This window comes from Pseudarthrobacter sp. NPDC058329 (assembly GCF_042879835.1).
In the GTDB taxonomy this organism is placed as follows: domain Bacteria; phylum Actinomycetota; class Actinomycetes; order Actinomycetales; family Micrococcaceae; genus Arthrobacter.
The window spans coordinates 1-55,177 of record NZ_JBHVZR010000004.1 but is presented as its reverse complement, the minus strand read 5'-3'; the positions used below and the strand labels follow the sequence as shown (position 1 = coordinate 55,177).

The 55,177-nt window shown below is 64.2% G+C and carries 51 protein-coding genes and 1 tRNA gene (1 of these 52 cut by a window edge); 16 read left to right on the top strand and 36 right to left on the bottom strand.

Translation table 11 applies throughout. From position 1 onward, the window contains the following. The 3 genes in view from ACFVYC_RS07675 to ACFVYC_RS07665 are tightly spaced (at most 2 nt apart) and all read right to left on the bottom strand, a layout consistent with a single transcriptional unit that may run on beyond the window. Positions 1-1,401, bottom strand: the 5' portion of a protein-coding gene (locus ACFVYC_RS07675; protein ID WP_387548662.1) for a PP2C family protein-serine/threonine phosphatase. The gene continues 315 nt to the left of window position 1, outside the view; the window shows 1,401 of its 1,716 coding nt (coding positions 1-1,401); it begins with the start codon at positions 1,399-1,401; its stop codon lies beyond the left edge, outside the window. Between the two features lie 2 nt (positions 1,402-1,403). Continuing rightward, positions 1,404-1,886, bottom strand: coding sequence for an FHA domain-containing protein (locus tag ACFVYC_RS07670; protein WP_387548660.1), 483 nt, complete (start codon positions 1,884-1,886; stop codon positions 1,404-1,406). Next, the gene (locus ACFVYC_RS07665) at positions 1,883-2,626 is read right to left on the bottom strand and encodes an FhaA domain-containing protein (protein ID WP_387548658.1); all 744 of its coding nucleotides are present in this window, start codon (positions 2,624-2,626) and stop codon (positions 1,883-1,885) included. The genes ACFVYC_RS07670 and ACFVYC_RS07665 overlap by 4 nt, the downstream gene beginning before the upstream one ends. A 375-nt stretch (positions 2,627-3,001) precedes the next feature. Between ACFVYC_RS07665 and ACFVYC_RS07660 the strand changes: the two genes are divergently transcribed. Next, positions 3,002-3,084 (top strand) — tRNA-Leu (locus ACFVYC_RS07660). 97 nt (positions 3,085-3,181) lie between these two features. Here the strand turns inward: ACFVYC_RS07660 and ACFVYC_RS07655 are convergent. From ACFVYC_RS07655 to ACFVYC_RS07590, 14 genes are all read right to left on the bottom strand, one after another. Then, positions 3,182-3,880, bottom strand: a complete 699-nt coding sequence (locus tag ACFVYC_RS07655; RefSeq protein WP_387548657.1) for a FadR/GntR family transcriptional regulator — start codon at positions 3,878-3,880, stop codon at positions 3,182-3,184. 10 nt (positions 3,881-3,890) lie between these two features. Next, positions 3,891-5,018: a mandelate racemase/muconate lactonizing enzyme family protein gene (locus ACFVYC_RS07650; RefSeq protein WP_387548655.1), complete on the bottom strand. Its 1,128-nt coding sequence runs from the start codon at positions 5,016-5,018 to the stop codon at positions 3,891-3,893. Positions 5,019-5,571: 553 nt separating this feature from the next. After that, a complete protein-coding gene (locus tag ACFVYC_RS07645; RefSeq protein WP_387548653.1) occupies positions 5,572-6,603 on the bottom strand; it encodes a LacI family DNA-binding transcriptional regulator in 1,032 nt (343 codons plus the stop codon). A gap of 107 nt (positions 6,604-6,710) precedes the next feature. Next, complete coding sequence (locus ACFVYC_RS07640) at positions 6,711-7,496, bottom strand: cupin domain-containing protein (RefSeq protein WP_387548651.1); 786 nt, start codon at positions 7,494-7,496, stop codon at positions 6,711-6,713. Further along, complete coding sequence (locus ACFVYC_RS07635) at positions 7,493-8,431, bottom strand: PmoA family protein (protein WP_387548649.1); 939 nt, start codon at positions 8,429-8,431, stop codon at positions 7,493-7,495. The genes ACFVYC_RS07640 and ACFVYC_RS07635 overlap by 4 nt, the downstream gene beginning before the upstream one ends. Next, the gene (locus ACFVYC_RS07630; protein ID WP_387548647.1) at positions 8,428-9,546 is read right to left on the bottom strand and encodes a Gfo/Idh/MocA family protein; all 1,119 of its coding nucleotides are present in this window, start codon (positions 9,544-9,546) and stop codon (positions 8,428-8,430) included. The genes ACFVYC_RS07635 and ACFVYC_RS07630 overlap by 4 nt, the downstream gene beginning before the upstream one ends. A gap of 3 nt (positions 9,547-9,549) precedes the next feature. Then, positions 9,550-10,848, bottom strand: a complete 1,299-nt coding sequence (locus tag ACFVYC_RS07625) for an ABC transporter substrate-binding protein (RefSeq protein ID WP_387548645.1) — start codon at positions 10,846-10,848, stop codon at positions 9,550-9,552. Positions 10,849-10,898: 50 nt separating this feature from the next. Further along, on the bottom strand, positions 10,899-11,834 hold the full coding sequence (locus tag ACFVYC_RS07620; protein ID WP_387548643.1) for a carbohydrate ABC transporter permease: 936 nt from the start codon (positions 11,832-11,834) through the stop codon (positions 10,899-10,901). Further along, positions 11,824-12,747, bottom strand: coding sequence for a carbohydrate ABC transporter permease (locus ACFVYC_RS07615; RefSeq protein WP_387548642.1), 924 nt, complete (start codon positions 12,745-12,747; stop codon positions 11,824-11,826). The genes ACFVYC_RS07620 and ACFVYC_RS07615 overlap by 11 nt, the downstream gene beginning before the upstream one ends. A 903-nt stretch (positions 12,748-13,650) precedes the next feature. Then, the gene (locus tag ACFVYC_RS07610) at positions 13,651-14,310 is read right to left on the bottom strand and encodes a carboxyltransferase domain-containing protein (RefSeq protein ID WP_387548640.1); all 660 of its coding nucleotides are present in this window, start codon (positions 14,308-14,310) and stop codon (positions 13,651-13,653) included. Positions 14,311-14,347: 37 nt separating this feature from the next. Next, complete coding sequence (locus ACFVYC_RS07605; protein ID WP_387548638.1) at positions 14,348-16,090, bottom strand: acetyl/propionyl/methylcrotonyl-CoA carboxylase subunit alpha; 1,743 nt, start codon at positions 16,088-16,090, stop codon at positions 14,348-14,350. Continuing rightward, complete coding sequence (locus ACFVYC_RS07600) at positions 16,083-17,684, bottom strand: 5-oxoprolinase/urea amidolyase family protein (protein WP_387548636.1); 1,602 nt, start codon at positions 17,682-17,684, stop codon at positions 16,083-16,085. Before ACFVYC_RS07600 ends, ACFVYC_RS07605 begins: the two co-directional genes overlap by 8 nt. A 4-nt stretch (positions 17,685-17,688) precedes the next feature. Beyond that, positions 17,689-19,026: an MFS transporter gene (locus ACFVYC_RS07595; RefSeq protein WP_387548634.1), complete on the bottom strand. Its 1,338-nt coding sequence runs from the start codon at positions 19,024-19,026 to the stop codon at positions 17,689-17,691. Positions 19,027-19,093: 67 nt separating this feature from the next. Further along, positions 19,094-19,852, bottom strand: a complete 759-nt coding sequence (locus ACFVYC_RS07590; RefSeq protein WP_387548633.1) for a LamB/YcsF family protein — start codon at positions 19,850-19,852, stop codon at positions 19,094-19,096. Positions 19,853-19,989: 137 nt separating this feature from the next. On the opposite strand from ACFVYC_RS07590, the gene ACFVYC_RS07585 reads away from it, so the two are divergent. Continuing rightward, positions 19,990-20,706 (top strand): GntR family transcriptional regulator, encoded by a 717-nt coding sequence (locus ACFVYC_RS07585; RefSeq protein WP_387548631.1) that lies wholly within the window; start codon positions 19,990-19,992, stop codon positions 20,704-20,706. A gap of 27 nt (positions 20,707-20,733) precedes the next feature. Here the strand turns inward: ACFVYC_RS07585 and ACFVYC_RS07580 are convergent, their stop codons facing one another. Beyond that, on the bottom strand, positions 20,734-21,645 hold the full coding sequence (locus ACFVYC_RS07580; protein WP_387548630.1) for a LysR substrate-binding domain-containing protein: 912 nt from the start codon (positions 21,643-21,645) through the stop codon (positions 20,734-20,736). A gap of 79 nt (positions 21,646-21,724) precedes the next feature. Here ACFVYC_RS07580 and ACFVYC_RS07575 point away from each other — a divergent pair, with 79 nt between their 5' ends. The 6 genes from ACFVYC_RS07575 (at position 21,725) to ACFVYC_RS07550 (ending at position 26,054) form a co-directional block, all read left to right on the top strand. Continuing rightward, entirely contained in the window at positions 21,725-22,393 is a 669-nt protein-coding gene (locus tag ACFVYC_RS07575) for an RraA family protein (RefSeq protein ID WP_387548628.1), read from the top strand. Further along, on the top strand, positions 22,393-23,055 hold the full coding sequence (locus ACFVYC_RS07570) for an RraA family protein (protein WP_387548626.1): 663 nt from the start codon (positions 22,393-22,395) through the stop codon (positions 23,053-23,055). Before ACFVYC_RS07575 ends, ACFVYC_RS07570 begins: the two co-directional genes overlap by 1 nt. Continuing rightward, on the top strand, positions 23,052-23,669 hold the full coding sequence (locus ACFVYC_RS07565; protein ID WP_387548624.1) for an RraA family protein: 618 nt from the start codon (positions 23,052-23,054) through the stop codon (positions 23,667-23,669). The genes ACFVYC_RS07570 and ACFVYC_RS07565 overlap by 4 nt, the downstream gene beginning before the upstream one ends. Before the next feature lie 57 nt (positions 23,670-23,726). Continuing rightward, complete coding sequence (locus ACFVYC_RS07560) at positions 23,727-24,899, top strand: pyridoxal phosphate-dependent aminotransferase (RefSeq protein WP_387548622.1); 1,173 nt, start codon at positions 23,727-23,729, stop codon at positions 24,897-24,899. Then, a complete protein-coding gene (locus ACFVYC_RS07555; RefSeq protein ID WP_387548621.1) occupies positions 24,896-25,183 on the top strand; it encodes a hypothetical protein in 288 nt (95 codons plus the stop codon). Before ACFVYC_RS07560 ends, ACFVYC_RS07555 begins: the two co-directional genes overlap by 4 nt. Before the next feature lie 94 nt (positions 25,184-25,277). Then, positions 25,278-26,054: an alpha/beta fold hydrolase gene (locus tag ACFVYC_RS07550; protein WP_387549015.1), complete on the top strand. Its 777-nt coding sequence runs from the start codon at positions 25,278-25,280 to the stop codon at positions 26,052-26,054. Between the two features lie 92 nt (positions 26,055-26,146). Here the strand turns inward: ACFVYC_RS07550 and ACFVYC_RS07545 are convergent, their stop codons facing one another. The 8 genes from ACFVYC_RS07545 to ACFVYC_RS07510 all read right to left on the bottom strand — a co-directional run bounded on the left by ACFVYC_RS07545 (position 26,147) and on the right by ACFVYC_RS07510 (position 34,788). Beyond that, positions 26,147-26,377, bottom strand: coding sequence for an FCD domain-containing protein (locus tag ACFVYC_RS07545; protein WP_387548619.1), 231 nt, complete (start codon positions 26,375-26,377; stop codon positions 26,147-26,149). Between the two features lie 326 nt (positions 26,378-26,703). Further along, on the bottom strand, positions 26,704-28,209 hold the full coding sequence (locus tag ACFVYC_RS07540; protein ID WP_387548617.1) for an NAD-dependent succinate-semialdehyde dehydrogenase: 1,506 nt from the start codon (positions 28,207-28,209) through the stop codon (positions 26,704-26,706). Between the two features lie 82 nt (positions 28,210-28,291). Further along, positions 28,292-29,113, bottom strand: coding sequence for an HpcH/HpaI aldolase/citrate lyase family protein (locus ACFVYC_RS07535; protein WP_387548615.1), 822 nt, complete (start codon positions 29,111-29,113; stop codon positions 28,292-28,294). After that, positions 29,098-29,883: a 2-oxo-hept-4-ene-1,7-dioate hydratase gene (gene hpaH / locus ACFVYC_RS07530; RefSeq protein WP_387548613.1), complete on the bottom strand. Its 786-nt coding sequence runs from the start codon at positions 29,881-29,883 to the stop codon at positions 29,098-29,100. Before hpaH ends, ACFVYC_RS07535 begins: the two co-directional genes overlap by 16 nt. Before the next feature lie 89 nt (positions 29,884-29,972). Further along, positions 29,973-31,052 carry a 3,4-dihydroxyphenylacetate 2,3-dioxygenase gene (gene hpaD, locus ACFVYC_RS07525; RefSeq protein WP_387548611.1) on the bottom strand — a complete coding sequence of 360 codons (1,080 nt, stop codon included), beginning with the start codon at positions 31,050-31,052 and terminating at the stop codon, positions 29,973-29,975. Positions 31,053-31,081: 29 nt separating this feature from the next. Then, positions 31,082-32,623 (bottom strand): 5-carboxymethyl-2-hydroxymuconate semialdehyde dehydrogenase, encoded by a 1,542-nt coding sequence (gene hpaE, locus ACFVYC_RS07520; RefSeq protein WP_387548610.1) that lies wholly within the window; start codon positions 32,621-32,623, stop codon positions 31,082-31,084. Between the two features lie 28 nt (positions 32,624-32,651). Further along, a complete protein-coding gene (locus ACFVYC_RS07515) occupies positions 32,652-33,329 on the bottom strand; it encodes a GntR family transcriptional regulator (protein WP_387548608.1) in 678 nt (225 codons plus the stop codon). Then, a complete protein-coding gene (locus ACFVYC_RS07510) occupies positions 33,322-34,788 on the bottom strand; it encodes a fumarylacetoacetate hydrolase family protein (RefSeq protein WP_387548606.1) in 1,467 nt (488 codons plus the stop codon). The genes ACFVYC_RS07515 and ACFVYC_RS07510 overlap by 8 nt, the downstream gene beginning before the upstream one ends. Before the next feature lie 221 nt (positions 34,789-35,009). On the opposite strand from ACFVYC_RS07510, the gene ACFVYC_RS07505 reads away from it, so the two are divergent. Next, positions 35,010-36,920 carry an FAD-binding monooxygenase gene (locus tag ACFVYC_RS07505; protein ID WP_387548604.1) on the top strand — a complete coding sequence of 637 codons (1,911 nt, stop codon included), beginning with the start codon at positions 35,010-35,012 and terminating at the stop codon, positions 36,918-36,920. A gap of 247 nt (positions 36,921-37,167) precedes the next feature. Here ACFVYC_RS07505 and ACFVYC_RS07500 read toward each other — a convergent pair whose 3' ends face one another. The 5 genes from ACFVYC_RS07500 to ACFVYC_RS07480 all read right to left on the bottom strand — a co-directional run bounded on the left by ACFVYC_RS07500 (position 37,168) and on the right by ACFVYC_RS07480 (position 43,261). Beyond that, positions 37,168-37,824, bottom strand: coding sequence for an IclR family transcriptional regulator (locus ACFVYC_RS07500; RefSeq protein WP_387548602.1), 657 nt, complete (start codon positions 37,822-37,824; stop codon positions 37,168-37,170). Positions 37,825-37,846: 22 nt separating this feature from the next. Then, the gene (locus ACFVYC_RS07495; protein WP_387548600.1) at positions 37,847-39,538 is read right to left on the bottom strand and encodes a thiamine pyrophosphate-binding protein; all 1,692 of its coding nucleotides are present in this window, start codon (positions 39,536-39,538) and stop codon (positions 37,847-37,849) included. Positions 39,539-39,626: 88 nt separating this feature from the next. After that, a complete protein-coding gene (locus tag ACFVYC_RS07490) occupies positions 39,627-41,009 on the bottom strand; it encodes a 2-hydroxycarboxylate transporter family protein (RefSeq protein WP_387548598.1) in 1,383 nt (460 codons plus the stop codon). Between the two features lie 143 nt (positions 41,010-41,152). Beyond that, a complete protein-coding gene (locus ACFVYC_RS07485; RefSeq protein ID WP_387548597.1) occupies positions 41,153-42,025 on the bottom strand; it encodes a hydroxymethylglutaryl-CoA lyase in 873 nt (290 codons plus the stop codon). Then, entirely contained in the window at positions 42,026-43,261 is a 1,236-nt protein-coding gene (locus ACFVYC_RS07480) for a CaiB/BaiF CoA transferase family protein (RefSeq protein WP_387548595.1), read from the bottom strand. A 338-nt stretch (positions 43,262-43,599) separates the two neighbouring features. Between ACFVYC_RS07480 and ACFVYC_RS07475 the strand changes: the two genes are divergently transcribed. The 3 genes from ACFVYC_RS07475 to ACFVYC_RS07465 all read left to right on the top strand — a co-directional run bounded on the left by ACFVYC_RS07475 (position 43,600) and on the right by ACFVYC_RS07465 (position 46,397). Then, positions 43,600-44,670: an isocitrate/isopropylmalate dehydrogenase family protein gene (locus ACFVYC_RS07475; protein WP_387548593.1), complete on the top strand. Its 1,071-nt coding sequence runs from the start codon at positions 43,600-43,602 to the stop codon at positions 44,668-44,670. Between the two features lie 129 nt (positions 44,671-44,799). Then, the gene (locus tag ACFVYC_RS07470) at positions 44,800-45,789 is read left to right on the top strand and encodes an NAD(P)-dependent oxidoreductase (RefSeq protein ID WP_387548592.1); all 990 of its coding nucleotides are present in this window, start codon (positions 44,800-44,802) and stop codon (positions 45,787-45,789) included. A 113-nt stretch (positions 45,790-45,902) separates the two neighbouring features. Next, positions 45,903-46,397: a VOC family protein gene (locus tag ACFVYC_RS07465; RefSeq protein ID WP_387548590.1), complete on the top strand. Its 495-nt coding sequence runs from the start codon at positions 45,903-45,905 to the stop codon at positions 46,395-46,397. A gap of 126 nt (positions 46,398-46,523) precedes the next feature. On the opposite strand, the gene ACFVYC_RS07460 is transcribed toward ACFVYC_RS07465, so the two are convergent. After that, positions 46,524-48,332, bottom strand: a complete 1,809-nt coding sequence (locus tag ACFVYC_RS07460) for a fibronectin type III domain-containing protein (RefSeq protein ID WP_387548588.1) — start codon at positions 48,330-48,332, stop codon at positions 46,524-46,526. A 743-nt stretch (positions 48,333-49,075) separates the two neighbouring features. Continuing rightward, positions 49,076-49,810 carry a TetR/AcrR family transcriptional regulator gene (locus ACFVYC_RS07455; protein ID WP_387548587.1) on the bottom strand — a complete coding sequence of 245 codons (735 nt, stop codon included), beginning with the start codon at positions 49,808-49,810 and terminating at the stop codon, positions 49,076-49,078. Between the two features lie 52 nt (positions 49,811-49,862). Here ACFVYC_RS07455 and ACFVYC_RS07450 point away from each other — a divergent pair, with 52 nt between their 5' ends. Both ACFVYC_RS07450 and ACFVYC_RS07445 read left to right on the top strand, forming a co-directional pair. After that, a complete protein-coding gene (locus ACFVYC_RS07450) occupies positions 49,863-51,302 on the top strand; it encodes a flavin monoamine oxidase family protein (RefSeq protein ID WP_387548585.1) in 1,440 nt (479 codons plus the stop codon). A 108-nt stretch (positions 51,303-51,410) separates the two neighbouring features. After that, complete coding sequence (locus tag ACFVYC_RS07445) at positions 51,411-51,893, top strand: pyridoxamine 5'-phosphate oxidase family protein (protein WP_387548583.1); 483 nt, start codon at positions 51,411-51,413, stop codon at positions 51,891-51,893. 7 nt (positions 51,894-51,900) lie between these two features. Here the strand turns inward: ACFVYC_RS07445 and ACFVYC_RS07440 are convergent, their stop codons facing one another. Both ACFVYC_RS07440 and ACFVYC_RS07435 read right to left on the bottom strand, forming a co-directional pair. Continuing rightward, the gene (locus ACFVYC_RS07440; RefSeq protein WP_387548581.1) at positions 51,901-52,500 is read right to left on the bottom strand and encodes a DUF6919 domain-containing protein; all 600 of its coding nucleotides are present in this window, start codon (positions 52,498-52,500) and stop codon (positions 51,901-51,903) included. A gap of 73 nt (positions 52,501-52,573) precedes the next feature. Continuing rightward, positions 52,574-53,173, bottom strand: coding sequence for a hypothetical protein (locus tag ACFVYC_RS07435; protein ID WP_387548579.1), 600 nt, complete (start codon positions 53,171-53,173; stop codon positions 52,574-52,576). Between the two features lie 161 nt (positions 53,174-53,334). Between ACFVYC_RS07435 and ACFVYC_RS07430 the strand changes: the two genes are divergently transcribed. Continuing rightward, on the top strand, positions 53,335-53,715 hold the full coding sequence (locus ACFVYC_RS07430; protein ID WP_387548577.1) for a VOC family protein: 381 nt from the start codon (positions 53,335-53,337) through the stop codon (positions 53,713-53,715). A 90-nt stretch (positions 53,716-53,805) separates the two neighbouring features. Here ACFVYC_RS07430 and ACFVYC_RS07425 read toward each other — a convergent pair whose 3' ends face one another. Continuing rightward, the gene (locus tag ACFVYC_RS07425; protein ID WP_387548574.1) at positions 53,806-54,210 is read right to left on the bottom strand and encodes a DUF5997 family protein; all 405 of its coding nucleotides are present in this window, start codon (positions 54,208-54,210) and stop codon (positions 53,806-53,808) included. On the opposite strand from ACFVYC_RS07425, the gene ACFVYC_RS07420 reads away from it, so the two are divergent. After that, on the top strand, positions 54,209-55,009 hold the full coding sequence (locus tag ACFVYC_RS07420; protein ID WP_387548572.1) for a LysR substrate-binding domain-containing protein: 801 nt from the start codon (positions 54,209-54,211) through the stop codon (positions 55,007-55,009). The genes ACFVYC_RS07425 and ACFVYC_RS07420 overlap by 2 nt on opposite strands. Positions 55,010-55,177 lie beyond the last annotated feature (168 nt).

Here is a 55,177-nt window from a genome sequence, read left to right as displayed (position 1 = left end):
GGGACCCAAACGCTGGGAAACACCGTTGTAGATTGCCACGCGGGAATCGAACTCGCCCACGTAGTAGCGGGTCTGCGTCCAGGCGTAGCCTAGCCCGAGGCCGATGGCCAGGAGCACCAGGACGGATGCGGCGATGGTCCAGGTCAGCCAGCGCCGGGGCTTGAGCGGCAGAACGGTGTCGTCAGCGTCGGTGGTTTGCGGTTCGGCTTTGTGGGTGAGGAGGGTGGCGGCACGGCGGGCAACGGTGCGGCCGGCGATGGTGGGAATGGAGCCGGACTCCGCTGCCGCGGCGGCTGCTCCCACCAGTTCGTGCGGGCGGGACGCCAGTTCGTCGCGGAGGACTTCGGCGGACAGGTGCTCGCCAAGGTGCGGGTCTGTGGCCCCGGCTTCTGGGGAGTCGGAGGCATCAGAGGTGCCGCTGTTTTTGCCTGGGTCCGTTGTGGGGGGCTCCTTGCCGGCATCTGAGCTCGAAGCCTGGGGAGCCGGCGGTCCGGCCTGGGCGGCGGGCCCGGGACCGTCAACCGAATCCGGTGCCTTGGCGGCAGGGGAGCCTGCGCTCCTCGCCACGGCAGCGGCCTTGGTGACCTCGTGGGAAGGAATGACGTCGACGGCGGCTGTACTGACGTCGTCGGGCGTTTCTTCAACGATTTCCAGCATCACCACGGTGACGTTGTCCGGGGAGCCGGCCTCGAGCGTGAGTTCCACGAGGGTCTCCACGCACTCGCGCAGGTCCTTGGTCTCGCGGACTGTCCGTTCCACTGCGTGCCCGGCCACATAGTTGAGGCCGTCCGAGCAGAGCAGCCAGCGTTCGCCCGGCTCCACGTCCAGGGTGTCAAGGTCCAGCTCAGGGCTGGCGTCCACGTCGCCCAGGACGCGCATCAGGACGTTTTTATGTGGATGGGTTTCGGCTTCTTCCGGCCGCAGCCGCCCCTCGTCGATAAGGCGCTGCACGAACGTGTGGTCCACACTGACCTGCTCGAATTCGCCGTTCCGCAGGCGGTAGGCACGGGAATCACCGATGTGGGCAAAGTGCAGCTTTCCCTCGGCGAGCAGGAGCGACGTCACGGTGGTGCCCATGCCGGCCAGCTTGGGATTGATATGCACGAGCTCGGACAGCAGGGAGTTGGCGGTCTGGATTTCGTCGGCCAGGGTGGTGGCGGCGTCCCCGGTGTAATCGCCGCGGTCCAGGTGGATCATATCCAGGACAGTGGCGGCCGAGGCGACGTCACCGCCCGCGTGCCCGCCCATGCCATCAGCGACGACGGCAAGGTGGCGCCCCACGTAGGCGGAATCGTCGTTTTTGGAGCGGATTTTGCCGACGTCGGACCTCGCCGCGAAGCGCATGATGAGGGGCCGCTGCGCCGGTTGGGGGTCGGTGGCGGGGTTTTGCGGGGCGGCCACGGCTATGGCCTCAATTCGATGACCGTCTTGCCGATTCTCACGGGTACGCCAAGCTCAACGGGCAGGGCACGGGTCAGCTGCTGGTCCGCCAGATAGGTGCCGTTCGTGGAGCCAAGGTCCTCGATGAACCAGCGGCTGCCCTGCGGAAACAGCCTGGCGTGACGGCCGGAGGCGTAGTCGTCCTCCAGGACCAGGGTGGCCTCCTGGGCGCGGCCCAAGAGGATGGGGCTCGCGGCGAGGGGGAGCGTTCGTCCTTTGAGCGGGCCTTCGATCACCACCAGCTGCCTGGCCTGCTGCTTCACGGGCTGCGGCGGCTCTTCGGCAAGTTCGGGGTTCTTGCGGACCTGCCGGGCTGTTGGGGCGCCGGCTGCGGCCTTGCGGCCCACCATGAGGTCGCGGCGCATTGCGGACACGATGCTGAAGATCAGCACCCAGAGCAGGAGCAGGAAGCCGAACCGCAGAGCGGTGATGGTCAGTTCACTCATGCATGGCCGCCAGGGCCGGCAGGAAGCAGGCGGAAGATGATCTTTGTCCGTCCCATCGTGATGGTGGAGCCGTCAGTAAGTTCGGTGCTTCCGGAAACTTTGTGCCCGTTCACGTAACTTCCGTTGGTGGATCCCATGTCCACTGCGCTGGTGACGCCGTTGGCGGTCCGAATCTCGAGGTGGCGGCGGGAAACGCCCGTGTCCTCGACCAGGATGTCGGCCTCGGAAGACCTGCCCAGCACGATGGACGGGGCGTTGAGTGAATACCGCTGGCCGTCGATGTCCAGGACCGGCTGCATCCGGACGGGCTGGCGGCTGGGTGCGGCGGGAAGGTTGGGGCGTTGCGGGGCGGCACCGGGCGCGCCCTTCGATTTCTCCGTGGAGGAGTGGATCTCGAAGTCGCCGGCGCGCAGTTCAGCGTCACGGCGGAAGGAAATCCGTACCGATCCCTGCAGGGTGTAACCCTGGCTGCGGACGTGGTTGATCACAACGTCGCAGAGCTCTTCGGCCAGCGGTGTGCCCCATTCCTGGGCGCGTTTGAAATCATCATCGCTGAGTTGGACGTCGAAAACGTTGGGCACCAGGGTGCGTCCGGCGGCGACGGTGAGCGACCGGTGGTCCACTTCCCGGCGCAGCCTGCTGGCGATCTCGACGGGTTCAACCTGGTTGCGCGAGCCGGTGGAGAAGACGCCCCGGACGGCCTTTTCGATGCCGCGCTCGACTTTGTCCAGCAGACCCATGGTTCTTCTCCTTTCCCCCCGGCTGCGGGGCAGTTTTCGTTCCGAAAGTTCACTTGCGGTGCTGTTCTTAAGCCGCCGGTGTGCCTGCGTGCAGCAGCCACTCCTACATCAGATACTACTGGGCAGGCCTGTGAATGACCTTAATCCACAACGGCCGGGCGCTGCCAAAAGTTCAGTAATGGGCAGATTTCGGTCCCCCGCGGACTGGGGTTTTAGAGGCGGCGCGGCGCCGTTCCTGCCCCGGCCCGGCGGTGCCTGGCAGCGCTTCGGACGCTCAATTGGTGTTTTGTGGCCGATGTCCGTTATGCTTGATCTCGCTGCTTTTACAGGGTTGCGGTTCGGGAAACCGGCCGGGATTTCTGTGGAGGAAGTTGCGCGCGAGTGGCGGAACGGCAGACGCGCTGGCTTCAGGTGCCAGTATCCGAAAGGGTGTGGGGGTTCAAATCCCCCCTCGCGCACGCAAATGAAGGGCCCCGGTCAATAGACCGGGGCCCTTTTGCTTTTGCTGCCTATATATACGGACGACGGCGGGGTATCAGCCCGGACGCACCCGGGCTACGGGCGCGCCGAAGCCTTGAACCGCCGTCGTGAGTTGGCCAGGTGGCTGCGCATGGCGGCGGCAGCGGCAGCCTCGTCACCGTCTGCGATGGCGTCCGAGATGGACCGGTGCTCCTGGATTACCTGGTCGAAGTGGTCCCGGGCGTAGTGTTCGACGCCGGTCATCAGCCGGGTGCGCGGCATCGCGATCATGGTCTGGCCCAGGGCAGCCAGGCAGTCGGAGTAGAAGGGGTTGCCGGAGGCGGCAGCCACGGCCCGGTGGAACTCGAAGTCTGACTTCATGGCGTGCGCCGGGTGGCCGGCGCTACCCCTGAACTCCTCGAGTGCCGCGGTGACGGCGCGTAGCTGCCGCTCGGTGTGGTTGCGGGCGGCCAGCGCGGCGGCTTCGGTTTCCACTCCCATACGGAACTCAAGCAGGTGGAGCCGGTCCTCCATGGTGGCCACCGGACGGGCCCCGGGTGCTGCCTGGGGCCCGTCCGACGGCGGCGTGAGGGCGAAGCTGCCGCGCCCCCGTTCGGTTTCAACAAGTCCCTCGGCCTGGAGCCTGGTGAGCGCGGCGCGGACAACGGTCCGGCTCACGCCGAAGTCGCTGATGAGGGTGTTTTCGCTGGGGAGTTTCTCGCCAGGCTGGATGGCGCCGTCGACGATGCGGGTACGAAGGTCGGCGGCGAGGTCCGCGGTGAGGTTCCGGCTCATGGCAACAAGGTTACGCGCCGAACTCCACGGAATCGGTGGTCCAGGCGCGTGCCTGGTCGCTGAGGGTGACGCCGAGGCCGGGACGGTCCGGGACGATCATCCGGCCGTTCTTGGTTTCGAGGCGCTCGTTGAACAGCGGATCGAGCCAGTCGAAGTGCTCAACCCACGGCTCGCGCGGGTAGGCGGCGGCCAGGTGCAGGTGGATTTCCATGGCGAAGTGCGGGGCCAGGCCCAGCCCGCGCTCGTCGGCGAGGGCGGCGAGGCGGAGGAACTGGGTGATGCCGCCGACGCGGGGTGCATCCGGCTGGATGATGTCGCAGCCGTTGGCGTTGATGAGGCCCTTGTGCTCGGCCACGGAGGCGAGCATTTCGCCGGTGGCGATGGGGGTGTCCAGGACGTTGGCCAGGTGTGCGTGGCCTTCGAAGTCGTAGGCGTCCAGGGGTTCTTCGATCCAGATGAGGTTGAACTCCTCGAGCTGGCGTCCCATGCGCAGGGCGGTGGCGCGGTCCCACTGCTGGTTGGCGTCCACCATCAGCGGGACGTCCCAGCCGATGTGCTCGCGGATGCCGGCGACGCGGCGCAGGTCCTCTTTGCTGTCCGGGAGGCCTACCTTGATCTTGATGCCGCCGATGCCTTCCGCGATGGATTGCGTGGCGCGGGCCTTGACTTCCTCGAGGGTGGCGTTGAGGAAGCCGCCGGAGGTGTTGTAGGTCTGGACGGAGTCGCGGTAGGAGCCGAGGAACTTGGCCAGGGGCAGGCCGGCGCGCTTGGCTTTGAGGTCGTAGAGGGCGATGTCGAGAGCGGCGAGGGCCTGGGTGGCGACGCCGGAGCGGCCTACGGAGGCGCCTGCCCAGAGCAGCTTGGTGTAGATCTTGGCGATGTCGTTGGGGTCCTCGCCGATGATGCCCGCGGCAACTTCCTTGGCGTGCGCGTACTGGGCGGGGCCGCCGGCGCGCTTGGAGTAGCTGAAACCGATACCGGTGTGACCGAGTTCGGTGGTGATCTCCGCGAAGAGGAAGACAACCTCGGTCATGGGCTTCTGCCGGCCGGTGAAAACCTTGGCGTCGCTGATGGGAACAGCGAGGGGGAGCTTGGCAGTGGACAGCTTCACGTGCCGGATCAGGTCGACGGTACTCATGGGTTCTCCTTTGGGCGGGACCGGGCTCCTTCGCCCGCCTTCTTATAATACAAGTCGGTTACTTGTATTACAAGCAGCCTGGGCGCGGCGGTTTCTCCACGGGTCTTGTCGTCGATTGGCATTGCTTGTTTTGGGCCGGGGTGACCCTGCCGCTGGATTCGCATTCGCCGAAGGTGTCAGGCCGAGATCTATGACCCTCTGAAGCGTCTGTCTGGAAACGGGCGATCAGATCCTAACCTGACTGCTATCTAGAGGGGGGTTCTGACGTCAGGGTGGGGTGTACTCCAATCCGGTCGCGAAACTAAGGCACGGCGAGTGATGAGCTGCAGTCATGGCGCGAGGGCTTCCGGCTACGTAGAGATGTCGGTACCAGCGACGGTCAGGCCAAAAGCTGCGGTCTGACGCCACTGAGCTGATATGAGTGGTGGTCAAAGCGCTGCGTGGTCTGACGAATTCTGGATCTGAAACTCTTGTGGCCACTCGGCAAGTTCGATGTAGGAGTGCACGAAAACGGTGTTGTCCGGGGATTTCATCGCACCCTTGTCCTCCGGGATCAGCTGCGCACCGGTCCGCTGGACTCCCTGATAACCAGTTCCATGGGGGCGAGTGTCAGGTCTTCGGACATTGGTTGTTCACCACGGATCCTGCCCACGAGGTCGGACATGCTGCGCGCTCCCAAAGCCTCCAGGTCCATGTGCACGCTGGAGAGAGAGGGCACCAGGAACTGTGATTCGGCCATGTCGTCCCAGCCAAACACACTGACATGGCCGGGGACGTTGATGCCTTGCTCATGCAGTGCTCGGATGACGCCGATTGCCATTTGATCGTTCGCGGCCACCACTGCCGTAACATCCGGCAGCGCAGCAATATCCTGACCAGCCTGGTAGCCAGACATCGGCGACCAATCCCCGGTTGCTACGCCTAGCGAAATGAGGCCCAGCTGATCCACTGCTTCCTCGTATGCGGAACGCCTATTACGGGCTGAAGGCCAGTTGGCGGGTCCGGCGACGTGAAAAAAGTTGCGGTGGCCCAGTGAAGCCAGATGTTCCACTATTTTGGCGGCAGCAGTCCCGTCCGCGAGGCTTCCGCGGGCACGCATCTTGTTGTCGTATTCACCGGCTATCACCATTGGAACTGATGACACCGGGGACATCAAGGAGCTTGCCTTGGGGCGTGGAACGAAGGAAAGAATGCCGGCAATGCCCTCCCCGGCGATTAAGTTTTGAAGCTGTTGCGCCCGGGCCTCCGCACTTCCTTCAAGGGACATCACGTCTACCCTGTACCCTGCTGCATGTGCGGCGGAGGCGGCGCCGCTGAGCATCCTGGTCGGAAAGTAGAGCGAGGCCTCGGGCACCATCACCACTACGCGGTACCGCTCGCGTGAGCGTAACGACCGGGCTGCCAGATTCGGATGGTAGTTGAGCTCAGAAAGCGCTTTTTCAACCCGCTCCAGGGTGGCGGGTTTGAGTTTGCTTTTGTCCTTAAGGTACCGGGAAACGGTCTGGTGGGAGACTTCGGCCAGGGCAGCCACATCGTAAATTGTGGGTGCCTTTGGGCGGTCGGGCTCGAGTGCGGCCTGAGCCATGAGATGTCTCCTAAGATTACTGTTTCCGCTCCCGCGGGAGTGATCTGACTCCAGCCTAGTCACTCCCGCGGTCGGGTTTCCTTGCGTAGCGGGCGGGCTTGCCCGCATCAGGACTGCGGGCCAATGTCCCATTTCTGCAACAGCCCGCACATCCCGAAGATCGGTCCGGTGTTGACCGGCACAGTTCTGGAGACGGCAGCATCCCGGAAGTGACTGAAGCCGCCCTGGGCGAGGTCAGCAAGCCACCGTTCAGTTCTGGCCGGTTCCGGCGCGATGGTTTCCCTCCAGAGGTTTTGCCAGCCGGAGACCTTTGCCTGGACCAGCCGGACGGCGTCCCGCTGGAACTGTTCGACGACGGCAAAGTCGCCGGCAAGGGCGGCTTCCTTGAGCAGCTCATAACCGGCAAAGGCAGCGTCACGGCGCGCGCGGGCGGCCGCAGCGCGGGACGTTACACCGGACCCGGGTGCCGGGTTGGCAACCGCTGCCGGTCCGCCGTCGAGCGATGCCGTCCTGGCATAGCGTTCGGCGTCGGCGACGATGTCCGGCTCGAACGTCATAATGGCGTCGCCGGCCTCCGGCAGGCCGCCGTTCTGCATGATGGCCAGGATGTTCAAATTGTCCGTATTCACCAGTCGGTGGATCGTTCCCGGGCTGAACCACAACAGATCATTCGGGGCGAGGTCGTAGGACTCGTAGCCGGAGGAACGGATGGTCTCCACCCGCCCGGTCCCGGACAGGACCAGGTACGCCTCTGTTGAGGCCGTGTGCATGTGGGGTGAACCGCCGCAGATGCCGTCGGCGGCTTCCCAGTCGTATACGCCCAGACGGGTCAGCGCCACCCCGCCAGGGAAGGCCGCCTGCTGCCGCGCAGCGGTTTGCTGGACCGTGGTCATGCGTCCAGTGCCACCTTCTGCTGCAACGTCCGGGCTGCCTCGGCGGCAAGGGCCTCCAGTCGGCCGCTGTCCGAATCACCGTCCGCAATCACCACGGCGTACCGGTTTGCCATGAAGGAACCGGCAGCGAAGGTGAATTCTTTGCTGAAGAACGGGGCCGGGCCAAGGCAGGCGAACGGCTCCGAGCGTGCGAACCACTCTGGCGGGTGCTGGGCATTACTGGTGTCATCGGCGATCAGCACAGTGGAGAAGCGGCAGGTGTCATCGTGCTGGCCTACGAAAGCCAGCCACGGGGCCCTGGTGCCGCGGAGGGCTTCACCCGTTGCACCGCCGGGACCGGTGATCCGGCCTCCGGCAAACTCGCGTGGGCCCCGCCAGAACAGTCCGCCGTACCCAGCGTTTTCGCGTCCTTCGGTGGTGGGGGATCCGATCTGGATATCACGGCCGGACACGTTGGTCATCTCAGTTTCAAAGACCAGCGTCCACGAGCTGCTGTCCGGCCCTGCGCTGATGCGGATGCTCCGGACCTCGTCCACTACCTTTTCCCCGTCCTGTGTCCACCAGCTCAGCTCATGCACGAAGCGGAAGGCGCCGTCGGACAGTCCTGCTTCCACCACGCGCTCGTGCCGCATGCTGCCGTTGTTCGGCAACCACTTGTAGTCCTCGCCCCTGCGGTAGCTGGGGCCACCCCAGAAATTATCAGGGCCGAAGTGCGGCAGCGACCAGGCGATACCTTTGTGCCAGACATGGTCCCACGGGCGGTAGACACTGACGGTTTCGCCGGCGGTGGTGCGCAGCGGGTGGAAGAACGGCCGCGGTGATTCGCGCTGTTCATCAGTGGCGTCGTATGTGTAGGTTGCGATCTCCAGATGACCGAGGGATACGGTAAAGGACTGCTGGTCGTGGTGCCAGCTGATTGCGGCAGATGTGCTCATGCGTTTAGTGCTTCCTCTTGTTTCCAGGGTTCCAGGTGGCCGTCCATGCGGGTGAAGAACGGGCTTGCTTCATCAATGGAGCCGCGGGCTATGGTGGTTCCGCCGACACTGGAGGCGTAGATCGCTGCAGCAAGCTCCATCGTGGCATATGCGTCACTGATGGAAACCGGTGCTTGCCCGCCGCCCTTCAGGCTGCTGATAATGGCTGCATACTGCGCGGGGTGCCCGCTGGGCGCGTCCTCCCCTTGGGCCCAGAGTCCGACGACGGCGTCCTGGCCGGGAGCCGCAGTCACCTTCCAGTTGGAGTCGCTGTAGCCGTAGAGGTGCTCCAGTTCCACCGTCGCGTTTTCGTAGTCCAGCCGGAGGTAGGAGGTTTCGCGCGGGGAGATAACAGAGTTGATGACGGTGGCGATCGCTCCGGATTCGAAGCGGACCACAGCTGCGGAGGCGTCCTCGGTGTCCGTCCTGCGGGCGAGCTTTCCGGCGAAAGCGGTCACTTCCGACCAGGGACCCCAGAGATGCAGGAGGAGATCGAACTGGTGAATGCCGTGTCCCATAGTGGGTCCGCCGCCTTCAACGTCCCACAGCCCCCGCCAGGGTATGTCGAAGTAGGGTTGGTCGCGAAACCATAAAGTGTTGCAGGTTCCCACGAGCTGCTTTCCGAGTGCTCCGGACTGCTGCAGGCCGGCCAGCCGTTGGGCGCCCGACCCAAAGCGGTGCTGGAACACGCAGCTCAAGGACCCGGTGGAGGCAGCTTCGGCAATTTCCAGTTCCTTCATCTGATGAAGGGACAATGCCGGCGGCTTTTCAAGCACAGCGTGTAGGCCGAGGGACAGTGCTTCCAGTGCCAGGGGGAAGTGGCTTGACGGGGGCGTGCAGATGGCGACAAGGTCCAGTCCGCCGCCGATCACCGCTTCTGCGAGGCTGGCCGCCGTCCGTGTGATGCCCCACGTGGCGGCAAAAGCCTCCGCACGTGCCGCGTCGATGTCCACTGCGACCGCAAGTTCCACTCCGGGCTGCTGCCGCAGGGCTTCGGCATGGACGTTGGCGATGCCCCCGGTGCCGATGATGGCGACGCGGAGCGCCGTTCCGTTGTTGTGATGGTTTTCAGTCATTTCTTACTTTCGGAGCGAGGACGAGAGTTCGTCGATGAAGGGCTGTGCGGCCTTTTCAGGGGTGGTGCGTTCGAAGAGGACGTCGGTGGTATAGCGGTTGAGGATGTCCGTGATAGCGCTGCCGCCGGCCGGGGTGATAGGGGGTGCCGGGCGCACCTGGTTGGCGATGGCGTTGGTGAACTCAATTGCGGCCTTGTCCGTGGCGCCGAGCTTGGGGGCGATGGCATCTCGAACTTTGGTGTTGGCTGGAATTCCCCGTTCGGTGAGCATGATGTCACCAGCGGCCTGGCTGTTGGCAAGGTAGTTCAGGAACTTCTCGGCGGCTTTAGGGTGCTTCGTACGCGACGATACGGACCAGAACATCGATGCCTTGTAGTAGGCGCCAGCCTCCTTGGCCTGTGTCTCGCCAGGCATCCTCAGCAGCTTCAACTCATTACCGCTGGCTGAGGAGTAGGCCGTGAGCTGGGTATTGAACCCTCCGGAAAAGCCCATCTCGTTCTTTGCAATAGCTGTCTGGTTCAATGAGGCTGTCGCATTTTCGACAATGGCGGACGGTTTCGCGCTGGCTCCTGAAGTCGATAGTTCCTTGATGTTGTTCCAAAAGGAAGCCAGGGTTTCCGGCTTGATGACGACCTTGCCGGAGTCGTCGTAAAGCCGGTCGCCGTTCTGGCGCGCCCAGATGTTCAGGTCCACGTCGCTGTAGCCGACGCCGGCGCCGATAGCACCAGCCCCGCTCTCGCTGATCTTGCGGCCGATGTCCCTGTAGTCATCCCAGCTCCAGGAGGCGTCATCCGGCATTGCAACGCCTGCCTTTTCCAGGACCGCGGGGTTGGCAAGGATGCAGTAGCTGGCGACGCCGGTAATCAGGCCTACGAGCTTGCCCTCTACTTCGCCGCTTTTGAGCGTTTCGGCGTCGATGTCCGACGTCTCGAGGCTGAGTTTTTTCAGGTCCAGGAGTGCGCCCCGGTCGCCGTACTCGCGGACGTATTTTTCGTCCATCTGGATGATGTCGGGGGCGTCGTTAGCCGCCACCTGGGTGGCGAGCTTATCCCAGTAGCCGTTCCAGTCGCTGTATTCTCCTACCACAGTGATGTTGGGGTTTTCTGCCTCGAAAGCGTCAATGACTTGTTGGGTTGCCTTTTGCCGTGCGTCGCCTCCCCACCAAGTGAACCGGATGGTAACGGGGCCGGTTTCTTCGGCGGATGGGGTGCCGGCTGCGGCGCAGCCGGACAGCGCCAGGACGGAGGCGGCAACGGCAGCGGAAAGCTTCAGGTAGCTCCTCCGGGATGAGCTGAAGTTCATGGGGATCCTTTCTGGTGCGGCGTCGTCGTCGGCGCCGGATGTGGTGGGAGTTACTTAATGCCGGTGGTGGCGATGCCCTTGACCAGGAATTTCTGGCCGAGGAGGAAAGCGATGAAGACGGGAAGGAGGGACACGATGGACATGGCGAACAGCGAGCCCCACGAGGTGGACGCCGTCGCGTCCACGAAAGCCCTCAGGGCGACGGGGACCGTGAACATGTTCGGGTCTGTCAGGTAGATCAACTGGCTAAAGAAGTCATTCCAGGTCCAGATGAACGTGAAAATGGTGGTGGTGGCCAGGGCGGGAACCATGAGGGGCAGGATCACCTGCAGGAAGATACGTGCATGGCCTGCGCCATCGATCCTGGCAGCCTCGTCCAGGTCCTTGGGGATGCCGCGGATGAACTGGACCATCAGGAAGACGAAGAACGCGTCCGTGGCCAGCAGTTTGGGGACAATCAGCGGCCAGAACGTGTTTACCCAGCCGATCTGCGAAAACAGGATGTACTGCGGGACGATCACGACGTGGAACGGCAGCATGATGGTGAGCAGCATGGCACCGAACAGCCACTTTTTGCCTTTGAAGTTCAGGCGAGCGAAGGCGTAGGCGGCCATGGAGCAGGAAACAAGGTTGCCAATGATGCAGCCAAGCACAACCAGTGCGGAGTTGAGCAGGTAGGTGGAGAACGGGTTCGCGAGGGCATTCCAACCATCGCTATAGTTTCCTGCCTCGAATGTGGAGAGCAGTAGCCCGGGTTCCCGGAAAATCAGGTCGTTTGGCCGCAGCGAGGATGCGATCATCCACAGGAGCGGGTAGATCATCACCAGTGCGGACGCTATCAGGAGCACGTGCTTGACTATGGCGCGGAGCCGGACCGACGACGGCGACTTGCGCCGTGAGCGGCGTGGCACCGGATGACGCCCCTCCTGGCCTGCAGGGAGGGCTCCGTCGGATGCAGTGGACAGGGGCAGGATTTCAGTCGTCATAGAACACCCAGAACTTTGAGGCGTAGAAGTTAATGGCGGTGAAAGCGCCGATGATGAGGAGGAGGACCCAGGCCATGGCAGAGGCGTAGCCCATGTCGAACTGACCGAAGCCCTTCTGGTACAGGTACAGCGTGAAGAACATGGTGGAATCGGAAGGTCCGCCCGTCCCGCCCGAAACAATGAACGCCTGCGTGAACGACTGGAAGGCGCCCACGATCTGCAGAACCAGGTTGAAGAAGATGATGGGGCTCAGCAGGGGCAGCGTGATCCGGAAGAACTGCGCTACCTTGTTGGCGCCGTCAACCTGAGCGGCTTCGTAATACATGACCGGGATCTGCCGCAGGCCGGCCAGGAAGATGATCATGGGGCTGCCGAACGTCCAGACGTGAAGCAGGATGATAGTGCTGAGGGCGGTGCTCGGATCCGAGATCCACCCTGGCCCCTCAGTTCCAATCAGGGCAAGAAACTGATTCACAAGGCCCGAGGTGCCGAAGATCTGCTTCCAGAGGATGGCAACCGCTACGGATCCGCCGAGCAGGGAAGGCAAGTAAAAGACCGACCGGTAGAACGGCAGGCCCCGGATACCCCTGTCGAGGACCAATGCGATAAAAAGGGCCACCCCCAGCTGGAGGGGAACGCCCACCAGTACGTAGATGAACGTGACCTTCAGGGAGTTCTGCAGGCGGGAATCTTCAAGCATCCGCGTGAAGTTGTCTGCCCCCACGAAGCTAGGCTCCTGCAGGAGGTTGTAGTCGGTGAATGCCAGGTACAGGGAAATCAGCATCGGGCCTAGGGTTATAAGGAAAAGACCTAACAGCCAGGGGCCGAGGAAGACAAGCGCCGTTTTGGTCTGGCGGGCTTCGCCACCTGTTCCTTTGCCTTTGAGCTTTCCCAGCTCAGCTAGGGCGCTCACGGCGTTGCCTGGGACCGAGGGGCCCAGGGCAGGGCGCCTACGGCGCCCGGGCGTACTGACAGATTCATTGGGTTCCTAACTCAAACGTCCGGCACGGCAGCGTGGCCGGAAGGTCATGTTGTTTTTGGGAGAGGTCTTGACGTCCGGTCTGTCGGACTCCTGCACACTCCGGATATTCAAAAAATTATCGGTAACATGAGTATGTGTTACCGATCACTTTATTGTCAACGACATTTTTGGGTTGTATAGTGCGGCCCAAAATCAGTATCTTTGCTGATGCCTCGGACCGATCGGAGGCGGGCGCCCCGGTGACTTTGCCGCACGACGCCATGATTAACTTTGAACGCACTGCCGCTGTCGGCTCGGGCTCCCACGGCGGTTACTTTCCCGGTGGAGCAGTCGAATACACCAAGACGTTCCAGGTGCCGCAGGAGTACCGCGGTAAAAGAGTTTCTCTGGAGTTCCACGGGGGTCTACCGGGACGCGGTTGTTTTCGTTAACGGGGATTTCGCAGTTCAGCGGCCCAATGGTTACTCCTCCTTTGAGGTCCGCCAACCAACCCCGGGCAGGATGGGCAACCCGGTAATTTCCAGGATCCGAGAGAAGTACCAATGGGCCAAGAGCAGAGCACCTACATCAAAATGCCTGAAGGAGGAAAGACAGTCCAACACCGCTCCCTAGGAGCGGGAACGGACGAAAGGGCGCGACGACGGTTAGTTCCGGCGTCGCGCGCCTTTCCGCACTCGCCGGGCAAACCACGGCAGGGAGCCAGGGTACAGCTGCTGCTACGGACGGGGCTAAGTCTGTCTGGGCTGAGGACAGAGAGGGGCGCCGTTGTGTCCGAGCGCTGGGTGCGCCAGAACCCGGCCGGCCTAGTCGAGATAGAGGATAGGGGTGGGAGTCTTATCGGTTGAGAAACCGTACCCTGTCACCGACACGGAAAGCAGCTGTCTCCGGCGCGACACACTCTGGAGGGACGTGCCCGATAACCAGGTCATGGGACAAGGTTTCGCAGGTGGCGACGGTGAAGCCTTGGCTGGAGAGTGTCAATGTTCCGCAGGACAGCCTCCTCGCATTTCTATGCAGCTGCTGTCCTGGCTGCAGGTGCGGGAAGTCCCTCCTGAACAGCTGGGGAGCGATGCCGGGCATGGTGAAGTCCTGAATGATGTAGGTCCTGCGGGTTAGGCGGGTAAGGAATGCTCCGATAGTGAGGCCATGGGCTGTAGCGGCCAATTCCAAATCGTTGGTTCCTTCCTCTCCGCATAGCAAAGGCCAATCGAAGTGCTGCAGCGGCTGGGCCTCTTCGGGCCGGGCCACTGTGGATTCCAGTGCTATCAGGGCTGCTTTCATTGATGCCTGAGTCCAGTGGGAGGGGTCGTAGTCGACAAACAGGGAGCGGCCGATGGAGGTGACTTCGTCGACACCGGGTAGTCCATAGGATTCCATCGCCTCTTGCAGGGCTACGATCTTGCGTCTCACGGCCAGAGCATCCACGCCGCCGGCGATGGCTGTCGTCTGGGTTTCACCCGAGCGGATGACGGTCAATGTGGGTGAGAATCTCATGACTCTTCTCTTGCTTCCTGAAATTCGGGTTCTGGGGTTAGGCGAGGGTGGCCAGCTGTGCTCCGGCCCGCACGTCGTCTCCAGCTGCGACGGCGAGCTCTTCTACGGTTCCGGCTCGGGGGGCGGGGACTTGGGATTCCATCTTCATCGATTCAAGGACCAGCAGCGGTTGGCCTTCGGCAACTTCATCGCCTTTGGTGACCAGCCATTTGACGACCTTGCCGAACATGGGGGATTCCACGGTTCCGTCCGCCTTACCGGAATCAGCCTGTTGCGGCTCATCGCAGATGGCGCTGCTGGTCCCGGGAGTCAGCAGCGCGAGAAGCTGCTCCGGCAGTCCGATCATGTGGCGGCGCCCGTCGATCTCCAGCGGGAGTTGGCGGAGGGCTTGGTCGGTTGTGGGCTGCGGTGTGTAGGCGGGGTCGGGCAGGATCTCGGCTTGGAATTCTGTTTCGATCCAGCGGGTGTGCACTTTGAAGGATGAGGAATCACAGAACTGTGGTGCGTGGACGACTGCGCGATGGAAGGGCACTACAGTTGGGACGCCCTCGATGACCAGTTCGGCCAGGGCGCGCCGGGCCCTTCGGAGGGCCTGCTGCCGGTCGGAGCCCGTCACGACGAGTTTGGCGATGAGCGAGTCGAATTGGGGCGGGACCTCGGAGGTGTTAGTGACGCCTGAATCGAAACGGACGCCGGGCCCGGTGGGGACCTGAAGGGATGTGAGCGTGCCGGGGGTGGGGAGGAATCCACGGCCGACGTCTTCGGCGTTGATGCGGAATTCCAGGGAGTGCTTCAGTGGCTGCAGTCCGTCTTCGATCAGGAGCGGTTGTCCCTGCGCGATGCTCAGCTGTTCAAGGACGAGGTCTACGCCGTAGGTTTCTTCGGTGACGGGATGCTCGACCTGCAGGCGGGTGTTGACTTCAAGGAAGGCGACGTCGCCGGCTTCGGAGACGAGGAATTCAACTGTTCCCGCGCCGCGGTAGCCCGCTTCGCGGCAGATGGCGCGGGCGGCGTCGTGGATTGTTTCTTCTTGGGTGGGGGTGAGGAAGGGGGCGGGTGCTTCTTCCACCAGTTTTTGGTTGCGCCGCTGAAGGGTGCAGTCGCGGGTTCCGATGACGACGACGCGGCCGAAGTTGTCGGCGAGGATCTGGGCTTCGACGTGGCGGGGCCGGTCGAGGTATTTTTCGACGAAGCATTCGCCGCGGCCGAATGCGGCCTCGGCTTCCCGGACCGCTGAGTCGAAGGATTCTTCGACGGTTTCGATGTCGCGGACGACTTTCAGTCCGCGGCCGCCGCCGCCGAATGCGGCCTTGATGGCGATCGGCAGACCGTGTTCTTCGGCGAAGGCTTTGGCCTCGGCTGCGGAGCGTACGGGGCCGTCGCTGCCGGCGACGAGGGGGACACCGGCCCGGACTGCCAGTTCGCGCGCTGTGACCTTGTTGCCAAGTTCGCGGATTGTTTTCGGCAGGGGACCGATCCACGTCAGTCCTGCGTCCAGGACTGCTTGGGCGAAGTCTGCGTTTTCGGAGAGGAACCCATAGCCGGGGTGGACGGCGTCGGCCCCTGAACGGTCGGCCGTGGCAACGAGCTTTTCGATGTTGAGGTATGTTTCGGCGGGAGCGTTTCCGCCGAGTCCGAACGCTTTGTCGGCGGTGCGGACGTGAAGGGCATCGATATCCACGTCTGCATAGACAGCGACGGATTCCAGCCCGGCGTCGTTGCAGGCGCGGGCAATCCGCACGGCAATCTCGCCTCGGTTGGCTATCAGTACTTTATGCATCAATGGTCTCTTTCTGGTGTGGAACAACACGGAAGCCAACGGTGGTTCCCGGGCGGATCTGGGCTGCTTTGGCCAGTTGGTTCTCGGCCAGGACGGCGATGACGGGGTAGCCGCCGGTAGTGGGATGGTCGGAGAGGAAGATGACCGGCTGGCCGCTGGGTGGGACCTGGATGCAGCCGGCGATGGTGCCTTCGCTGGGCAGTTCCCCTGTGCGTGACCATTGCAGTTTCGGGCCTTCAAGTCGCATGCCGACACGGTTCAGCTCGTTACTCGCGGTCCAGCCGGCGCTTTCAAGCAGGGAAAGTGCCTCTTCGGTGAACCAGTCAGCGCGTGGACCTAGGGTGATGTCGAGGACGGCAGCTTCAGGGTCGGAGAAGTCGGGTTGGGCCTCTGGCCAGCCAACGGGGTGCGTCCCTTCAACCGGTGCCACTGGCAGGTGCTGGCCTGGTGTGACGGGTGCCGGGCCGAGGCCGGACAAGGTATCGGTGGAGCGGCTGCCCAGGATTTCCGGGGTGTTGAAACCACCGCGGGCGGCAAGGTAGCTGCGAAACCCGCTGGAGGGCTTACCCAGGGTCAGGACTTCGCCGGTGAGCAGCGCGAACGGATAGGCCATCTCGGCGGTTCTTTGCCCATGAAAGGACGCAATATTCAGCTTAACGGGTGCTCCTGTCACGGCGAGGACCTGATCCGCGGTGGCTTCAACCCGCAGTGCGCCGTCAACAATTTCCAAGCCGGCAGCCCCGTCAGAGTTTCCAACAATGCGGTTGGCCCGCTGGAGCGACTGACGATCCATGGCTCCGGAGGTGGAGACGCCGATGGCGGCGTTCCCCGCTCGGCCGAGGTCCTGGATAAGGGTCAACGGCAGGGACTGGAGTACCCTTAGGCCTTTCCCTTCTTCCTGGGTGGGGGACGGGCGTTCTGCGGTGGCCCCGGTCGTGGCTGAGAATGCTCGGACCGGCTGGAAGATGACTTCGGTCCCGGGTGTGACAAGGGCAGGGTTTTCCCTGGCCAAGTCCCACATTGCTGTTTGGGTGTGTCCGATGATCTGCCAGCCGCCTGGTGATACCCGTGGATAGACCGACGAGTACTTTCCGCCCAGGGCAACCGAGCCGGCCGGGACTGACGTGCGGGGGCTGGGCCGCCGCGGGACGTTCAGGAGGTTGTTTTCGCCGACCATATAGGCAAGGCCTGGGGAGAATCCTGTGAACGCGGCGGTCCAGGTTTGGCTCGAGTGGGCAGTGAGGACTGCTTCGGGGCTGAGGCCGCAGTGAGCGGCGACGTCCCGGAGGTCTTCTCCGTCGTAAACGACGTCGATGCGTACCAGAGCGTTTTCGCCGTGTTGCCGGGGCGGGAAGACCAGATTCAGCAGGGCTTTCCGGATACGGCGCGCCGACTCCGGGGTGGAGCAGGTGATCATAACCGTTTCGGCGGCACTGATGACCTCAAGCTGGCCCACCGGCGGGTTGGCAGTGAGATACTCCTGGAGGGCAAGGACGTCCTCGGGGTGCTCCAGTTCGGCCAGGAGCGCCCGCTGCCCGACGTGCCTGACGCCGCGAATCCGGCCTGCCCCGCCGGATTCCGTTGTGGCGGGCATGGGATCACACGTGAGCTTCATCGACGAGCCTCAGGTCTTCTTCCGGCCGGGGATCGCGGCCAATTGCCATTCCCACGATCGTGATGACGGCCATGGCGGAGAGGTAGATCGGGATCAGGTTCCAGCTGCCGCCCGAGGCTGCGGTCAGTGCTGTGAACACCAGCGGTGCGATGGCGCCGCCGACGACTCCGGCGAGGGTGTAGGCCAGTGAGCTGCCGACGTAACGGAGACGGGCGGGGAACTGCTCCGTGATGTAGGCGGCCTGCGGCCCGTACATCATGCCCTGAATGGAGAGGGCTATGGCGACGCCGATGATGAGGGTAACCGGTGACTTGTCCTGGGTCATGTTGAAGAAGACGGGAATGTAGATGGCCGCGGCGATGGTGCTGAGGCTGTAGACCAGCCGGCGGTTGAAGATGTCAGTGAGGATGCCGGCCAGGGGGATGACGCACATTTGGCAGGCGGATCCGATGAGGATGGCGGCGAGGACGTTGCCGGCGGTCAGTCCGAGCTGGCTGGTGGCGTACACGGCGACGTAGACGGTGAAGAGGGAGTACATGACGTCCGGGAACAGCCGTGACAGGGCAGCGGAGACCAGGGCGCGGGGCTGGGTCTTGAAGACCTCGGAAACCGGCGCCTTGGACCGTTCGTCCTTGACGACGAGAGCCTGGAAGACGGGGGTTTCCTCGAGCTTGAGGCGGATGACAAGTCCGAAGACCACCAGCAGGGCGGAGGCGAGGAACGCTACCCGCCATCCCCAGCCCAAGAAGTCGGCGGTGCTAAGGGACGCGGCGAGCAGTGCCAGGACGCCGTTGGCCATCAGGTTGCCCGCGGGCGGGCCGATCTGGGCAGCCGAGGACCAGAAGCCGCGCTTGCGGGGGTCGCCGAATTCGCTGGAGAGCAGGACGGCCCCGCCCCACTCTCCGCCGACGCCGATGCCCTGGGCCAGGCGCAGGAGCACCAGGATGGCAGGGGCCCAGATGCCCAGGACCGAGTAGTCGGGCAGGATGCCGATCAAGATGGTGGCGACGCCGATCAGCAGCAGGGTGATGACCAGGACGTGCCGGCGGCCGATCTTGTCACCAAGCCGGCCGAAGAAGATACCGCCGAGGGGCCGGGCGAGGTAGCCCACAGCGAAAGTGGAAAAGGAAAGCAGCAGCCCGACGAACTCGTCATTTCCCGGGAAGAAGATCTTCGGGAAGACGAGGGCGGAGGCGACTGAGTAGATCGCGAAGTCGTAATACTCCAGGGCGGTGCCGCTCAGGCTTGCCACATAGGCTTTGACAGCGCTGCGCTTCTTTTGGCGTTTGATTTCCGGCGCGGTCAGGTCTTGCTCAGGCATTGTTGCTCCCATGGTGTGCTCCAAGTGATGAGGGGAGTGGTCTGATGTGTGAAAGGTGCTTTGTCTGTCAGACAAAGCTTTTGATACTGATTCCTGCTGATTCCAGTGCTGCACGGACACGGAAGGCCATCGTGACTGCACCTGCTGTATCGCCGTGAACGCAAATACTCTCCGGGGCGACGTCTATGTCAACCCCGTCGATAGTGGTGATTTTTCCTTCGGTGACCATGCGGACAACGCGTTGTGCGACGTGGTCTGCATCGTGCAGCACCGCTCCCGGCAAGGAACGGGACGCCAGCCGGCCATCGCTGGTGTAGGCCCGGTCGGCGAACGATTCGGGGACACCGCGAAGGCCGGCGGCTTCGGCCCGGGACAGGATTTCTGAGTTGGGCATGGCCAGGATGGGCAGCGTGGCGTCGACGGACTTTACGGCGTCCACCACGGCCTGGGCATGCCCGGCATGATGGACGATCGCGTTGCCCAGTGCACCGTGCGGCTTGACGTATTTGACGCTGGTGCCGGCTGTCTTGGCGATGGCCTGAAGGGCGCCGATCTGGTACACGATCTCATCCGTGAGCTGGACCGGGTCCACGTCCAGGAAGCGCCGCCCGAAGTTGGCCAGATCCCGGTATCCGGGGTGAGCGCCGACCTGGACACCGCCGGCGACGGCGGAGGCGCAGGTGGTGCGCAGCACGGAGGGATCCCCGGCGTGGAAGCCACAGGCAACATTGGCGCTGGAAACGGACTGGAACATCGCGGCGTCATCGCCGAGTTCCCAGCGGCCAAACGATTCCCCGACGTCGCTGTTCAGGTCGATGGTTGTCATGGCTGTGATCCTTATCTCACTAGATGTTCACACCATCATGCAGCACGATTCGAAAACGTTCAACGATTTCAAGCCAAATTTCTTATTTCGTTCAACGATGCCGTGACGTCGGGAGCTGGGGCGTGTAAATTCGGGTTATGGAGATGCTCAACGCCTTGGACCTCGAGAACACAGCAGAGGCTGACCGGGATTCGCCCGAGAAGACGGCGAGCACTGCGGTGGCGGGAAAAGTTGCGGCCGAACTGCGTCGGCAGCTCACTGCCGGGCAGCTGAAGCCGGGTGAGCGCCTTAGTGAACCTGGGCTGACGAAGAGCTTGGGGGTGTCCCGGAATACGTTGCGCGAGGCTTTTGCCGAGCTCAGCGCGGAGCGTCTGGTGGTCAGGCTTCCGAGCCGTGGAGTTTTTGTCGCCTCACCAGGCCCCGCTGACGTGCGCGACTTTTATGTGGTGCGGCGGACCGTGGAGGTAAGTGCGGCCCGCAACGGCGGGTCGGCGGAAAGGATCGCGGCAGTGCGTGAGGCCGTGCTGAATGGCAAACGCGCAGCCGCGACCGGAGATCTCAATGCCCTCACCTCAGCGAACCAGCGCTTTCATGGTGCCATCGTGGAACTGGCTGAGAGTGATCGCCTGAACAGCCTGATGCAGCAGGTCCTTGCTGAGATGCGGCTGTTCTTCCACAAGGAATCTGTGGATGTCGCCTACTACACGCGGTTTCTGCAGGAGAACGAGTTGATTGCTGATGCTTTGTCCGCGGGTGATTTCCGAGGGGCGGGGGACATGCTCATGGAATACCTGCGCCGGTCCGAGGATCATCTGATGTCCATCTACCTCTATGGCGGGCGGCGACGAGGCTGACCGCAGGAAGGGATGCAGAAGCGCGGGCTAGGCCGGAGCGCCAACCGTGCCGGCGTCCCGTTCCGGCCTGGCGCAGGCGATGAAGTGTTCGACAAGGGGTTCGTGGCCTCCCGCCCGGACAACCACGGACAGCTCTACCAGGTCCACCCGCCTGCGCAGTTCCCGCCAGACAAGCCCCTGGGGCTGGTGTCTGACGGAGGACTCGGGGGCAAGGGTGACTCCCAGCCCGCATCGGACCATGGCGAGCTGGGAGTGGATGGAGTTGGCGAAGTGCTGGGCTTCGGGGCTGAACCCGGCTTGGCGGCAGGCGGCAACCAATTCGTCGTGGTAGTCGGGAGAGATATGACGTGGCAGCCACACCCATGGTTCGTCGCGGAACTCCGCGAGGCTGATTGGTTCCTCGCCGCCGGCCAGCGGGTGTTTTTCTGGCATGGCAACCACAAAGTGGTCCCGGCGCAGCGGCACAGAGCTGAGCCGCCGGCCGGTAGCGGTCTGACGAATAACTGCAACATCCAGCTCCCGGCGCTCCAGGGCATCTCGTCCATGGTGCGAATCGATCTCCTGGACATGGAGGTCCACGAGGGGACGGGAGGCGCGGAACTTTTGCAATATCTGTGGCAGCGTTTCACTAAACGCCGAGGTGACGGCACCGATACGAAGGGTGCCGGTCAGTCCTCCGTTGGCCAGGGCCGCGACTTCACGGGCTCGTTCCGAAGCCCCGACCAAGAGTCTGCACTGCTCCAGGAACAAATGACCCGCTTCGGTCAGCAGAACGTTCCGGCTCGACCTGTTCAAAAGCGTTGTTCCCAGCTGGCGCTCCAGCTGAAGAATAGCCTGGCTCAGCGGTGGCTGTGACATGTTCAGCCTGACCGCTGCACGGCTGAAATTCAATTCCTCGGCAACGGCTATGAAGTACCGGGCCTGTCGGACTTCCACCATCTGATCTAGTTGCCCTTCGTCTTCCAGCTATACCCAACAAGACCTTCACTCTATCGTGCCGGTCCGTTCTACTTGAAGCATGACCCATACAAACAATTCCCTGCTTGCCGGATACGCGGAGCTTGACTCCGCTGCCGTCTCGGACGCCCTGGACGCCCTGGAGCTGCCCCCGGGCCAGGCGGGTTTCCTCCCGGTCTGGGGGCACCCCAAAATTGTCGGCTTTGCCGTCACCGTCCAGCTCGAGCCCTACGTTCCCGGACCAAGCGGTGCGCACATCGGCTCCACGGCAGTTGCTGCCGCTACCGACGAGAACGTCATCATCGTGAACAACGAAGGCCGCACCGACGTCTCCTGCTGGGGCGGGCTGCTCAGCCTTGGCGCGGCGATGAACGGCGTCCGCGGCGTTGTCGCGGACGGCGCCTGCCGCGACGTCAACGAGGCCCGCGAAATGGGTTTTCCCGTTTTCGCCAAGGGACGCATCCCGGCGACTGCCCGGGGCCGGCTGCAGCAGAAATCCACCGGCGAACCCGTCCGGCTCGGCAACGTCACCGTCATCCCCGGTGACGTCGTGTTCGCCGACGAAACCGGCGTCGTCGTGGTCCCCCGCGCCCACGCCGAAGAAGTCCTGGAAAAAGCACAGGCCGTAGCGGAACGCGAACGCGGCATCGCGGCGGACCTGCGCGCCGGCGTCGCACTCCACGAAGCCATGCGCGACGCGCGCCTGGCCGGAACCACCGAAGGACACTGATGAACACCACCACCTCCGACATTGCCACCCGCCTGAAAGCGATCCCCACGGCGTCAATTTCCGATGCCATGGATTCACTTGGCGTCCACGGCACCCTGCACGGCCTCACGCCGCTGACCTACGACTTCCGGATTGGCGGACCGGCTTTTACCGTCCAGTACGAACCGGCAGGGTCCGAACGCGGCAGCGTTGGTGACTTCCTCGACGACGTCCCGCCCGGCGCCGTCGTCCTCATCGACAACCAGGCCCGCACCGACGTCACCGTCTGGGGCGGCATCATGACCGAAATCGCCGCCGCCCGCGGCATCGGCGGAACCGTCATCAACGGCGTGTGCCGCGACCTGAACGCAGCCCTGCGCCAGAACTACCCGCTGTTCAGCCGCGGCCGGTTCATGCGCACCGGCAAGGACCGCGTCCGCCTGGTCGCCGTCAACGCGCCGGTCACCATCAACGACGTCCAGATCTCCCCGCTGGACATCATCTGCGGTGACGCCGACGGCGCCCTCGCCGTTCCCGCAGCCCGCGCCGAAGAAATCGCCGACATCGCAGAACGCATTGAAGACGTCGAAGCCCGCATCATCGAGGCGGTGAAGGCCGGATCCACCCTGGTCCAGGCCCGCGCGGACCTCGGCTACCACGACCTGCAGACGAGGAAAGCATGACCAACGCCGCCGGCGGACACTCCGCAGCCACCCTGTACGAAGCCGCCAAACTTCCCTGCGCCTGCGATCCGGGCCTGAAGGCAGCCTGGCCCGGAGCAAAAGTCGCCGGCCCGGCCTTCACGGTCCGCGGCATCGGCGGGGATAACCTCGCGCTGCACAACGCCGTCCTCGCCGCCCCAGCCGGCAGCGTCCTCGTCGTCGACCTGCAGGGCGCGGCCTACGGCCACTGGGGCGAAGTGCTTGCCGTCGCCGCACAGCACCGCGGGATCGCCGGACTCGTCATCGACGGCGGCGTCCGGGACTCCGAGGAGATGGGCGCCATGAACTTCCCCGTCTTCGCACGGCACGTCACGGTCGTCGGCACCGTCAAGGACTACCCTGGCGACATGCGCTCCCCGGTCCGGGTCGGCGGCCTCGTGGTCCACACCGGTGACCTGGTTGTCGGGGACGCGGACGGCGTGATCGTCCTGCCCCAGGACGCCGCCACGGTCATTATCAACCGCGCCGACCAGCGCGTGGCCGATGAACAGCGCATCATCGCCGAGATCAGGGCCGGCAAAACCACGCTCGAGCTCTACAACCTGCGCGCCGAAGGCACTTTCACCGCCCCTTAACCCATCACTGGACGGGGAAGGGCGAACCCTTCCCCGTCCTATTGCCCGAAAGACATCATGGAAACTGCAGCAACGCCACTTCTCCGCACGACCGGTTCGACCGCCGTGGAACGGATCATCAGCAGCAGCCGGCGGCCCAGGTCACTCGGCGCCAAAAAACCCGGCGCCGTCTCGCTGGCTATGGGCGAGCCGGACTCCGGCACCCCTACAGCCATCGTCGAAGCAGCCGTCAACGCCTTGACCTCCGGCCGGACCCGCTACGCGCCCATGGCGGGCTCCCCCGAACTGCAACATGCCATCGCCAAACACACAGCAGCAAGGTACAGCCGCCCCACAGAGTCCGGAAATATCGTCCTGACCCACGGCGGAAGCGGCGGTCTCGCAGCGACCATGCTCGCACTGGTCAACCCCGGCGACCGCATCCTGATCCCCGAACCGACCTACTCCCTCTATGCCGACCATGCGGCCATGATCGGCGCCGAGGTCATCTGGGTACCCAACCTCGCCGACGGCTCCCTGGACCTTGACACCCTCCAACAGGAAGCGGCCGCTGCCGAGATGATCGTCCTTTGCAACCCCGGAAACCCCACCGGCCGCGTCTACCCCGACAGCGACCTGCACCGGCTCGGGCAGCTCCTCCAGGACAACCCCGGACTGCTGCTCCTCGCCGACGAAGCATACGCCGACATCACCTTCGACGGCGGTGCCTTCACCTCCGCGCTCACGCTGGTAGATGCGCGGGAGCAAATCATCTGCTGCAGCACCTTCTCCAAGACCTACGCCATGACCGGCTGGCGGCTTGGCCACGTTGTAGCACCGGTCCAGTTGGCAGAAAAGATCAATACCATCCACCGCACCATCAATGGACCTTTGAGCACTTTCGTCCAGGATGCCGCGATGACAGCACTCGAAACCCCCGACGCCGACCTTCAGGCCGCCGCCGACTCCTACCAGCAGCGGCGAGACGTCGTCGTCGATCTCCTCTCCGGACTTCCCGGCGTCGAGATGCTTCCGCCCCAGGGCGCCTTCTACGCCTTCCCAAAGATCAACTCGGCGCTGACTTCAGATGAGATGACCGCCCGTTTCGCCGAGGCCGGGGTTCTGGTCCGCTCGGGCAGCGAGTTCGGACCCTCAGGCGAAGGCCACATCCGGATTTCCTTCGCCACGGACCTGGAGAGCCTTCAGGAAGGGCTTGCCCGGTTCGCATCAGCCGTCAAGGAAATGGTATGAAGCGCAGGGAGTTACTGTTCAGGGCCCCGCATCCTGAGAGCCAGCGCGGCATCCGTTACGACGATTGGCCTACCCTGATCGGAGGACGGGTTGAGATCCGCCGGCACGGCACGGTGATTCAAACCGGGGTGGTGGAAATGGTCATGCCGGACTCCTCAGCGCTCCGGCTGACCGCAGACCCCATGCAAGAGCGGCGGTACTTTTCCAAGTCCGACGGCTTCGAGGTGTGGATCAGCCCCCGCGATCTCCAACCCCTCATCAGCAAAGCCCCGGTACTGGGGTAAAAACCCCTCCCCTGCCAGCGGAAACGCCCTGCCAAACCCCATACCTGAAGGACACGAATTCTTGACCACAACGAGCACACTGACCAGGCACTGGATGCCGCTGACCATCGACGGGACCCGCGTGCGGCTTTCCTGCATCAGCCGAAACGGGGCCGGGCTGCCCATCGTTTTCCTGCACGGCTTCGGATCCACCAAGGAGGACTACGCGGACGTTGCGCTGCACCCCGCCTTTGCCGGCAGGCCAATTTTCGCCTACGACGCACCCGGCTGCGGCGAGTCCGAATGCACAGACCTGGACCGGATCTCCATTCCCTTTTTGGTCAAGACCGCCGTGGCGGCACTTGCTGAACAGGGCATCGACCGGTTCGACCTGGTGGGACACTCGATGGGTGGGCTGACCTCCCTGATGCTGGCGCATCAGGAACCGGAGCGGGTAGCCAGCTTCATTGATATTGAGGGGAACGTCGCCCCCGAGGACTGCTTCCTCAGCCGGCAGATCTCTGCACCCGCACGAGGAACCGGAACAGTTCCTGGAGGACTTCATCGCCCGGAACTGGGCAGCGCCTTTCTATTCAAGCCCCCTGTACGCCACCAGTGTCCGCTACAAGGTCCGCGCCCGGGCGGTCCGCGGGATCTTCGAATCCATGGTGGACCTCTCGGACAACGCCCATCTGATGGAAAAATTCCTGGCCCTGCCACTGCCGCGGATGTTCATGTACGGAGAGCAGAACAAGACCCTCAGCTACCTGCCCCACCTGGCTGGCAACGGTGTGGTCCTGGCGGAAATCCCGCACAGCGGACACTTCCCCATGTACTCCAACGCTCCGGAGATGTGGCGCAGGATCGCAGCTTTTCAGGCTCAGGCGAATGAACCATCACCTGTTGCAGAAACCGCCCGCGCCTGACCCGGCCGCGAAGCAGGGCGCGCCGGCAGCAAAGCACCGGGGGCCAAAACTGGTCCCTCTAAATTTCGGCGAGACCGGATGCGGTGGTGCGGATGTGTCCCAGGAGTGCGCGCTTGGCGATCTCCGGATCCTTGCACTGAAGGCCGTCGATGATGGCCTGATGTTCAGCGATAACGGCTGCCTGACGCTCAGGCGTATTCATCAAGGCGCGTATCCCGATGCATATATGGCGGGCACGCAGGTCCGCGGACGCGTCGTTGAAGGGCTCGAACCAGTCCTCGACTTTCATGGGTGCTGGTAGCTCCCTAGTAGCAGTAGCGGTGGATGCTCCTATGGGAGTTGTCCCAGGCTTCTGGCGGCGGCAGAGTTATTCCCGCTGCTTTGCAGTCAAGCAAGGAAACGCTTATTAAACAGTTCAAGGCGCAGAGCGGGTTGGGGTGTACTCCAATTCCGCATGTCGGTTCGCGATCCGGTTGTGTCCAGGCATGCCTTGAGTCGAGTAGGTCTGGTGCAAGCTGATGCGGGGTTTCGTTGTTTCCTGGGTAGCGGCGGCCATCCAATTCGCAGAGAGTGCCTGCCGCCTTTCCGGAGAGGCGGCAGGCTCGTTCTGTACTGCTAGTTCGCGTAGGGGTCGTTGATGCCGATGTATTGGGTGGTGGTGTATTCGGCGATGCCTTCGGTGCCGCCTTCGCGGCCGAGGCCTGATTGTTTGACGCCGCCGAAGGGTGCGGCGGCGTTGGAGATGACGCCGGCGTTGAAGCCGACCATGCCGAATTCGATTTGTTCTGCCACGCGGAGGAGGCGGTTGAAGTCGCGGCTGTAGAGGTATGAGGCGAGGCCGTATTCGGATGCGTTGGCGAGGCGGATGGCGTCTTCTTCGGTGCTGAAGGTGGTGACGGGGGCGACGGGGCCGAAGATTTCCTGGCGGAGGATTGCGGCGTCGTTGGGGACGTTGGCGAGGACGGTGGGTTGGTAGAAGTAGCCGGGCCCGTTCACGGGGTTGCCGCCGGTGATGGCGGTGGCTCCGGCGTCGACGGCGGCGGAGACGAGGGTGTGCACGTCGTCCCTTGCGCCGGCGTCGATGAGCGGCCCGACCTTTGTCTCCGGCTCGGTGCCGCGGCCGGTGGTCAGGGCGCCCATCGCGGCGGCGAATTTGCGGGTGAATTCCTGGGCGACGGATTCGTGGACGAGGAAGCGGTTGGCGGCGGTGCAGGCTTCGCCCATGTTCCGCATTTTGGCGGCCATGGCGCCTTCGACGGCGGCGTCGAGGTCGGCGTCTTCGAACACGATGAAGGGGGCGTTTCCGCCGAGTTCCATGGAGGTGCGGAGCACGTTCTGGGCGGCGTCGGCGATGAGGCGTTTGCCGACGGGGGTGGAGCCGGTGAAGGAGACTTTCCGGAGGCGGGAGTCTTTTAGCAGCGGCCCGGAAATCCCGGACGCCGAGGAGGAGGACACGACGTTGAGGACACCTGCCGGGAGTCCGGCGTCGAGCATGGTCTGGGCGAACAGTTGGGCGGTCAGGGGTGTGAGTTTGGCGGGTTTGAGGACCATGGTGCAGCCGGCGGCGATGGCGGGGGCGACTTTGCGGGTGGCCATGGCCAGCGGGAAGTTCCAGGGGGTGATGAGCAGGCAGGGTCCGACGGGTTTGTGCTGGACGAGGATCTTGTTTTTGCCCTCCGGGGTGGTGAGGTAGCGGCCGTAGTCGCGGACGGTTTCTTCGGAGAACCAGCGCAGGAATTCGGCGCCGTAGGTGACCTCGCCGCGGGCTTCGGTCAGGGGTTTGCCCATTTCCAGGGTCATCAGCAGCGCGAAGTCATCGGCGCGTTCGCTGACGAGGTCGAAGGCGCGGCGCAGGATCTCGGCCCGCGCCCGGGGTGCGGTGCGGGCCCAGGACGCCTGCACCTTGTCGGCGGCGTCCAGTGCGGCGACCGCGTCGTCGCTGGTGGCGGAGGCGAGGGTGGCGAGGACCTCGCCGGTGGCGGGGTCGTGCACGTCGAACGTGCCGCCGTCGGACGCGTCCCGCCACTGCCCATTGATCAGCAGGCCGGTCGGGACCGAGGCGAGGAGCGCAGCTTCACGCTCCGACGAGATGGCAGGGGAAATTGTGGGCGAAGCGGTCATGAGAAGGTCTCCTCAGAAAGTGTGTGGGGGCCGGGGGTTGGGCCTGACGGGTCAGAGGTTCCGACAGGCCCAACCACCGGGGCTAGTAGCTGGCAGGGGTGTCGCCGTCTGACGGCTGGACGTACTGCGCAGCGAGGGTTTCGGAACCGCGGGCCAGGAGCGCGACGTCGGCGCCTACCAGGATGAAGTTGGCGCCGTGGTCGAGGTAGTGGCGGGCGGTGCCGGGGTTGAAGGCGTTGACGCCGGCTGGTTTCCCGGCTGCTTTGGCGGCGGTGAGGCAGTGTTCGACGGCGGTGCGCACCTCGGGGTGTTCCTGCTGGCCGAGCAGGCCCATGGACGCGGCAAGGTCCGAGGGGCCCACGAAGATTGCGTCCACGCCGTCAACTTTCAGGATGTTCGCCACGGACTCCACGGCCGCGGTGGACTCGATCTGGACGGTGACGCTTATGGTTTCATTCGCTCGCGCGAGGTAGTCCGGGACCCGGTTCCAGCGGGCGGCCCGGGCGAGGGCGGAACCCACGCCGCGGACACCTTCGGGCGGGTAGCGCGTGGCAGCAACCGCTGCTTCTGCCTCGGCTACGGAGTTGACCATGGGGACGAGCAGGTTCTGCACACCGAGGTCCAGGTACTGCTTGATGGTTACGGTGTCGTTGACCGGCGGCCTCACCAAGGTGTGGACGGGGTACCCGTGGATGGCCTGGAGTTGGGCGAGGATGGATTCGAGCCCGTTGGGGCTGTGCTCGGCATCCACCAGGAGCCAGTCCAGCCCTGACCCTGCGCACAGTTCGGCGATCAGCGGACTGCCGGAGCACACCCACATCCCGGCCAGCGGACGGCCTGCCTGACCCTTTTGCTTTTGCTCAGCGAGGGCGTCGCGGAAGGTTTTGTCTACTCGAAGCGGCATGTCACGCTCCCCAAAGGGCCATAGTCGGCGTGGACGGTGTCGCCCTTGTACACCCAGAGCGGGCGGGTGAAGGATCCGGCGAGGATGATGTCCCCTGCTTTGAGTGAATCACCGTGTGCAGCGATTTTGTTGGCCAGCCAGTGCACTCCGTTGGCGGGGTGGTCCAGGACGCCGGCGGCGACGCCGGTTTCCTCTACGGTCTGGTTTTTGTAAAGGATGGCGGAGACCCAGCGTAGGTCCACGGCGTCCGGCTTGATCGGGTTGCCGCCGATCACCATGGCTCCCATGGCGGCGTTGTCCGAGATGGTGTCCACGATGGTCCGGCCTTCCATCTCAATCCTCGAATCGAGGATCTCCAGGGCCGGAACCACGTAGTCGGTGGCTTTGAGGACGTCGAAGATGGTGACGCCCGGGCCCTTGAGCCCTTCTTTGAGGACGAACGCGAGTTCCACCTCGACCCGTGGGTGGGTGTACTGGTCCCACTGAACGGAGCAGCCGGTTTCGAGGACCATGTCATCGAAGATGGCGCCGTAGTCCGGTTCGGTGATGCCGGTGGCGTCCTGCATGGCCTTTGACGTGAGGCCGATCTTGCGGCCCACCAGGGTCCGGCCGGCTTCCTCGTTGCGGCGGCGCCACAGCTGCTGCACCGCGTAGGAATCCTCCACCGTCATCTCCGGGTACCGGGCTGTCAGGCGGGGGACCGGGGTCCGGGAACGCCCCGCCTCCACCAGTTCGTCCGCGATGGCCTCAATCGTCTTCGGCTCCAGCATTCTGCGCTCCTCAAGGTGGTACAAATCGTTCAGTTGTAAAGGGCAGCCGGTCCCGCTGTTGCGATACGGAACCGGCTGCCCGGTCAGTGCTAGAGCTGCGCGCCGAGCTTGAAGCCCTCAGCCCCGGCTGTTTCGCTGGGCCGGGTGTAGGAGAACCCGTCGGCGCCCACGGTGACGGCCATTTCGGAGGCGTCGGTGCGTTCGATGACGGGCTGGGGGTTCCCGTCGAGGTCCAGGACCAGGGAGGCTTCGGTGTACCAGGACGGGACCACGGGGTTGCCCCACCAGTCGCGGCGCTGGTTGTCGTGGACGTCCCAGGTGATGGTGGGGTTGTCCGGGTCGCCGGTGTAGTAGTCCTGGGTGTAGATCTCGATGCGGTGGCCGTCCGGGTCCAGGATGTAGAGGTAGAACGCGTTGGACACGCCGTGCCGGCCGGGGCCGCGTTCGATCCGGTCGCTGATGCGCAGGGCGCCCATTTTGTCGCAGATCTGGATGATGTTGTGCTTCTCGTGCGTGGCGAACGCGACGTGGTGCATGCGCGGGCCGTTGCCGCCCGTGAGGGCGGTGTCGTGGACGGTCTGCTTGCGGTGCATCCAGGCGGCGTAGGTGACGCCGTCGGAGTCCTTGATGTCTTCGGAGACGCGGAAGCCGAGGTCCTCGAGGTAGGCGCGGCCGCGGGGGACGTCGGGGGTGACCTGGTTGAAGTGGTCCAGGCGGACCAGCTCGCCGGCGGAGTAGAGGTCGTAGCGCTGGGTGAGGCGCTCCACGTGTTCCACGTCGTAGAAGAATTCGTAGGGGAAGCCCAGCGGATCCTCGACGCGGACGGAATCACCGATGCCCTTGGTGAAGCCTTCCTTACGGCGCTCCACCCGGCAGCCGAGTTCTTTGTAGTAGGCCTCGGCGGCGTCCACTTCGGCGGGGGACTTCACCCGGTAGGCGAACGCGGCGACGGCGGCGATGGGTCCCTTGCGCAGCACCAGGTTGTGGTGGATGAACTCCTCCAGGGAGCGCAGGTAGATGTTGTTCTCGTCTTCTTCGGTGACGTGCAGGCCCAGGACGTCGACGTAGAACTCGCGGGATTTGGCGAGGTCAGTGACCACGATTTCCATGTAGGCGCAGCGGACGATGTCCGGGGCCGGGACAGACGGGGTGGGAACGAAGTTGGTCATGATGGTCTCTCTTCTTCGAAAGGTTGGGGTTAGCTGTCGCTGGTTTCTGCAGCGTCTTCGATGTTGCCGAACTTGGGTGAGTGGGCTTCGTTGAGGGTGATCTGTACCGACTGCTGGGTGGTGTAGAAGTCGACTGAGCGGTAGCCGCCCTCGCGTCCGAGGCCCGAGGCCTTGACGCCGCCGAACGGGGTGCGCAGGTCGCGGACGTTGTTCGAGTTCAGCCACACCATGCCCGCCTCGATGGCGTGGGCGAAGTTGTGTGCGCGCTTCAGGCTCGAGGTCCAGACGTAGGCGGCGAGGCCGTACTTGGTGTTGTTTGCGAGCTCGAGGGCCTCTTCGTCGGTGTCGAAGGGGGTGATGGCCACGACGGGTCCGAAGATTTCCTCCTGGAAGATCCGGGCGTCTGGGGCGACGTCGGCGAACACGGTGGGTGCAACGTAGTTGCCGGTGGGGAATCCTTCGGCGCGGCCGCCGCCGGCGAGCAGCCGGCCCTCGGTCTTGCCGATTTCGATGTAGCTCATGACCTTGTCGAAGTGGTTCGGGTGCACGAGCGAGCCGACTTCGGTTGCGGGATCGCTCGGGAGGCCCACTTTGATGTTCTTCGCGCGCTCCGCGAAGCGGGCTACGAAGTCGTCGTAGATGTCGCGCTGCACGAGCACGCGGGACCCGGCGGTGCAACGCTCCCCGTTGAGTGAGAAGACACCGAAGACGGTGGCGTCGAGGGCGGCCTCGATGTCGGCGTCGGCGAAGACGACGGCGGGGCTCTTGCCGCCGAGCTCGAGTGAGAGGCTCTTGAACTGGGGGGCGGCTGCGGTGGAGATGGTGGCGCCGGTTGAGCTGTCGCCGGTGAAGGAGACGATCGGCACGTCGGGGTGCTTCACGAGGTAGTCGCCTGCGACGCCGCCGGATCCGAAGATCAGGTTGAAGACGCCGTCGGGCAGGCCTGCCTCGCGGAAGATTTCAGGCCACAGTACGGCGGAGAGCGGGGTGTAGCTGGCCGGCTTCATGACCACGGTGTTGCCCGTGGCGATGGCCGGGGCTAGCTTCCAGGACTCCTGCATGAAGGGGACGTTCCACGGCGTGATGAGGGCAGCGACGCCGATCGGCTTGCGGTTCACGTAGTTGATCTGGCGGCCGGGGACCTTGAATGCGTTGTCCTCCTGCCCGACGATGAGGTCCGCGAAGAACCGGAAGTTCTCGGCGGCGCGGCGGGCCTGGCCCTTGGCCTGGGTGATTGGCAGGCCGGAGTCGTAGCTCTCAAGAAGGGCCAGTTCATCATCGCGTGATTCGACGATGTCGGCGATCTTGTGCAGCACACGCGAGCGTTCGCGGGGCAGCATCTTCGACCAGGGGCCTTCCTTGAAGGCGCGCTTGGCGGCGGCGACGGCGAGGTCGACATCTTCCGGCTGGGCTGAGGCGACAGTGGCGTAGTTCTCGTTGGAGACCGGCTCCTGAACGTCGAACGTCTTCCCGCTGATCGACTCGACGAACTTGCCGTCGATGAAGTGCTGGAGATGTGTGGGCAGGTTTTCTGGAATGTGGTGCTGGGTGGTTTCTACGGAGGTCGTCATCGTTGAGGTCCTAACTGTGATTCGGGTACTAGTTGCTTTGGGCAAGGTAGGCGTCGAGGGTGGCAGAGCGGTGGAGGCGGGCGGCTTTTTCGATGGTGTCCGCATCTGCTCCGGATTCGATGAGCTGCAGGAGTGCTTCGTGTTCGTCCACTGAGTTGTGGGCGCGGCCGGGGACGAAGCGGAACGTCGAGGATCGCAGGGAAGCCAGCCGGTTCCAGCCGCGGTGGACGAGGTCCAGGATGTGGGGGTTGGGGCAGTGTTCGAACAAGACGCTGTGGAAGTCCTGGTTAAGCTGCGTGAAGCGGACGGGATCGAAGTGGTCCAGGCACTCGCGCATCTCCTCGTTCACCGCCCGTGCCCGGGCAATGGCCACCGAATCGATCAGTGGAGCGGACAGCGCGGTGGCGGCGCCTTCGATGATGCTGAGCGTCTGCATGGTGTAGAGGTACTCGGTGGGATCGATCCCGGCCACGGTGGCGCCGACGTTGCGTTCGAACTTCACCAGGCCCTCGGCCTCGAGCCGGCGGATGGCTTCCCGGACCGGGACGACGCTGAACCCGAGGTCCTTGGCAATGGAAGCGAGGACCAGACGGTAGCCGGGGGAGTAGGTCCCTTCGACGATCCTGGCCTTCACTGCGTCGTAGGCCTGCTGGGACTTGCTGCCGGCAGCGGCCGCGGCGGGAAGCTCGGTCACTGTCTCAGTCATTCGCTCGGCCTGCTTCCCATTCCTTGTACCGTGCCTGCCACTCGTTGTTCATGGGGTAGAGGCCGTCCACGCTGTTGCCCTGCTTGACCATCTCGAAGATGAAGGTTTCTTCCTGTTCCTGGGTGATGCAGTCGTCGACGAGTTCTTCGGCGATGGCCGGGGGGATCGCCAGGATGCCGTCGGAGTCGGCCACGATGATGTCGCCGGGCTGGACGGTGGCCCCGCCGCAGGCGATGGTGATGTCCGTGTCCCAGGGGATGTGGCGGCGGCCGAGTACGGCGGGATGCGGGTTGGCGAAGTAGGTGGGCATCTCCAGGCCGGCGACGGCGGTGTAGTCGCGGACGCCGCCGTCGGTGATGATGGCCGCGGCACCACGGACCTGGGCGCGGAGGGCCAGGATGTCGCCGACGGTGCCGGTGCCTTTTTCGCCGCGGGCTTCCATCACGAGGATTTCACCCTCGTTGACGGAGTCGATGGCGCGCTTTTGGGCGTTGAAGCCGCCGCCGTGGGTCTTGAAGAGGTCCTCGCGGTTGGGGACGTAGCGCAGGGTCCGGGCCAGGCCGACGACGCGACGGTCGGGGCGGGTGGCTTGCAGCCCGTCGATACTGACGTTGTTCAGGCCGCGCTTGCGCAGCTGCGAGGACAGGGTGGCGGTGGCCACGGACTCGAGCTTTGCCTTCAGTTCCGGAGTCAGAACACTGGCGGGTGCAGGCAGCCCGGCGGCTTCGCGGGATCCGTAGGCCTCTTCCCGCTGCAGGTCATCAACCTTGGGGCCGGCACCAAAGTCGGCGAACGGCGTCGTGCCTTCCTCCACGGTGGTGGTCAGGCGGCCGGTGGTAAGGCCGCCGTCAGCAGTGCTGACCTCCACCTCGAGCACGTCGCCGGGGTGGGCCACGGAGGCGCCGGCGGGGGTGCCGGTGAGGATGATATCGCCCTCCTCGAGGGTGAGCAGCTGGGACAGGTCCGCCACCAACCGGGCGAACGGAAAGAGCAGGTCCTCTGTCGTGTCGTCCTGGACCAGGTCGTCGTTGTGCCAGGTGCGGATGCGCAGTTTGGCGGGGTCGACGGCGTCTGCCGGGATCAGTGCCGGGCCCACGGGAGTGAAGCCGTCCCCGCCCTTGGACCGGAGGTTGGAGCCCTTGTCCGCCCAGCGCAGGTCGTAGACCCCGAGGTCGTTGCTGGCGGTGACCGCGGCGACGTGGCTCCACGCGTCCTCCATGCCGACACGGCGGGCGGCCTTGCCGATCACCAGGGCAATCTCGCCCTCGTAGCCGAGCAGTTCGCAGCCTGCCGGGCGCTCCACGCTGCTGCCGCTCAGGGCGAGCGAGCTGGAAGGCTTCAGGAAGTACGACGGCTGCGCCGGGGTCCGGCCGCGCTGCGCCGCCCGGCTGGGGTAGTTGATGTGCACCGCGATCACCTTGCGGGCTGCACCCAGGGTGTCCTCGTTGACCTGCTCCAAGACCGTCTCCTCATTAGGTACGAAATCGTATACGAACCACTATGAGGGGCATCACGTAGTTCGTCAACTCCGCCATTTAGGGGATGTGGCCATCTTGTCGCCTGGGTCACAGGTGCCGTACAGTTGTGACTCAAATGTCCACGTTTCGCATATAGAAACGTGAGTTCGAATATAGAACACGCCCTAAGTGTCTACAGCCCACAGTGAAGTGAGGAATTCCCGTGCAGTTTCACCACCACGGTTACGTATCCGGTGACCCGCGAGTCCAGCCCGCCGCCGGCGTCGGTATCAATCGGCCCGCAGAGCTCCCCGACCAGGTCGATGTGCTCATCGTTGGCACCGGCCCTGCCGGCATGCTCGCCGCCGCGCAGCTCTCCCAGTTCCCCAATGTCACCACCCGCATCATCGAGCGCCGCCCGGGCAGGCTCGCCATCGGGCAGGCCGATGGCATCCAGGCCCGCAGCGTCGAAACCTTCCAGGCCTTCGGGTTCGCAGAACGGATCATCGCCGAGGCTTACGCGATCACCGAGATGGCGTTCTGGAAGCCGGATGTGAATGATTCCTCGCGAATCGTCCGCACCGCCCGGACCCCGGATGACCCCGCCGGGATCAGTGAGTTCCCGCACCTGATCGTCAACCAGGCCAGGGTGCTGGACTACTTCGCAGAATTCATGGGGAACGCACCCACGCGGATGGCACCGGACTACGGCTACGAGTTCCAGGGACTTGAGGTTGCCGACGGAGGGGAATACCCGGTTACGGTCACGCTCCTTCACACCTCCGGTCCCAACGAAGGCCAGGAAAAGATCGTCAGGGCCAAGTACGTTGTAGGCGCTGACGGCGCGCGCAGCAAAGTTCGCCAGGCCATCGGCTGCACCCTCGCCGGCGACGCCGCCAACCACGCCTGGGGCGTCATGGACGCACTCGCCGTCACCGACTTCCCGGACATCCGCACCAAGTGCGCCATCCAGTCAGGTGAAGGCGGCAGTATCCTGCTGATCCCGCGCGAGGGCGGCCACCTGTTCCGCATGTATGTCGACCTCGGCGAAGTTGACCCCAATGACAAGGGCGCTGTCCGGAACACCAGCATCGAGGAAATCATTGGCAAGGCCAATGAGATTCTTCACCCGTACACTCTGGACGTGCGCAACGTTGCCTGGCACAGCGTCTACGAGGTGGGGCACCGGCTCACCGACCGGTTCGACGACGTCCTCCCGCAGGAGCGCGGCACCCGCACTCCGCGGGTGTTCATCACCGGCGATGCCTGCCACACCCACAGCGCCAAGGCCGGCCAGGGCATGAACGTCTCCATGCAGGACGGCTTCAACATCGCCTGGAAGCTCGGGCACGTCCTCGAAGGCCGCAGCCCCGAAAGCCTCCTGTCCACCTACTCCGAAGAGCGGCAGGTGGTGGCCAAGAACCTGATCGACTTCGATAAAGAGTGGTCCACCATGATGGCCAAGAAGCCCGAGGAGTTCGCCAGCCCCTCTGAGCTGGAGGACTTCTACGTCACCACCGCGGAATTCCCCGCCGGCTTCATGACTCAATACGCACCGTCGATGCTGGTCGGCACTGCTGAGCACCAAGCCCTGGCCACAGGATTTCCCGTAGGCAAGCGCTTCAAATCTGCACCTGTCGTGCGGGTCGCCGACACGAATCCCGTGCAATTGGGACACCATGCCACGGCGGACGGCCGGTGGCGGATCTACGTCTTCGCCGACGCCGCGCAGCCGGGAACGGGCTCCGCCACTGATCTGCTCGCCGAGTGGTTCGCCAGTTCGTCCGAGTCGCCGCTGGCTGCCACCCCGCAAAACGCTGACCTTGATGCCTGGTTCGACGTCAAGGTCGTTTACCAGCAGGATCACCACAACGTCGATATCGGCGCCGTCCCGGCAGTCTTCAAGCCGCAGGTGGGTCCGTTCAAATTGACGGACTACGAAAAGGTTTACGCCACCGATTTGTCAGCGGACATCTTCGACCTGCGCGGCCTGGACCGCCGCGGCGCCGTCGTGATTGTGCGCCCGGACCAGTACGTGGCAAACGTCCTGCCCCTGACCGCGACCGCTGAACTCAGTGCGTTCTTCGCACCGCTGCAGAAGCCGCGCCAGACGGTGGCGGCCGCGGCCCGGTAGTTCCAGGAGGTTCGAGCCACAGCCCTTGCCTCGACTGACAGGAGAGCTTACTTCTCCTAAGGCGTAGTCAAGGAAAAGCACACGCGGGATCAAGAGGCCGTGCCGCACTCCAAAGATTGTCCATTTTTACGCCTGCGCAGGTTCCCCGGAAGCTCGGGGAACCTGCGCTTGGTAGTTAAGGCTAAGCCAGTCGCAAGAATGAAATTACTTGTTGAAGGAAGGAACCCTGGCACTTCCACTTGACCGGCTACTGGATCCTTTGCTGCAGAGACTGTGCGATTCTCTGGGCTGCTTGAATGACTTTCTCGCCGTGGTCCTTGCCCGGTGATGCGACGACGCGGGCCAACGGCATGGCAAGGCAGACTGCAGCGATAATTTCTTCATCAGTCTGTACCGGGGCGCTAATTGATCCCAGTCCTGGTGTTCGGACACCCACGGACTCGATCCAGCCAACTGTGGCCAGCTGGGAAAGGGCGTCCTCGTCGCCCGCCAGCACTTTGCCGCTTGATCCTTGGGGGAGGGGCAGCCTTGAGCCTGGAGGCAGGATCGCACGGAGTTCGTGCTGGCTGTCGGCGCTGAGCAGGCAGACCCGTTCATCTCCCCGCCGCACCCACAGTTGCGCGGTTTCGCCGGTCCGGTCCCGCAGTTCCCGGAGGACTGGCATGCCGGCGTTTTCCAATGCTGAGCGGACGAACCGGTCGCCCAGCCGGAAGGTGCCGGTATCGGTGCGACGGAGGAACCCGTAGTCAGCCAGTTGCAGCGCCAGTCGGTGCGCCGTGGACACCGAAAGGCCGGTCTGCCGTGACAGCTCACTGGCTGACACGGCCGACCGGCCCACGGCATCAAGGATCGATGCGGCCCGCTCGAGGGTGCGGTTGCTTCCGTTGGTTTCAGGAGATGGCATATGAGAAGCCTATGGTGCCCGGCTAACCCTTGGCGGCCACGGATTCTGTCATGAATTCGGCCACGACCTTCTGGGAGATGGCTACGTCGAGGACGAAGACGCCTTCGTCGTTGGTGGTCAGCCAGTCACTGAGGTGCTGCAGGTCTGCCATGGTGCGGACTTTCGCGCCCGAGGTGCCAAGGGCGCGGCCGACGGCGGAGAAGTCCACTTCGTCAATCAGCATTGCCTTATCGTGCAGCCCTTTCGCCGCGTACTGGTGCAGCTCTGCGCCGTAGGCCGAGTCGTTGAGTACCACTACGACGCCTTTGCGGGTGGCGCGGATGAAGGTTTCGAAGTCGGCGAGGCCCATCAGCCCGCCGCCGTCGCCGCTGACCAATACAGTCGTCCGGTCAGGGCGGGCAACGGAGACGCCGGCGGCAGATCCGAAGCCCATGCCGATGGATTGGAATGCGGTACCGACGAAGACCATGGCGTGGGGGTCCGGCACTGAAAGGTACATGGGTGCCCAGCCTATGAAGTGCCCGCCGTCCATCACCACGGACCGTTCCGCCGGCAGGATTCCGTCCAGGGCCGCGACGACTGCCCGTGGATTCAGCCGCCCGTCCGGGCCAAACTCCTCGGGGTTTTCACTGGGCAGGGACGAGCGGAACTCCGGGCTCGCTACTTCAGGAGCAGAGTCCCGCCACGTTGTTGTCGTGGCCGCGGTGACGCGTTCCAGCAGGCCTTCGACAAATGGGCGGATGTCCGCCCGAATGTAGTCCGCGGACGGCAGGTTACCGGGGTCCGGTTCGTTATCGATCCGGATGATCTTCGTGTCCGCGGGGAACAGGGTGCCATAGCGGGTCTGGAACAGGTTTTGGCTGGCCCCCACGACCAGGACCACATCTGCCTGGCGGGCGATGTCCAGGCGATGAAGCCTTGTGAAGCCGCCGGCGATGCCCAGGTCCCAAGGGCTGTTGAATGCGTTGGCTGCCATGAGCGAGGTCATGAAGAGCGCGCCACGGCGGTCCCCAAGCTGGAGAAGGGGCGCGACGGCGTCGGCCAGGATCATGCCGCGGCCGCCCAGGATCAGCGGCCGCTTGCCGGCAGCGAGGACCTCAGCGACCCGGTCGAGGTCGCCGGGATCGGCGGGCCAGGCTGGTTTGGCGGGCAATGGTTCGAGGGGCTGTGGTTCTGAGGGCGGGGCCGTAGCCAGATCGTAAGGGATGGCCAGCACCACGGGCTGGACGGTCTGCAGGGCAAGGTCGAAGGCGCGGTGGGTGATCGCTTCAGCGTTGCCGGGACCGGCCACAAGGGTGAGCACGCCGGCAGCTTCCGCTGCTTTGGCTTGGTCGATGTCGAAGGGCCTGGGGCCGGTGGAGGGCGCGTCGCCTACTACCAGGACCAGCGGGATCCGGGCTATTCGGGCTTCGGCGAGGGTGGTGTAGGCGTTGGTGAAGCCGGCGCCGTAGGTTGTGGTCGCTGCTGCGATTTTTCCGGTTGCCCGGTAGTAGGCGTCAGCCATGGCGACCGTGGCCGATTCGTGGCGTGCGGAGGTGAAGGGGCAGCCCCGGCGCGTCAGTCGGCTGATGAGGTGGACGTTGCCGTTGCCCATGAGGCCGAACAGGTGCCCCGCACGCTCCGCGACCACGTCAGCGACGATCGCGGCCACGTGGCCTTCATCGGGCAGGGCCGCCGTCTCGCCGGGCGGAAATTGGGTGCTGGTACTCGTCATGTCTTTTCTCATTCCTAGGTGGTGTACGTGGAAGCGCCGCGACGGCGGCGCCCGGCTTTGTGCCGGGCGCCGCCGTTCATTCCTGCTGTCAGGCGAGGAACGGGACGATCAGCGACGTCACGAACAGGACCAGTGCGCCGCCGAGGCGGTTGGTCAGGGCTGCGAACGGCATGAGGTGCAGGCGGTTTGCCGCGCTGAGAACTGCAACGTCACCGCTGCCGCCGGTGTCTGCCATGACCAGGCCCGGGGTGATGGATGCTTCGACGAAGTTGAACTTCACCAGCCATCCCAGGATGCCTGAGGTCAGGGTGGCGATGACGACGGTGCTAATGGTCAGGAGGATGAACAGGGGGTTGCTCAGCGAGGCGATCACTTCGGTGATGTCAATGTAGGTGAGGCTGACGCCGACCAGGAGTGCAGGAACGAGGACGGTGCCGATCAGATCGCCCCAGTCAGCGGCGGAATCCTCGACGTCCTGGGGGAGCAACCCGAAGATTTTGACGAGGGCGGCCGCGATGATGGCCCAGGCGTAGGGGTGCAGGCCGCCGGGAAGGAGGGCTGCGATGAGTTCTCCGAAGACAAAGAGGCTGCCGGCGATGAGCAGGCCCTTACCCAGGGCGATGAAGGAGGACGTGTCGCGCTTCGGGGGAACCGTGAGTTCGTCGGAGCGGCCCTTGATCCGCAGGAGCTGGCCGTGGCCGTTGAAGCCAACGAAGAGCTGCTTTTTGCGCTTGCCCAGGCCGTTATAGATTCCGGCGATGAGGATGCAGACGATGTTCGCCATGACGACGGCGGACATGAGGTCACCCATGAAGGCCGCGGAGTCACCACCGGTTTTCGCGGCATACATTTCGGACATCGGCAGGGCGCCGACTCCAAGGCCGCCGGCCATGATGGGGGCTGCGATGAAGAGGATGCCTTCGATGAACCCAAACCCGGTCGCTGCGGCCAGGAGCCCCACCAGGACGAAGGTAGCGATGAGGCAACCCACGATGGGTACTGCGAAGCGGGGGCCTGCCTTCAGCAGGAGCGCACGGGGCATGCCCAGGATGGCGCCGGCGATGATGCCAACGACGAAGAAGTCCAGGAAGCCGTGGCCGTCGACGAAGTTCCGTACCACGGTGACCAGGTTCTCGGGCATCAAGCCGAAGAAAGCCAGTGTGGCCGGTGCGAAGGTGCACAGGACGGTTGGCAGCCCGAAGTCCCGGACCACCGGGAACAGGTTACCGATCCAAATAAACAAGCCGCCAAGGAGGATTGTGGTGGCGAAACCGGCAACCATGGTGTCGGGAAGGTTGCCGGTGAGGGCTGCGGCGAGGACGAGGCCCGCCAGGACGAGATAGAGGGGAGCAGGGACGCTTGAGATTTTGAATCCTAAGCGGCCTGGGTAGTGGGTGCCCGGCCGGGCGCCGACAGTTTTGGTGACGGGGTGTTCGATACCGCCGGCGGGGCCGGGGCTTGTCTCGCTCATGGCGTCATCCATAGGTTCGCTGGTGGTTTCCGTGGTGCGTGGGTTTGTTGACATCATCGTCTCCGGAATGGTGGGTGGGAACTGTTTTCTTGTGGAGGGCTCAGTGAAGTGTTGTGTGGCTCAAGGGGATTCGGGCGGGAGTCTTAGCGCGCCGGGTCCAGCAGCGCGGCGGGGGAGTGCGCTACGACGTCGCGGGCAAGGCGTACGGCGTCGGCCAGGCGGTCCTCGTCGATGCCTGTCTCGTGGCCGGCATCGTGCAGGTAGCGGACCAGCTCTTCGGTCGCGATGTTGCCGTGGGCGCCGGGTGCGAAGGGGCACCCGCCGTAGCCGCCCAGCGCAGAGTCAAAGCGGACGACGCCGGCGCTTACGGCAGCACCCGCCGTTGCCAATGCCTGGTGGTGGGCGTTGTGCAGGTGGAGGTAGTAGGTCAGATCCGGTTCGGCGTCGCGTACGTGGTTCAGGCTGGCCAGCACCTTCTCGGTGGGCGTGGTGCCCAGGGTGTCGGCCAGGCCGACGTCCTTGATCCCCATGTCCGAGAAGGCCCGGACCACGCGGAGCAGATGCTCAGGGTCGATGCTGCCTTCGAAGGGGCAGGTAAAGGCAGTGGAGATGCCCGCGAAGAAGCGGGTTTCCGGGTACCGGCTGACGGAGGCAGCGATGCCGGCCAGAGCGTCCTCGATGGCTTGCCCCGCATTCGCAGTGCTGTGCGCCTGGCTCGCGGATGTGACCACCTGTATGTCGGTGGCGCCGGCCTCAACGGCCCGTTCGATGCCCTTCCCATTGAGGGCGAGGCTGGTGTAGGCAATCCCCTCAACGTGCGGCAGCGAAGAGATGACTTCGGCGGCGTCGGCCATTTGCGGTATGCGCTTCGGATTCACGAAGGAGGCGGCTTCGATGCGTTTGATTCCAGCGGCAATGAGGGCCTGGGCTATTTCCAGCTTGTGGGCCGTGGAAACGATGACCGGTTCGTCCTGCAGGCCGTCGCGCAGGAAAACGTCGGTGATATCCACCTTCATTCAGCGCACCTCCTGCAGTCCTAGGTCGTCGATCTCGTCAGCGTTCATCCCGGCGAGTTCCTGGAGGACCTCTTGGGTGTGTTGGCCCAGCTCCGGGCCAACCCACTTAACCTGGCCCTCATGGCCGGGGATCTTGGGAACGACGCCGGGGAAGCGGATCAGCTCGGGTTCGTTGTCGATGACCACCTGGTGGGTCTGGATCATGTCGCGGGCCAGGTAGTGCTTGTCTACAGCGATGCTGGGCGCGTCGTAGACGGGACCTGCCGGGACGCCGGCGTCGTCCAGCTTGTCCAGAACCTCAGCCAGGGGCATGCTGCCGGTCCAGGCCGAGATGGCGCCGTTCAACTCTTCCTCGCGCGCACCGCGGCCCTGGGTAGTCAGGAGGGTTTCGTCCTCGGCCAGGTCGTCCCGGCCGATCGCCCGCATGAGCCGGATGAACACGGAGTTCGAGTTCCCCCCAATGACGACCTCAAGGTCGTCGCCGCAAAGGTACGACCCGGTGGGCACGACACCGGGCAGGGCGCCGCCGGTGCGCTTCCGGATCATGCCGTAGGCGTCGTAGTCCGGGACGAGCGATTCGAGGAGGCTGAAGACGCCTTCATAGAGTGCGACGTCGACTACCTGGGAGCTGTCGGTCTTCTGCCCGAGGGCTTTCTGGAGCATGAGCATCAGGGCGCCGATCACCCCGTACAGACCGGCGACCGTATCGCCCAGGCTGGCCGCCGCACGGCCGGCTGGCCGGTCCGGCTCGCCCGTGATATAGCGCAAACCTGCGAATGACTCTGCGGAGCTGCCGAACCCGGCGCGGTTCTTATAGGGGCCGGTTTGGCCGTAACCGGAGATCCGGACCATCACAATACCGGGGTTGAGCTCCTGAAGAACGTCCGGCCCAAGACCCCACTTTTCAAGGGTTCCGGGACGGAAGTTTTCGATCACCACATCGCACTGGGCCGCGATCTTCTTGACCGCCTCGCGTCCGGCCTCGGAACGCAGGTCCAGGGCGACGGACTTCTTGTTCCGGCCGATAGTACGGAACAGCATTGAGGTTGTTCCCCGGGTCTTGCGCCAGTCGCGCAGCTCATCGCCGCCCTGCGGCTTTTCAATCTTGATGACTTCAGCTCCGAAATCACCAAAAATGCGGGCTGCGAACGGTCCAGCGATAAAGCTGCCGAGCTCCAGCACACGGATGCCTTGAAGCGGGAGGGAGTTCCCCTCAAGGTGAAGTTCCTGCGTCATGTCTGTCCTGCCTGCGTCGTTGAGTGCAAAATTACTCAGCAATTTCCCACTGAGTGGGATAACCTTGTCATCAAGCGGATAGACATTAGCAGTGGACTGTGATGCGCGCAACAAGTAATTCCCAAGGCGCACCATTCCGCCTCAGACTCCTCCGGCAGGCCGACATATCCGCCTTGTGAGCCACGTCATCTTCTGCTAACGTCTTCCCACTTGGCAAACGAAGCTTCCCACTAGATGGGAACTGCTCTTGGGTAGGGGTGCCGCGGAGGCGCGGCTTCCTGCCCCGGGCAAGCACTCCGCGCCGGACCGCGCACACTCTTATCAAGGCAGGAAGACCAATGACTCACTATGACATCGCTGTCATTCCCGGAGACGGAATCGGAACCGAAGTCGTCGACGCGGCTCTGTCGGTACTGAAGGAATGCGAAACACGCTACGGGCTGAAGCTGAACTACACGTTCTACGACTTCAGCGCAGACCTGTACCGACGTACCGGACGAAAGATCACTGCTGCCGATATGGATGAGATCGGCAAGAAAGACGCTGTGCTGTTCGGCGCGATGGGGCTGGCGGACGTTCGCGGACCCGAAGGCCTTGAACTGGGCGCCCAGGTGGAAATGCGGGCCCACTACGGGCTCTTCTCAAGCCTCCGGCCCGTTCGGCTTTTCCCGGGAGTCGAGAGCCCTGTCAAGGCGAAGAACATCGACATGCTCGTCATCCGTGAAACCTCCGAAGGGATGTTCGCAGGACTGGCAGATCACCATGAGCCCAGCGACGAGAGTGCCAGTGACCGTATGACAATCACCCGGGCCACGTGCGAGAAGCTCTTCGACGTCGCCTTCTCACAGGCGCGGGCGCGCCGCAAGCGGGGCACTCCCGGACACGTAACGCTGCTGCACAAATCAAACGCCCTGCGCAGCAACGTTTTGATGGAGAAGGTTTTCGACGAAGTCGCGGCCAAGAACTCCGACATCGGAAGCGCGAAATACTACATCGACGCTGGGTCCATGTATATGGTGACCGACCCGGAACGCTACGACGTCGTCGTCTCAGAGAACATTTTCGGCGACATCCTTTCAGAGATCGCCGCTGGACTCGTCGGCGGTCTTGGCGTCGCGCCTTCTGCTGACGTCAGCCTTACACATGGCGTGTTCCAGCCCTCACATGGAAGTGCGCCCGATATCGCCGGTAAGGGCATCGCAAACCCGACGGCGATGATCCTTTCTGCTGCGATGATGCTGGAGTGGCTGGGCGAACGCCGTGGAGATGAGCTCTGCACCCAGGCAGCACAGAACATTCAAAGCGCCGTCGAGGCGGCACTCGTAACGGGACCCCTGGCACGTGACCTGGGCGGGACAGCCAATACCCAGGAAGTGCTGGAGGCTGTCCTCAACGCCTTGCCGGCATAGCTGATGGGTAGGCCGGCCCGGACACCCCGCCGTGGCCATGACCGGCCAGCACCGTCGCAAACCCGTGCTCGGCATGCATAGAGCGTCATGTCGCCGCCGACAAATACTGACTCAAGAAAGATGCCACGAATGACATACAAGGTTTTGTTCGTAAACCCGCTGAACGATTACATCGACCGGATTCTGGAATCGACGCCAGAGGGTTATAACGTGAAAGTGATGCCGCTAACAGCGGATCTGGCGGAAATTTGCCGTGAAGCTGAAGACGCAGATTTCCTGATCTCCGGCGTAGATGTTCCCGAAGAGGTGTTCCGGGCTGCCAGGAACGTGCAGTTTATCCAGTACATGAGCTCCGGTTATGGGCAGCTTCCGGTCGCCGTCCTGGACGAACTGGGCGTTCCGGTTGCCCAGATGAAGACCCACTCCATCTCTGTAGCAGAGCATGCCCTGACGTTGATGCTGACGGTGATGCGGCGGATTCCAGCCTCTACGCAGCTGCTGCGCGACGGTAAATGGCGCGAGGACCTGGACGAGACGTCCTACTCGGAGCTGTACAACAAAACAGTTGGAATAGTCGGACTGGGAAACATCGGACGCTGGATCGGCAAGATCGTCCACCACGGTTTCGGCGCCAATGTGGTCTTCTACGACAACGCGGAGATTCCGTTGACCGTTTCGGAACTGATCCCGGCCCGTGCCGTCCCGTTGGAAGAGCTCATGGCAGTGTCCGACGTCGTCTGCCTGAGTCTTCCCCTGAACGCGCAATCGAACAAGTTGATCGGGCGGGACGAACTTGCCCTCATGAAGCGCAGCGGCGTTCTCGTCAATGTCGGCCGCGGCGAAGTGGTGGACCAGGATGCTCTCATCGAGTTCCTGCGCGAGGGGCGCATCGGGGGAGCCGGACTTGATGTCTACGAAAAGGAGCCACTGGATACCGCCAGTGAACTGCTGAACATGGAACAGGTTGTCTGCACCCCCCACATGGCAGGCGTTGGCTGGGAAAACGTTCAGCGCAGGATCGCGACCGTGTGGCAGAACTTCGACGCGGTCCTCCGTGGCGATACTCCAAGTGGAGTGGTAACTGCGACGAAGCGCGCGGTCAGCGTCACCACCGTCTAAGTCCCCCGGGCGGAGCCGCGACAGCCCGGCGGCTCCGCAGGGGACTTTCATCAGCAGCAAGAACTCCTCGAGACCGGGTGCTGCGTGAGTTCACACCTTAAGGAGTGTCTGTAATGAGCCGTCGTCGAGTATCCAGCGCCCGGGGAGGCGGCGTCGACTCCGTTACCCTGGCCGAAACCAGCCGGCCGCGGCACGACGGCGTCCGGAAGATCGACCATGTGGCGATGGCGGTCCACGATGCGGACGCGTCGTCTCAGTGGTTCGAAGAGGTTCTGGGACTGCAACGCATCCATGACGAACTTGTCCACGACGTCGGCCTACGCCTGTTGTGGCTGGCGCCCGCGGACGCCACGGCCGGGATCGGGGAGGCGAGCTTTCAGATTGTCCAGCCACTGGGCCCAGGAGCGATCGCGGACTTCCTCGCCCAAAAAGGTGAAGGGTTGCACCATGTTTGCTTCGCCGTCGACAACGCTGAGGACTTCCTGAGGTCCAGGGGCCAGATGGGCGGGATCTTCACCGGCGGGTACGGCCTGCCATGCGCGTTCCTGAGGGCCGCCCCGGAGGGCATAGCGATAGAGATTGTGCAGCGGGAACACCCTGCGTCATAGGGTGGCCACAGCGGGCCCCTTCTTTTCAACCCGTTAGAGCGATCGACAGACGGAGAAGGCTCCGTCCCATCTGGGACGGAGCCTTCTCCGATTGGTCGGACCTGTGAACCGCTTCAGCGGATTTGGCTACCTTGTACTGACGGATACCGTGAGGGATCCGCCGGCGGAGGACGTCAACTTGATGGTTGGCGTCACCGGTGCAGCCGAGTTACGGGCCCGGATCGTCCAGCTACCGTCAGCGGCGACCACCGCGGTGCCGATCCGCACACCATTGGCGTTGGTGGCCGTGATCGTGTTGCCGGTGGTGATGCTGGCGCTTCCACCAAGCCGCCATTCCCGCTTGTCAGCGCGGAACTCGGCCGTGGCCGTGAGCTGGTCCGCGGGAGTCAGGGTTGCCGAAGCACCGGCACCAAAGGTTGCTGGAGCGCTCTCGCCTGCTGCGCTGGTAGCGACCAGCTTGAGGGTGTAGGTGGTGCCATTGGCCAACCCGCTCAGCACAGCGCTACGTGCTGCTGCGTCCGTGTTCACCGTGACCGCTGTTCCTGCGGCCGGCGTGGCCGTCAGGACGTAACCGGTAACCGGCGTATTGCCTGCGGCTGCACCCTGCCATTCGACAGTCGCGCCGCCGTTGCCGGTGGTCACGCGAACGACGTTGGGAGCGGCCGGTGCCGTCAGCTCTCCTGCCTTTGTGGAGAAGGCCACTGATGCCGCTGAGGAATTACCCGCACTGCTATTAGCCGTGACGACGAAGCTGTACTCCGTGCCAGGTGTCAGCCCGTCGAGCTTGGCTGACGTGGCACCGCTTCCTACCGTAGCCGTAGCGACTACTTCCTCCCCGGAGCGCGCCTGAACGGTGTACCCGGTTACAGCCGAGCCGTTGGCGGCGGCCGCGGTCCACGTGATATCCGCTGAACCGAGCAGAGAGCCATCGTTCACTGCCACGTTGGTCGGAGCTGCGGGTGCGGAGGCTGCGGGAGGTTCCTCGGCAGACGTTACGGTAACCGTGCCGGCCGCCGCAGGGGTACTTGACTGTCCGTTTATCGCCACTACCTTGACCGGGTATGCCTGACCGTCCACCAAGCCGCGGATGGTTGCGCTTGTTGCTTCGGCTCCTATCTTGACGCTAATTTCCTGGTCCAGAACAGTGTCCTCCGCGATGACTTCGTAGCCGGTGATGGCAGGAGCGTCCGCGGGGACAGTGGCAGCTGACCAGGTGGCGGTAATGCTGTTGTTGCCTGCCGTGCTGGCGAAGGCCTCAGTTGGTTGGTTGGGTGCTTGCCCGGAAGGCCCCGCGGGGCATCCGCCGAAGCCTGGGCCGTCGATCTCCTTGAACTCGGAGATGGTCAGGCCGAGCTGAGCTTCAACACCAGCGGGTTCTGCCTGCCAGCTGGCGACGGACGGGTCGCCAGCAAAAGCGGCGTCCCGCTCGGCTTCAGAGAAGAAACTGTACGTTACCGTGAATTCGCCGTTCGCAGCGTTGCCTTCGACCGTGTAGCCGGCAGGTGTCTCATCGTCGGGCCAGCCGATTGCCCGTTCGCCGATGCCCATATCCCTCATGTCGGGGTTGACGATCTCCACCGCCATGCGGGCGATGTCGACGTCCGCGCCGTACTTGCCCTTGACCACAACCTGGCCCTCGACGTCACCGGCGACGTCCGGAGTGGGCGTCCCGTCAACCGAGTCGACTGAGGTGATGACCGACGTGCCTGCTATCGCTCCGTCCCCGCTGCCATCCTCAAACTCGACCGTGACTTCGTCGCCCCCTGTGATGTTGGGTGTGACCACATCCCAGCAGGAACCTCCCGGGTGATTGACCTCAAGGAAGCCTGTGGCATCGACCACGCCGTGTGCGACGCCGATGAGGTTTCCGCCCCGGGACACGCGGATGGTTGCGTCCTGCCCCGCCTGTGCAGCGTATCCCTCGATTGCGACCATGTCGCGTTTGGTGAAAATTTCAATGTTGCCGGGACCGACCGGGGGGTTCGCCGCCATTACAGCGGACGTGCCAACTCCCACAAGTGCCAGCGCGGTGGTTCCTGCGAGCAAGCCAGTGATACGCCTGCTTGAGGACGAGTTACCGGGCCAACCGGGAGGAACGTGCCTTCGAATGCTCATTTGAGTCCTTTCCATGTCGGGGCTCTCAGGCCCCGGCGTCTCAGCTGCATGATGGACGCCTGCTAACGAGTGATACCAACCACTCTCAGGAACCCGGGTTGGAGAAACGTTAGAAACCCGGTTGCAAAAACCTTGGTGCAGCCCCGTTTCCAGGCCGAAATCGTTGGGCCTTGCCTGAAATGTGCCGCTTGCACCGGCGACGTCCAACACGGGGTTTAAGTTGGCCTGATGGGACCGTGGCAGCTGACGCATGGGAGATCGAAAGCGGCAAAGGGTGAATACTTTGGGGTGGTTCCCAGGCGCGGGCGCAGAGGTTAAGATGCTCGGCTCGCGCGCGTCGTGGGGCTTGAACAGGGCGCTGGAATGGCGCGCCTTCACTTACCCTGCTGTACAGGGAAGCCTGCGAGCCGGGCCCGGCGGTTCTCAATCAGGGGATTCCCGAACAGCACCAGCGTCTCCGGGGCACCTTGTAGAAACCTGAGATAGGGCAGCGCGACCTCGGAAGGACCGTCCAAACGGACGGCTTAGGTGCTCAGTGCGGTTGAACCGTCCATTGGCAGCCGCTACCCCCGCAGCGCACCCAGCCCCGAAATCAGCGCCTCCAGTCCCAGTTCAAATGCGACGTCGGCCGGGCGCACCGAGGGCTGCCCCAACGAAGCGCTCCGCACCGCAGCAGTAAAATGAGGCGTCGCATCAGCCATCGACCCGGCATCAAAAATGTCCTCCGGCGCAGTCACATCGTAGGCCGAGCCGAAAATAAAGGACTCCAGCGCCACAATGGAGGAGACAATCCGGTCCTGGGGAAAGCCGGCGTCGAGGAAGCCCTTGCTCACCGTCTCGTACATGGCCAGCGTCTGCGGCGCGTCGGTCACTGGAAGGACGGCAATGACTGGAATCAGCGGGGTGTGCTCGGCGAAAACATTGCGGTAGCTCCACGCCCAGCTGCGTACGGCGTCCTCCCACGGTGCCGCGCCGAAATCCGAGACGTCCACCAGCGAAGTCAGGTGGTCCTCCACCAGGAGCAGGACGTCCCGTTTCGCGGCCACATGGTTGTAAAGGGCCGACGGCGCCACGTCCAGTTCCTTCGCCAGGCCCGCCATGGTGAGCCCGTCATAACCTTTCCGGTTAATCAGTTCCAGCGCGGCCGCAGTGATCCCGCCCTTATCCAGCAGCGCTGCCGAGGGCCGCCCTGCCCGCCTGCGGGCGGGACCTCCGTTAGCGTCCGCGTTTGACGCGGAGCGTCCCTGTACGGCTGGTCCTGCCGGCATCACTGCCCTTTCTCTGGTGGTCACCAGCATTATTCCACCCGGTACTTCCAGTCCCCGACAGGAACGGCTATAGTTCTACTAAATGAATGCCATTCATTTAGTGCTCCCCATCACAGGGGAATGCAGAGAGGACATCATGCAGAACCTGAACCGCGACGTCGTGGTCGTTGGAGCCGGACCCTCGGGACTCACCGCAGCCCGCGAACTGAAGAAGGCCGGCCTCACTGTCGCCGTGCTTGAGGCCAGGGACCGCGTGGGTGGCCGCACCTGGACCGACACCGTGGACGGCGCCATGCTGGAAATCGGCGGCCAGTGGGTTTCCCCGGACCAGACCGTGCTCCTGGACCTCCTCCAGGAACTGAACCTGAAGACCTACCCCCGCTACCGGGAGGGTGAGTCCATGTACCTCGGCGCGGACGGCATCCCCGTCCGCTACAGCGGGGAAAGCTTCCCGGTCAACGCAGGCACCGAAGCCGAAATGGACAAGCTCATCGCACTCCTGGACGGGCTCGCGGCCGAGATCGGCCCCACCGAGCCCTGGGCCCACCCCAACGCCAGGGAGCTGGACACCATCTCCTTCCACCACTGGCTCCGGCAGCACTCCAGCAATGAGGAAGCCTGCAACAACATCGGCCTGTTCATCGCCGGCGGCATGCTCACCAAGCCGGCCCACGCGTTCTCAGCCCTGCAGGCCGTCCTGATGGCAGCCTCCGCGGGCTCCTTCACGCACCTCACGGACGAGGACTTCATCCTGGACCGCCGCGTGATCGGCGGGATGCAGCAGGTCTCCCAGCTGCTCGCGCAGGAGCTGGGGGACGACGTCGTCCTCAACTCCCCGGTGCGCACCATCAACTGCAAGCCGGACGCGGACGGCGGGCACCGCGTCACCGTCGAATCGGAACGTGCCGCCGTGAACGCCAGATTCGTGATCATGGCGGTGCCGCCCAACCTCTACTCCCGCGTCTCGTTCAACCCGCCGCTGCCGCGCCGCCAGCATCAGATGCACCAGCACCAGTCCCTGGGCCTGGTCATCAAGGTCCACGCTGTCTACAGCCGGCCGTTCTGGCGGAACTCCGGCCTGTCCGGCACCTGCTTCGGCGCCGGATCCCTGGTCCAGGAGGTCTACGACAACACCAACTTCGGCGACGCCCGGGGCACCCTGGTGGGCTTCATCTCCGACGAGAAGGCCGACGCCGTCTTCGAGTTGGGTGCCGAGGAGCGCAAGCGCGCCGTCCTGGAGTCCATTGCCGGGTTCCTCGGCGCCGAGGCGCTGGAACCCGAGGTCTACTACGAGTCCGACTGGGGCTCGGAGGAGTGGACCCGCGGCGCCTACGCCTCCAGCTATGACCTCGGCGGCCTCCACCGCTACGGCAAGGACCAGCACGCCCCCGTCGGGCCCATCTACTGGTCCTCCTCGGACCTGGCCGCGGAGGGCTACCAGCATGTTGACGGCGCCATCCGGATGGGCCGCCTCACGGCCGCCCGCATCTGCGAAGCCGCCCGCATCGCCGTGCCTGCCTAAGTCCCGGAGGGCGCGGGAAAACTCCGCACCGGCTGGAATATAAGCATGCTTACCAATAGGCTGGACCGATGGGGAGCGTCCCCGCATGCAGACGAACGAGGTGAAAATATGACTGACACCGAGAGCATCAGCAAGGTCACGGACATCATCAACCATTCCCACATCGGAATGCTGACCACCATCAACGAAGAAGGCGCCCTCGTCAGCCGGCCGCTGGCGGTCCAGGATGTCAAGGACGACGGCGACATGTGGTTCTTCACCGGCCTCGGCACCTCTCAGGTTGCCCACGTTCGGGCTGACCCGCGCGTCAACGTTTCCTTCGGCAAGAACACCGAATGGGTTTCCGTCGCCGGGACTGCCGAGGTGGTGACGGACCGGGAGAAAATCCGAGAGTTGTGGAACCAAGCGGTTGAAGCATGGTTCCCGGACGGGCCGGATACCCCGGAGGTATGCCTGCTCCGCGTCGACTCCGATTCGGCCGAATACTGGACCAGCCCCGGCGGGACCGCCGCAACAGTCCTCCAGTGGGTCAAGTCCAAAGTCACTCACAGCCGGATGAGCGTAGGCGAAAGCGGCACCGTAGAGCTGTAGGAAGGCCCTACGATCCGTTCAGGGCGCCGAGGACGGCGGGCAGCAGCACGTCGTCCCGGCCCCAGAACGGGTCCAGGACCTCCACGTACCAGGAGTCGGCGAGCAGCAGCGCCAGCGTGTCGTTGGTTTCATCGGCCCAGTCCTGGATCTGCTCCTCCGTGACGGGGTTCTCGCTGGACCCCAGGACGGTTACCACCTCGCCGCCGTCCAGGGTGACCGGGATGGCGGCGTTACTGGATTCGCCGGGGGAGTGGACCACGGTGACCAGTTCGGAGCGCGTGGACAGGGCCAGGAGTTCCGCGGCGGCTTCCGCGCCGCAAAACCCTGTGACGTACTGGCGCTGGGCGATGCCGGCGGAACGCAATCCCGGCTGCGATTCCTTGGTGAACAGCCCGTTCCGGTTCAGTTCAGCAAGCGAGACGGCGATGGGTGCGGTCTCGGCGTCGTAGCGTGCCGTGAAGGTGGCCGGCTGGAATTCACTGTGTCCTTCAAGCCAGCGCGCCGTGAGTTCGCCGGCAGCGGGCAAAGTGGTGGCCTGGCGCCAGGCGCCCCGGTCCTCCAGCCGCCTGCCGAACTGGTCGCGGTCTTCCGTTTCTTGAGGCTCCATGCTTCGGATGCTACGGCGCTGCGCCGCCGGACTCCAGCGCCTCCGACACAGCAGTTCATGCGCCACCCGGCAGTTAGTGGCCGCCTGCGGGGATTCCTGCCGCCTTTTCGGCGTCGGCGAGGGCGCGGCTGAAGCGTTCGACGGCGGGTGGGTACCCCTGGTGCCCCGCGGCCCGGAGTTGCTCGGCCTCGCGCATTGCCTTGATCACGGCTGCGGTCTGGGGCAGCCGGACATCGGTCATGGCCGGGTAGTCGATGCAGAACGCCGGATCCAGCTCGTATCGTCGCCAGCGCTCCAGCAGCACGCTGTGTTCAGCCTGCGCGGCCGTGTGCAGGGGCAGGTACTCCCGGCGCTGCCGTCGGAGGGACAGCCAGGCCACGATCCGCGGAGTGCCCCTGTACGCAGCGACGCCGGAAGCCACGGCCGCACCGGCAAGGAAGAGCCCGGCCCAGGCGGACGAAAGCGCCGGGATCAGCAGGGCAGGCAGGGCCACCGCTGAGCCGAGGAACAGATCCCAGAACAACTGGTCCGAACGCTCGGGTTCCCCGCCCGGCACGGCGAGGGACCGCCGTCGGACCTGGAAGACAGTAGCGGCCACGCTGACAACCAGCACGGTTCCGCACAATAGAAGGATCCAGGCCCCCTGGAACAGGGATTCTGCGATGGCTGCCACCTTGCACCTCCACGTCCACAGGCCCGGCGCTAAACGCCGGGCTGGTCCTTCCATTCCAGCGCCTCCCCGCGCCCCGGTCAATGGGCAGGCGGCCGGGTGGCAGGCCGGAGCACGGGCTGCCGGGACTTTCCGGCCAGGGGTGCGGCACGTACCTTGGGACCATGAGACTCAAAATGTGCAGCATGCATGTCCTGGACCCCGCCGCCGCCCATACCTTCTACACCGAGACGCTTGGCTTTGAGACACTGATGGCCATGCCGGAGTACAACCTGTACATCATCAAGGACCCCGGTGCCGGCCAGGGCTCAGTGGGCCTGCTCCTGGAACCGAGCGACAACCCGATCGGCGCCAGCTACATGAATGCCGTGCACGACGCCGGGCTCCCTGCCATCGTTTTCGGCGTCCCGGACGTGCGGGCGGAGTATGAGCGGCTGGTGCAGGCGGGCGTCAGCTTCAAGAGCGAACCGGCTGAAGACCCCTCTGGAGTCAGCGCCGTGTTCGATGACGGCTGCGGCAACTTCGTCCAGTTGCACCAGGACTGAGTTGCCCCTGGCATAACAGAGGCTTGTTCGCGGATCCGGACCATCAAGGGCCGGATCCGCGAACAAGCCCAGGTTAAGGGACTGCCCGGATTACTCGGCCTGGGCGCGGGCCCGCTTGGCGTCCTTCTTCGCGGATTCGTCCTTCACCCGCTGGGCTTCGGCCCGGACTGCCGCGTGGGTGGCGCGCTCGCTGACCAGCCACGCGGGGGGAGCCTGCAACAGCGCGGTAATTTCCGCCGTCGTCAGCGCTTCCTCAACGCCACCGCGGGACAGCCCGCTGATGGACACGTTCAGCTTCTGAGCCACCACCGGGCGGGGGTGAGGTCCGTTGCGGCGCAGTTCTGCCAGCCACTCCGGGGGGTTGGCCTGGAGCTCGGCGAACTCGGCGCGGGTGATGGTTGAATCCTGGAACTCCTGCGGTGTTGCGGGCAGGTAGATGCCAAGTTTCTTGGCAACGGTGGCCGGCTTCATGGACTGGGAGTTTGCAGAGGTCATGCTTCAAGGGTATCCGGGCGGACGGTACTGTGAAGACGTGCCCACCGACAACGCCCCCCAGACAGACACCGGTCCTGCAGGGTCAGCTGACCGCGCTGAGCCGGACGCTCCGCGCGTGCTCCGCGTCGCCTACGTGGCCGGGGTAACGCCCGGCAAGTGGATCCGCCGGTGGGAAGAGCGCGTGCTGGACGTTCCGCTGGAGGCGTTTATGTCCGACGACGGCGCGCAGGTTCAGGTGCTCCGCGACGGTTCCGCGGACCTCAGCTTTGTCCGCCTTCCGGTGGAGCGCGAAGGCCTCAACGTCATTCCGTTGTATGAGGAGCAGCCCGTGGTGGTTGCCCCCAAGGGCCACGAAATCTCGGTGTTTGAGGAAGTGGCCTTTGCCGACCTCGAGCAGGAAGCCTTCCTGGACGTCACCGCCCTGGGGGGTCCGGAAGCGGCCCTGCAGGTGGTGGCCACCGGCGCAGGCCTGGTGGTCCTGCCCATGTCCGTGGCCCGGCACTTCAACGTCAAGGACACCGTAGCGCGGCGCCTAACCGGCGCCCCGGCCACCGGAATTGCCGTCGCCTGGCCCGCGGATTCCACGGACGAGATCATCGAGGAATTCATCGGGATAGTGCGCGGACGTACCGCCCAAAGCTCCCGGCAGCCCTCCGCCCAACCCGTCCAGGCCAAAAAGGAGCCCAAGCCGGACCGGCGCGGTACCGGAGCCAAGAAGGCTCCCAAGGTGGCCCAGCGCTACGCCCCGAATCCGGACAAGGGCCGGGGCAAGGGCTCCCGGAAAAAGGGCAAGCGCTAGCACCCCTTAGGCACCAAAAGGGCCGGCTCCGTTCGGAGCCGGCCCTTCTGAACCTATGCGTCCCTACGTGTTCTGGACGTTGGTTTTGGCGTCGGTGGCGCGGTCTTTGACGTCGGTGACGGCGCCTTGGCCTTCGGCTTTGACGTTTTGGGCGGCGTCAGTGGCGGT

What these genes read in the sequence shown, in the direction of transcription:
- ACFVYC_RS07465 (WP_387548590.1), top strand. Translation starts at nt 45,903, where the DNA reads ATGAGCCGTCGTCGAGTATCCAGCGCCCGGGGAGGCGGCGTCGACTCC.
- ACFVYC_RS07430 (WP_387548577.1), top strand. Translation starts at nt 53,335, where the DNA reads ATGAGACTCAAAATGTGCAGCATGCATGTCCTGGACCCCGCCGCCGCC.
- ACFVYC_RS07565 (WP_387548624.1), top strand. Translation starts at nt 23,052, where the DNA reads ATGACCAACGCCGCCGGCGGACACTCCGCAGCCACCCTGTACGAAGCC.
- ACFVYC_RS07645 (WP_387548653.1), bottom strand. Translation starts at nt 6,603, where the DNA reads ATGGCTCAGGCCGCACTCGAGCCCGACCGCCCAAAGGCACCCACAATT.
- ACFVYC_RS07640 (WP_387548651.1), bottom strand. Translation starts at nt 7,496, where the DNA reads ATGACCACGGTCCAGCAAACCGCTGCGCGGCAGCAGGCGGCCTTCCCT.
- ACFVYC_RS07585 (WP_387548631.1), top strand. Translation starts at nt 19,990, where the DNA reads ATGGAGATGCTCAACGCCTTGGACCTCGAGAACACAGCAGAGGCTGAC.
- ACFVYC_RS07550 (WP_387549015.1), top strand. Translation starts at nt 25,278, where the DNA reads ATGCCGCTGACCATCGACGGGACCCGCGTGCGGCTTTCCTGCATCAGC.
- ACFVYC_RS07605 (WP_387548638.1), bottom strand. Translation starts at nt 16,090, where the DNA reads ATGCATAAAGTACTGATAGCCAACCGAGGCGAGATTGCCGTGCGGATT.
- ACFVYC_RS07485 (WP_387548597.1), bottom strand. Translation starts at nt 42,025, where the DNA reads ATGAAGGTGGATATCACCGACGTTTTCCTGCGCGACGGCCTGCAGGAC.
- ACFVYC_RS07620 (WP_387548643.1), bottom strand. Translation starts at nt 11,834, where the DNA reads ATGACGACTGAAATCCTGCCCCTGTCCACTGCATCCGACGGAGCCCTC.
- hpaD (WP_387548611.1), bottom strand. Translation starts at nt 31,052, where the DNA reads ATGACCAACTTCGTTCCCACCCCGTCTGTCCCGGCCCCGGACATCGTC.
- ACFVYC_RS07670 (WP_387548660.1), bottom strand. Translation starts at nt 1,886, where the DNA reads ATGAGTGAACTGACCATCACCGCTCTGCGGTTCGGCTTCCTGCTCCTG.
- ACFVYC_RS07560 (WP_387548622.1), top strand. Translation starts at nt 23,727, where the DNA reads ATGGAAACTGCAGCAACGCCACTTCTCCGCACGACCGGTTCGACCGCC.
- ACFVYC_RS07460 (WP_387548588.1), bottom strand. Translation starts at nt 48,332, where the DNA reads ATGGTCGCAATCGAGGGATACGCTGCACAGGCGGGGCAGGACGCAACC.
- ACFVYC_RS07440 (WP_387548581.1), bottom strand. Translation starts at nt 52,500, where the DNA reads ATGGAGCCTCAAGAAACGGAAGACCGCGACCAGTTCGGCAGGCGGCTG.
- ACFVYC_RS07500 (WP_387548602.1), bottom strand. Translation starts at nt 37,824, where the DNA reads ATGCCATCTCCTGAAACCAACGGAAGCAACCGCACCCTCGAGCGGGCC.
- ACFVYC_RS07545 (WP_387548619.1), bottom strand. Translation starts at nt 26,377, where the DNA reads ATGAAAGTCGAGGACTGGTTCGAGCCCTTCAACGACGCGTCCGCGGAC.
- ACFVYC_RS07535 (WP_387548615.1), bottom strand. Translation starts at nt 29,113, where the DNA reads ATGCCGCTTCGAGTAGACAAAACCTTCCGCGACGCCCTCGCTGAGCAA.
- ACFVYC_RS07625 (WP_387548645.1), bottom strand. Translation starts at nt 10,848, where the DNA reads ATGAACTTCAGCTCATCCCGGAGGAGCTACCTGAAGCTTTCCGCTGCC.
- ACFVYC_RS07425 (WP_387548574.1), bottom strand. Translation starts at nt 54,210, where the DNA reads ATGACCTCTGCAAACTCCCAGTCCATGAAGCCGGCCACCGTTGCCAAG.
- hpaH (WP_387548613.1), bottom strand. Translation starts at nt 29,883, where the DNA reads ATGCTGGAGCCGAAGACGATTGAGGCCATCGCGGACGAACTGGTGGAG.
- ACFVYC_RS07630 (WP_387548647.1), bottom strand. Translation starts at nt 9,546, where the DNA reads ATGACTGAAAACCATCACAACAACGGAACGGCGCTCCGCGTCGCCATC.
- ACFVYC_RS07450 (WP_387548585.1), top strand. Translation starts at nt 49,863, where the DNA reads ATGAATGCCATTCATTTAGTGCTCCCCATCACAGGGGAATGCAGAGAG.
- ACFVYC_RS07515 (WP_387548608.1), bottom strand. Translation starts at nt 33,329, where the DNA reads ATGACTGAGACAGTGACCGAGCTTCCCGCCGCGGCCGCTGCCGGCAGC.
- ACFVYC_RS07470 (WP_387548592.1), top strand. Translation starts at nt 44,800, where the DNA reads ATGACATACAAGGTTTTGTTCGTAAACCCGCTGAACGATTACATCGAC.
- ACFVYC_RS07610 (WP_387548640.1), bottom strand. Translation starts at nt 14,310, where the DNA reads ATGAGATTCTCACCCACATTGACCGTCATCCGCTCGGGTGAAACCCAG.
- ACFVYC_RS07495 (WP_387548600.1), bottom strand. Translation starts at nt 39,538, where the DNA reads ATGACGAGTACCAGCACCCAATTTCCGCCCGGCGAGACGGCGGCCCTG.
- ACFVYC_RS07595 (WP_387548634.1), bottom strand. Translation starts at nt 19,026, where the DNA reads ATGCCTGAGCAAGACCTGACCGCGCCGGAAATCAAACGCCAAAAGAAG.
- ACFVYC_RS07590 (WP_387548633.1), bottom strand. Translation starts at nt 19,852, where the DNA reads ATGACAACCATCGACCTGAACAGCGACGTCGGGGAATCGTTTGGCCGC.
- ACFVYC_RS07490 (WP_387548598.1), bottom strand. Translation starts at nt 41,009, where the DNA reads ATGAGCGAGACAAGCCCCGGCCCCGCCGGCGGTATCGAACACCCCGTC.
- ACFVYC_RS07540 (WP_387548617.1), bottom strand. Translation starts at nt 28,209, where the DNA reads ATGACCGCTTCGCCCACAATTTCCCCTGCCATCTCGTCGGAGCGTGAA.
- hpaE (WP_387548610.1), bottom strand. Translation starts at nt 32,623, where the DNA reads ATGACGACCTCCGTAGAAACCACCCAGCACCACATTCCAGAAAACCTG.
- ACFVYC_RS07475 (WP_387548593.1), top strand. Translation starts at nt 43,600, where the DNA reads ATGACTCACTATGACATCGCTGTCATTCCCGGAGACGGAATCGGAACC.
- ACFVYC_RS07420 (WP_387548572.1), top strand. Translation starts at nt 54,209, where the DNA reads ATGCTTCAAGGGTATCCGGGCGGACGGTACTGTGAAGACGTGCCCACC.
- ACFVYC_RS07445 (WP_387548583.1), top strand. Translation starts at nt 51,411, where the DNA reads ATGACTGACACCGAGAGCATCAGCAAGGTCACGGACATCATCAACCAT.
- ACFVYC_RS07580 (WP_387548630.1), bottom strand. Translation starts at nt 21,645, where the DNA reads ATGGTGGAAGTCCGACAGGCCCGGTACTTCATAGCCGTTGCCGAGGAA.
- ACFVYC_RS07455 (WP_387548587.1), bottom strand. Translation starts at nt 49,810, where the DNA reads ATGCTGGTGACCACCAGAGAAAGGGCAGTGATGCCGGCAGGACCAGCC.
- ACFVYC_RS07555 (WP_387548621.1), top strand. Translation starts at nt 24,896, where the DNA reads ATGAAGCGCAGGGAGTTACTGTTCAGGGCCCCGCATCCTGAGAGCCAG.
- ACFVYC_RS07650 (WP_387548655.1), bottom strand. Translation starts at nt 5,018, where the DNA reads ATGAGTACCGTCGACCTGATCCGGCACGTGAAGCTGTCCACTGCCAAG.
- ACFVYC_RS07600 (WP_387548636.1), bottom strand. Translation starts at nt 17,684, where the DNA reads ATGCCCGCCACAACGGAATCCGGCGGGGCAGGCCGGATTCGCGGCGTC.
- ACFVYC_RS07480 (WP_387548595.1), bottom strand. Translation starts at nt 43,261, where the DNA reads ATGACGCAGGAACTTCACCTTGAGGGGAACTCCCTCCCGCTTCAAGGC.
- ACFVYC_RS07665 (WP_387548658.1), bottom strand. Translation starts at nt 2,626, where the DNA reads ATGGGTCTGCTGGACAAAGTCGAGCGCGGCATCGAAAAGGCCGTCCGG.
- ACFVYC_RS07575 (WP_387548628.1), top strand. Translation starts at nt 21,725, where the DNA reads ATGACCCATACAAACAATTCCCTGCTTGCCGGATACGCGGAGCTTGAC.
- ACFVYC_RS07635 (WP_387548649.1), bottom strand. Translation starts at nt 8,431, where the DNA reads ATGAGCACATCTGCCGCAATCAGCTGGCACCACGACCAGCAGTCCTTT.
- ACFVYC_RS07655 (WP_387548657.1), bottom strand. Translation starts at nt 3,880, where the DNA reads ATGAGCCGGAACCTCACCGCGGACCTCGCCGCCGACCTTCGTACCCGC.
- ACFVYC_RS07570 (WP_387548626.1), top strand. Translation starts at nt 22,393, where the DNA reads ATGAACACCACCACCTCCGACATTGCCACCCGCCTGAAAGCGATCCCC.